The following is a 57,671-nucleotide window of genomic DNA, read 5'->3' as shown; positions in this document are numbered from 1 at the left end:
GGAACGCCGTTATATCAGCGAATCTGTTAAACTATTAAAATAAAAAGAACAAGTCGGGGTGAGAGGATTCGAACCTCCGGCCTCCTGCGCCCAAGGCAGGCGCTCTAACCGGGCTGAGCCACACCCCGAATTTCTATTTAATCAATACATTATAAGCAAAATTAGCAGTGAAATCAACATTGTCTTCATTTTGATAGAGCGAATTGAATGAATTCAAATCGATGTAAAATTTGTTTGATGCTCGGTATAGTTTATTCAAAATCACCTTTGACGATAATTAGCTGCAAAGATAATCTGAATACATGATGTATTCCAGCAAGCATTATTTTTGATGCGAGTATAACTTCTGCAATTCTTCTCTTTGTTCTGTACGGTCACCGGCGGTGCACTAACCACCATTCAGGGTTTTGTTTTTCCCGTTCTTTCCAAATTTCAAAATGAAGAATTGCACCCACGACAGTGTCGCCACTTTTTGCTATGATTGTTCCTTCTGTAACGCGCTGAGACTCCGAAACCGTAATATCCGAGAGATGCGCATACACTGTGCGGAAACCGTTGCTGTGGTTCAGGATGAGCACGTTACCAAATCCCGGAATGAATGACATCACCGCTACTTCACCATCTGCAACGGCATAGACATCTGAACCAGATGGTGTTGCGATATCGATACCAGTGTTTTGTGTAATTGTTTTCAAGACCGGATGAGTTTGGTTCCCGAAAGGGGTCTGAACTGTTCCGTGTGCTACTGGCCAGCGGAGTTTTCCTCGTCGCCGCTCGAATGCCAATACTGCTTTTGTGTCGACTGGCTGCGGTGTGAACGGTGCTGGCGGCGTTGCTGTTCTCTTCAGTTCGCGCTCTCGAGCTTCTGCGGCCAACCGCTCGCGTCTTTCGGTTTCTTCGCGTTCTTTTCGTATTCGTTCTTTCTCAATTAATTCTGCAATGAGATTCTCAATTTTCTTGGAGGCTTCTGTTTTTCGTATCAATTCCTTCTGATACGTCTGTTTATTCTTACGTATTTTCTTCAGCACCATTTGCCGCTGTGAAAATGTCCTCTTTAAGTTTCCTTCTTCGCGTGTTTTTTCAGAAAGCAGCTGCCGCTCTCTTTGCAGTTTTATTTGGAGCTGCTCGTTTTTTTGCTCCAAAGTAGCTTTATTTTCGCTTATACTCTGCAGGTCTTTGGCGCGTTGATCAGAGAATTTTTTTAAATATTGAATGCGAATAGAAAGCTGATTAATGGATTTTGATGAGAAGAGGAGTTCGACATCATACACACGTCCATTTTTATATACCGACCGGACATAATTAGCGTAATGCGATTTTAAAAACTGAAGTTGTCCTTCTAAATTGGCAATAGCACTCTTGGCGGTGTCGATCTCTCCTGTCATGCTGAGTTCTTCCTCCCGAAGTTTCTGAATCAATTGTCGGATGAGAACAGAATTGTGTTCGAGGTCATCAAGTCGATCCAGCGTTATTTTTTCTTTTTTTTCGCTATCATTTACTTTTTTTTCATAGGCCTGAATATCGTTACGAAGTTTCTGTAACTCGTTTTCCCTCTGCTTAATTTCTTTATTGGTTCGTTGTGCAATCGCAGGAAGTGCGAAAACCATGAACAGTGAGAGGATAAGAATACGAGAAAGAATACGCATTACCAGTGAATTCGTTCGGCGTTAGATGGAATTGTGAAAGTGAAGTGAAGTTGTTCTGTGTTCACCAGAATTTCAGAATATGTAAAAGTAAGCCTCTGCCGCGTCTTTGGTTGAATGACGCGAATGGTATAAGGCATCGCAAATCCATTGACGTCCTCGAAGTTATTGAATGTCTGCTCAAGTGCCAGCTTTCCGCTTTGATCCAGAAATTGAACTTTCTGAATGTACAATGTCGTCGGATCAATCCAATACTTCCGACTCGTTTTAGAGGAAGTAAAGACGAACACACACTGGTCGTTTTCTATGTATGTTTCGTCGGGGGCGTGAAAATCGTTTTCAAGGAATGCTCCGCCTGCAAATAAATTCAACAAATCATCAAAACTTAGTTGAACATGAAGAATGCGATTCAAGTTTTCTACACTGGATAATCCGGTGATGAGTTTATTTTCCAGACTATTATAGAAGAGGAATCCCGTTCTCGTGACGAGTGCTGATCCAACTTTAATGCCGAATGGTCCCTGAAGATTAATAAGCACGGAGTCGGGTTTTTGGAGTGTTAACGTAAATGATCCACTTTGCGCGATTTCCGGTGTCTCAACGGAAATTCGTCCTTCGCCCGTCATCGAGTGAATGTGCGCGTGATGACTGCGCGTGATTTCCTGAACTTCTAAATAGGAAACGGGGCGATCGCCGAGGTTGAGCGGTCTTGTTGTCCGGCATCCAATGAGTGTAAGGAGAGAAAAGCAAAGTAGGAAGATAGAAAATCGGAACATCAGATAGCTCCATGGAGAATTTTTTCTTTTACCGCCTCGTTCTTTGGATCCATCTCCAGTGCTTTCTTCCACAACTCGATTGCCTGTTCTTTCCGCCCGAGTTTGAGATACACATCGCCAAGATGTTCGTGAACAACGGCACTTGCTTTGCCGGTTGCGACGGATTTTTCTATGTACCCAGCGGCATCCTTGTAATTTTTCAACCGGAAGAAAATCCAGCCATAGGTATCGAGGTAAGCGGAATTATCCGGTTCAGCAGTTACTGCTTGCTTTGACATTTCTAAGGCGCGCCTAAGTTGAAGTCCGCGTTCAGCAAGACTGTATCCATAATTATTGAGAAGCAGCGCAGACTTCGGATCCAACTTTAATCCTTCTTCGTACAAACTGTCGCTTTCCTGATAGCGATGTAATCCATCTAACGTGAGGGCAAGTGAACTGAGTGTGTTAAGATCCTTGGGATTCAGTATATACGCTTTCTTTAATGGCGGTACGGCATCTTCCTGTTTCTCCATGCGCGTAAGTGCAAGTCCTTGAAGCAGATAAAAACGAAAATCGTTGGGAAGCACCTTCTGTGCTTGTTCCATCTCTTCAAGCAGTTTATTGTATTTCCCTTGTTCGAATAACGAAGAACCTAAAAACCACCATGCGTCTGCATGATGTTCTTCCAACTTTGTTACTTGCTCAAAGTATGTACCGGCAAGCGAATCTTTGTGCTGGTTAGCAGCAAGGGCGCCAAGATACCAGCACGGTCGCCAATCGTTGGGGATTTCCTTGTGCAGATCTTCAAACAATCCCTGTGCTTTTTGAATCAACGTTGAGTCGTGTTCTGTTAACCCAAAGAATCCTAACGCGATCCGTAATTTGATCCCTGTGTTTTTTATCCCACGGTTTAATAATTTTTCATAGAGATCAATCGCATTTTGAAATCGTTTCTGATCTAAATAAACATCTGCGAGTGTAGCAACAACTTCTGCATCGGAAGAATCGGATTCGACCATTGTTTCAAGGATCGAACGCGCCTGATCTAATTTTCCGCTTTTCGCAAATGTTTCTGCAAGTTGTTTTTGGAGCGGCTTGTTGGTTGGATCGAGCTCAAGCATTCGCTTGTACTTTGTCGCAGCTTCATCAAACCGTCCGATCGCACTATAAAGCTGAGCACACTGGAAGAGGATATCCAACTGCTCACCGTTACGCTCAAGCATCTTTTCGTAAATCTCCAATGCTTTGAGCGGCCGTATTTGTTGGTAGAGATTTGCTAATGCAATCCATGCGGCAGTGGCATTGGAATCAATCCTGACAATCTCTTCATATTCATGGATGGCTAAATCTACTCGAGAGGCATTGAAATAAATTGTGCCAAGATTTTCGCGGTACGAAATGTTCTGCGGTTCTAACCGAACAGCTTCGCCGGCTGCTTCAACGGCACGATCGAACTTGTTCAAGAGTAAATAATCCCTGGAGATGGCAAAGTAGATGGAGGCATTTGGATCTGATTGCAGCGCTTCTTGGTATTCGAGAATGGCTTCGGCGAAAGAGCCTTTTGCATCCAACGCGGCACCTTCGACAAAATGCTGAAGTGCGTGATCGCGCTGCAATTCAATCATCTTGCGCTCCTGCAAATTGACTCTGCGATCAGCGGGCGTTGATCGAGAAGTCTTCTGTGAAGTGGCGCAGCCTGAGAGAAAAAAAATCCCCACGATGGAGGTGAGGGAAATAAGAAACTTAATAGTGTTATTCATTACATATAAATATATTGAAACAGAGCGCCACATACAAGCATCGGCACCTTGTTTTGCAGGTAGAAAGCGATTATCTTAAAATAATAATGGAACTGTCTAAGAAATATGATTTTGCTGTTGCTTGGAATTGGGCGTTTGACCGTGAGTTTATACAGCTTGTACAAGAAGTGTTTCGCCTGAATAACCTGTCGGTTTTGGAAATCCGTGCAGAAAATGTAGAAGAAATTTTTAATATGCTCAAGAAAGAGAAACTACAATTTCGCTATTTCCTTGATCGGGCTTCAGATGAGGACGATGCATTCCAACCGTTGGCGCGATTTATTCTCAAGCAATTTCGTGCAGGTGATGGAACCTCAATGCGTCCTATCAATCTTCATGATCTGCAAATCCGCGCTGCTGATAAAGCGACGATGCACCTCGAATTTCTTGCGCATGGTATTGAGGTTCCCTATACTATCATCGTTTCTCCATACAATCATAAACAAGAAATGGAACTTACAATTACCGAATTGGCAAAACTCGGACGGCCGTTTATAATAAAACCGGCAAACACAACCGGCGGCGGTATCGGTGTTGTGATGGGGGCTGAAACGTTGAAGGAAATTATCGAAGCACGACAATCCCATAAAAGCGACAAGTATCTCTTACAGGAAACTATTAAACCGATTGAATGTGCCGGGCGGCGGGCATGGTTCCGTGTGTTCTACGCGTTCGGTGATATTATTCCTTGTTGGTGGGATGATGTCACGCACATTTATTCTGTTTTGAATGAGGATGAAGAACGGCAATTTGATGTCGGACAGCTTACGACAATCACAAAACGTATTTATACAGTCTGCCAGCTCGAATTCTTTTCGACAGAATTAGTTTGTACTGCGGAGAGAAAATATGTTACTGTAGATTATGTGAATGAGATGTGCGATATGCGGCTGCAATCTCAATTTAAGGATGGAGTGCCGGATGCAATAGTTCATCGGATCGTTTCCAGAATGATGGATTATGTAAAATAAAAATTTAGAAAACTTCTGCATCGAATTCATTTCTGTATTCAACTTCTCCATGTTTCTTGACATACGCCCAAGTTTCCAGTATATTGTTCACCGATTTAGTTGGTTCTTTATCAAGGAATTGAAGTAGTTACTTATGCTTACGGAATTTGGCAAAGCTTTTATTTTTATACTTATTGGTGCAATTTTTGTCGCGCTCGGCCTGATAGGTGCATGGATATTTCGTCCGCATCGTCCGTATCCAGAAAAAAATGCTACATATGAATGCGGTGAAGAACCAATCGGCAGCGCGTGGATACGCCTTAATGTCCGCTTTTATGTTACCGCACTTGTCTTTCTGATTTTCGATGTCGAAGTAGCGTTTCTCTTTCCGTGGGCACTCGTCTATCGACAGTTTGGCCTTTTTGGCTTTTTAGAAATGGCAGTGTTCCTTCTCATCCTGATTGTTGGTTATGCATACGTATGGGTGAAGGGAGACTTAAATTGGGATAAGCCAACACAACAAATTCCTACCATCAATCGCACCATTGTGACGGCAGGGAGAATGAAAGTCGCTTCTGCAATTTTAGATGATGATGATATTAATGAAGGTGTGGAGTAAAGCCCGTGGGACTTCTTGATCAGCGATTTGAAAATGGCAATGTGTTTATAACATCACTCGATGGCCTTTTAAACTGGGCGCGGCTTTCATCGCTCTGGCAGATGCAGTTCGGTCTCGCCTGTTGTGCAATCGAAATGATGGCGGCATCGGCTTCCAATTTCGATATTATGCGATTTGGTGTTATCCCGCGTGCAACGCCCCGTCAGGTGGATGTCATGTTCGTTGCCGGAACAGTCACGATAAAAATGGCATCTCGTATCAAACGCTTGTACGATCAAATGTCGGAACCGCGTTACGTCATATCGATGGGAAGCTGTTCCAATTGCGGCGGACCGTATTGGGAGCATGGCTATCACGTCCTGAAAGGTGTAGATCGTGTCATTCCGGTTGATGTCTATATCCCGGGATGCCCGCCGCGTCCCGAGGCATTATTAGAAGGTATTATGAAGCTACAGGACAAGGTGCGCAGGGAAAGCATGGTCAAGAAACGGGCGTAACAGAATGACAGCACAAGAAATATTTGATGTGTTAAAAGCGAAATTTGGCGATGCGCTCAAGGAGGAAAAGATTTCCGCCGCGGGTGGATCCGCCGCGGTCGGATATGCCATGCAGGTGTGGATTAATATTGCGTCTGATAAAATCAAGGATATCTGTTTTTTCCTCCGCGATGATAGCGAGATGCAATTCGATTATCTTTCGTGTTTGAGCGGGGTTGATTACAATAACGGAACGCTCGGTATTGTCTATCATCTGAACTCGATGGTGTATAAACACACAATTGTTCTTAAAACTTTTTGTACGAAAGAAAATCCACACGTTCAATCTGTCAGCGATGTATGGGGAACCGCCAATTGGCACGAACGAGAAGTGTTCGATCTCTATGGCATCATCATCGACGGACATCCTGATTTGCGCCGCATTTTGCTCCCGGATGATTGGGAAGGCAATCCGCTTCGCAAGGATTATAAAGTTCAAGAATTTTATCACGGCATGAAGGTTCCGTACTAACGCTGAATGATGAACCCAACTATGCTGCAACCGCCGACTCTTCCAACAAATTATACTGTCAAACCTGGTCACATCAAGACTTCGACCGGCAAAACAATTCGTACAGAAGAAATGATTATTAACATGGGTCCTCAGCATCCGTCCACGCATGGGGTACTGCGGCTCGAAATTGTTGTTGATGGCGAAATTATTGTTGATTGTATTCCGCATATCGGGTATTTGCACAGGTGTTTCGAGAAGCACTGCGAGCAGATGACGAATTACCAGCAGGTCATTCCCTACGCGGACCGGATGGATTATTGTTCGGCAATGACCAATGAATGGGCATTTGCGCTGGCCGCAGAACGATTGTTGAAGATCGAAGTGCCGGAGCGCGTAGAATATATTCGTGTGATTATGGCGGAACTGCAGAGAATCGCCAGCCACCTAATTGCTGTCGGCACGTACGGCATTGATTCCGGTGCGTTCACACCATTCCTCTATACCTTTATCGACCGTGAGAAAATTCTCGACCTCTTCGAATTGACATGCGGTGCACGCTTGCTCTATAATTATATCTGGATTGGCGGCCTCTCGCATGACCTGCCTCCGAATTTTATTCAACAAGCGAAAGAGTTTATAACATATTTCCGTCCGCGAATAAAAATGCTGAACGATTTGCTGACCTACAATGAAATCTTTGTGAAACGAACAGCGAATGTTGGCGTTTTACCGAAAGATGTTGCTATTAATTATGCGGTCAGCGGGCCGCAGCTTCGCGGTTCCGGTGTGAATTGGGATTTACGCCGCGATGATCCGTATTCCATTTATCATAAATTGGACTGGCAGCCGCAGATTGGTAAAGGGGAAGTAGGAACAGTCGGCGATTGCTGGGATAGACATATCGTTCGTATGCGCGAGATGGAACAGAGTCTTCATATCATAGATCAGGCACTTGACGAATTACCGGAAGGGAATGTGAAGGCGGCGATTCCAAAACGCATTCGTCCGGAAAAAGATGCAGAAATTTATGTTCGCACAGAAGCATCACGTGGTGAATTGGGATATTATATTATCAGCGATGGTACAGCAAGCCCGTTCCGGGTGAAAGCGCGCGGGCCTGCATTTGTGAACCTGAGTGTTCTGCCGGAAATTGTCCGCGGCGGTTTGATCGCTGATTTAGTTCTTACCGCAGGCAGTATTGATATTGTTCTCGGTGAAGTCGATCGCTAACGTATAATTACATAAAATGGAATTCATTCAAACATTACTTGCAAATCAGTTACTCGTCTCAATTCTTCTGAGCACGCTTCCGCTTGTCTTCATCGTTCTCATGGTATTAGTGGTACTTTATACGGAGATGAAAGTGGCGGCGCACATTCAGGATCGTGTTGCATATATGCGCACCGGCTGGCATGGTGTGTTTCAGCCCATCGCTGATATGCTGAAGCTTCTGCAGAAGGAAGATATTATTCCGACGAAAGCGGACAAGCTGTTATTTCGCGCGGCACCGTTTATTGCGTTCACCGGAACGTATGTCGCTTATGCTGTACTTCCATTCAGCAGTATCTATATTGGTTCCAATATCAATCTTGGTGCATTCTTTTTAGTTGCAGCCGGCTCTCTCGTCGTCATTGGAATTTTGATGGCCGGCTGGGCATCGAATAATAAATGGTCGCTTTTCGGCGGAATTCGCTCGGCAGCACAAATGATCAGTTACGAAATTCCGACAGCGCTTGCCGTCATCATTGTTGTGATGATTACCGGATCACTGAATCTGCAGGATGTGACGAAGTTTCAAGATGGCGGTATCGGCAACTGGATTGTGTTCGGCGGCCCGCTGCCATGGACACAAAAATTAATGCTCATGCCGTTCACATTTGTCACATTCCTTATTATGTTCGTTGCTTCCATTGCGGAAGTCAACCGCACGCCGTTTGATTTACCGGAAGCTGAATCGGAGTTGGTGCAGGGATTCAATACGGAATATAGCGGTATGCGGTTTGCAATGTTTTATCTTTCAGAGTATGCAAACTTATTCACCGTCTCAGCTGTCGTCGTGTCGCTCTTTCTCGGCGGATGGTCGAGTCCATTTGGTGCATTTATGTCGGGACCTGTGTGGGGTGTCTTCTGGTTTGTCACGAAAGCGTATATGTTTATGCTGATGCAAATTTGGCTACGGTGGACGCTTCCGCGGTTGCGTGTTGATCAACTGATGTATGTCTCATGGAAAGTTTTAACACCATGGCTCTTTGTCTGTCTTCTTGCTGTCGGTTTGATTTTAGTAATCTAAACTCTTTAATGAACAATCGAAAATCGACAATCGGAAATTATTAAATTCAATGTTGGTACTCGGAACATATTTTTATAGTATTTTTCATTCTCTCTATACAGTTCTCGTAGGAATGAAGATTACCATCAAGCATCTCTTCACTCGCTCGGCAACTGTGCAGTATCCGACTGTCAAAATGAAAATTCCGGAACGGGCACGCAACCGTCTGTTTGTCAATATCGACGATTGCATTGGCTGCGATCAATGTGCCATTGCATGCCCGGTGGACTGTATTACGATTGAGACGATCAAATCAACTCCGGACATGGATTTGGGTTTGACGTCAAAAAATACGAAGAAGCGTCTCTACATTCCGCGTTTCGATATCGACATTGCGAAATGCTGCTACTGCGGACTGTGCGTGTGGCCATGTCCAACAGAGTGCATTGTGATGACCGATGTATACGAATTTTCGGAATATGACAGGCATAATTTGATATACAGTTTCAGCAATATGACGACGGAAGAAATCACCGCCGCACAAGATCGATTGAACGAGTTTAATGAAGAGCAGGCAGCGAAGAAAGCAGCTGCCGCCGCGGCTGCAAAAGAATCATCAGTGACTTCAACTTCACCAGCACCGGTGACGCCGCCACCAATAAAACCAGAACCTCCGGCAGCGGAGCCGAATAAAAGTTAAGATATTGTTTGACTGAATAAATAGATATGATTTCTTCATGCTTTTAGATTTTTATTTTTTCATTTTTAATTTACACTTTTTACTTTTGCATTGACTCTTATGGATCTCACTACAATACTATTTTATTTCTTTGCTGTAATCACACTGGGATCAGCGTGCATTGTTGTGTTCTCTCGGAATATTGTCCGCGCTGCCTTTGCCCTGTTGCTCGCATTATTCGGTGTAGCGGGCATTTATATATTCCTTCTCGCTGACTTTATTGCTGTCACGCAACTGCTTATATATGTTGGCGGAATTATGGTGTTGATTCTGTTTGGTGTGATGCTGACAAGTCATCAAATTAATGTAGATGCAAAAACAGGCACGGTCCAAACATTGCCGGCAATACTCATTGCCGCTTGTATCGGTGGAGCGCTGATTTGGGTCTTTTGGAGAACAGACTGGAAAGTGAAGCCGCAGTTGCCGCTCGTAGAAACAACCGCTGCAAATATTGGTGAATTGCTCTTGACAAAATACCTGTTACCGTTTGAAATTGCATCTGTAATATTACTTGTTGCTCTGATCGGTGCCGCAATGATTGCACGGAGAGAGAAGAAGGTTTAAATGAATACGCAAGATCTGATAAATTTTCTACAGCACCCAGGATTGATACATTTTCTTATCCTCAGCGGACTGTTATTCTCGTTTGGCATATTTGCCATCTTGACGCGCCGTAACGCCATTATGGTTCTCATGGGTGTTGAACTTGTATTGAATGCTGCCAATATCAATTTCGTGGCATTCTCGCGCTATGTTACCACGTCGTTTGATGGGCATGTAGTGGCGATTTTTGTCATCATTCTTGCCGCGGCAGAAGCAGCAATTGCGCTGGCAATCATTTTGAACATCTATCAAAACTTTAACACTGTGAATGTGGACGAAATTAATCAATTGAAAGATTAGCATGCTGATAGACAATCGGCAATCGTAAATCGTAAATCAGAATATGTCTCAAGAAACGTTACTTACTCTCGCATTGATCGTTTGGCTGGTCCCGTTAGTGGATTTTGTCATATTGATTTTTTTCCACAAACGTTTGCCGCGTTCCGGTGATTGGTTGGGCACATCCATTCTGTTTGCAGCACTTGCGCTCTCGCTGACGATTCTTTTCGCAAAACTTAACTTCTATCACGACCAAACCTTACAGGCTACATTCACGTGGGTGAATTTTGGAAACGTACCGGGTTTAGGCGCGATGCAAATTGATCTTGGCTTCATGATCGATAACGTTGCGGCGATTATGCTTGTCGTCGTATGTATCGTCAGTTCATTTGTGCATTTGTTCTCTATCGGCTATATGAAGGACGATGTACGTTACGGCCGCTATTTTGCATACCTTGGCTTATTTTCATTTTCGATGTTCGGTATTGTTCTCACAAATAATTTTTTACTGATGTATGTCTCATGGGAATTAGTGGGGCTGAGTTCGTATTTACTCATCGGTCACTGGTTTGAAAAGAAATCAGCTTCCGATGCCGGGAAGAAAGCATTCATTGTCACGCGTATTGGCGATGTCGGAATGTTCATCGGCATCTTAATTCTTTTTAACACGTTTCACACGTTCACGTTTGATGCAATATTTGAAGCGATGAAGGCGGGACACATTCCGTTTGGAAGTGAAACGTGGTTGACTGCCGCGGGTCTGCTTATATTCTGCGGAGCTGTTGGCAAGTCGGCGCAATTTCCATTGCATGTCTGGCTCCCGGATGCGATGGAAGGCCCAACTCCGGTCAGCGCGCTGATTCATGCCGCGACCATGGTCGCTGCCGGTGTCTATTTGGTGGCGCGTACATTTTCGATGATGACGGCTGAGACATTGATGGTGATTGCCTACATCGGTGCGATGACGGCATTTATATCCGCAACAATCGCAATTGCGCAGAACGATATTAAGAAAGTTCTGGCGTATTCTACAGTAAGTCAACTCGGCTATATGATCATGGGACTTGGTGTTGGCGCGTACACAGCCGGATTTTTCCATCTCACGACGCATGCGATGTTCAAAGCCGGACTTTTTCTCGGCTCCGGTTCCGTCATTTATGCAATGCACAGTGCCTTACACCACGCGAATGATCACAGTACCGATGCCCAGGATATTCGCAATATGGGCGGTCTCCGTGCAAAGATGCCGATTACATTTTGGACATTCCTCATCTACACGCTGGCGATTTCCGGCATACCATTCACGTCTGGATTTTTAAGTAAAGATGAAATTCTTGCCGGCACATTAGCATTTGGAAATCTTCATGGCGGATGGCATTGGATTGTTCCGATTACCGGATTCTTTGTCGCCGGATTGACGGCGTTCTACATGTTCCGTCTTGTTATTCTCACATTTCTTGGAGAACACAAAGACCATCTCCGTTTCGAAGCAATTCGTGAATCACCTTGGGTGATGACACTTCCGCTTATCGTGTTGGCAGTGTTATCGTTCTTTGCATTCTATAGCTGGAATCCCTTTGGAGCATCGTCTGGATGGTTTTATCAAGCAGTCAATCGTCCAGAATCAGTAGTTCCAGCTGCTGTTGCACCCACGAACACCGAAACGTTTACAGAAGCACTTCATCATTCGCATAGTCTTGCAATGCTTCTCTCGCTCACTATGGCAAGCATAGGAATTCTCATTGCCTTCGCAACGTATTACTGGAAAAAAATTAATGCCGATGCAGTTGCATCAGCGCCCGTGTTGAAGTATCTCTATAAGTTTTTCCTCAACAAATGGTATTTTGACGAGCTCTATCAAATGACGTTTGTTAAAGGAACGGATGTCATTGCGGATGCCTATCGATGGTTCGATAATGTCATAATTGATGGTGTTGTTAATGGCGTTGCAAAGTGGACGGTTGGAATTACGCATGGCGTCAAGCATACGTGGGAAGAGGGAATAGCCGGTTCAATTTTTTATCTTATTGTTTTTGCTTTGCTTTCGCTCTTTATCGGATGGGAAGTTGCTATAGGACTGTTTATACAGGGTGCAGGTATCGTTACAAAAATCGAATGCGGCTTGCTTGGCTCGGGTGTTGCAGCGCTGTCCTTCTTCTTATTTTACGTCGGCGTCGGCGGCTTTGATAATACAATCATTGATGGTATAGTGAATCTCGTCGCATACCTTGGAGGTTTTTGTGGTTTGCTGGCACGCAAACTTCAAACAGGAAAAGTGCAGACGTATCTTGCCTTTGCACTTTTTGGTGTCATGGTGTTTTTCTTATGGTTTAGATGACGCGAGTCGTGAAAAAGTTCTCTTAAGGAGTTGAGACTAATGGCATTTCAAATTTTGGGTATCGGATGGCTCAGTTGGATCACATTCCTGCCGATCATCGGCATGGGTATTGTCCTGCTGATTCCCAAGGAAGCACGCAGCGCAATGAAGTGGACTGCGGTTGGTGTCACGTTCCTGCAAGTCGTGCTTGCTGTGATGATTTATGTAAACTTCAACTACAATCTCGGCGGCATCAATTCACAGGAAGGGATGCAGTTCGTTGAGAAAGCAAAATGGATTGATATTAAAAGCGTGTCGTGGTTCGGGCGTGTACAGATCGAATACTTTCTTGGAGTCGATGGCATAAGTGTGCCGATGGTAATTCTCACGGCGCTTATTAGTTTCATTGCGGTATTCGCATCGTGGAAGATTGACAAAGCCCTCAAAGGTTATATGGCAATGCTGTTGCTCCTCGACACAGGGATGATGGGCGTATTTGTCGCGCTCGATTTTTTCCTGTTCTATGTATTCTGGGAACTCATGCTTCTCCCGATGTACTTTCTCATTGGTGTCTGGGGCGGACCGCGGCGCGAATATGCCGCTATCAAATTCTTCCTGTATACACTTGCAGGCAGCGTGTTGATGCTCCTGGCGATGATCGCGCTCTACTTCAGCGTAACAATCATTGATCCGGCATCGGGCGAAAAACTGCATACATTCAATTTGCTGGCAATGATGAATCCAGCAAACTTTGAGCCGAACTCGCTGCTTGCCGGCTTCGGAACGGGGATGCGTTCACTTGCTTATTTAGCGCTCTTCATAGGTTTTGCAATCAAAGTACCAATCTTTCCGTTTCATACGTGGCTTCCGGATGCCCACGTTGAAGCGCCAACGGCAATCAGCGTCATTCTTGCCGGCGTTCTTTTAAAGATGGGCGCATATGGACTCATCCGAATTAGTTTCCCGATATTTCCAGAGCTGGCACAAAAATATGCTTTTTGGCTGGCAATTCTTGCATTCATCAACATTGTCTATGGCGCTTTATGTGCGATGGCTCAGACAGATTTTAAAAAACTTATTGCGTATTCCAGCGTGAGCCATATGGGAATTGTTCTGCTTGGCATGTCGGCTCTGAATACGCAGGGTATGATGGGCGCAGTATTTCAGATGTTTAATCATGGTACCATTACAGCAATGCTCTTCCTTATTGTCGGCGTGATTTACGACCGCGCACATACACGCGATCTCAATGCATTTGGCGGTTTGGCATTAACAATGCCGAAGTATACAGGCATTATGACGGTTGCATTTTTTGCAGCACTTGGGTTACCCGGCTTAAGCGGATTTGTTTCGGAAGCGTTCTCTTTCCTTGGTGCATTCCAAGTGGATAAGTTACGCATCGTCACGATGGCATCAACGCTGGGTATTGTTCTTACTGCGGCGTATATGCTGTGGACGTTACAGCGGGTGTTTCTCGGAACAGCGAGTGAGAAATGGAGTGCAATGCCGGATGTCGACGGGCGGGAAATATTTATGCTCGTGCCGCTGGCAATCATTATTCTTGTGCTCGGCATCTATCCGTCGTTTATGCTGAACGTCATGACGTCATCAGTGAATCATCTGGTCGAAGTCGTAGCAAAAGGCGGCGCTGCTGTTGCACTGATTCCATAAATAGTAAATTGCAAATTGAGAATTTCCGTCAAAGACGGATACGCCCGCCTGCCAAAGTGCAACGGCGGGCAGGCCTCTGGCGCAGATAAATAAAGAAGAAAAAATAATATGTTCGTTCAACAGGTATTACAAAATCTGACACACTTCTTGCCGGAGACGGTCTTAGCGGTTACATTTTGCATCGCAATATTCGCTGGGTTAATTTTCCGAAAAAATCCCAAGGTTGTTGGATGGATTTCATGTATTGGTGTGATGACAGCAATGTTCTTTGTTATCAACCAGTCGGGTACATCTGAAGAAATCTTCTCCGGTATGATAGCGGTGGATCCATTTGCCGTGTTTTTTAAATTACTTACGGCACTCTGCGCGTTATTCATTATTCTATTCTCGGCTTACTCGATTGAAGTACAGACAACGATGAAGCGCATGGCGGAGTATTACGCATTGCTCTTAACCATGACACTTGGAATGTTCTTGATGGCAGGCGCAGCAAATTTGCTGATGATGGTCTTGGCAATGGAATTGACAAGTTACTCGTCCTACATTCTTGCGGGATATACGAAGGAAGCATCGGATTCGAGCGAAGCGTCATTGAAGTACATCATTTACGGAGCGGTCTCATCCGGTGTGATGCTTTATGGTGTCTCGATTCTCTTCGGCTTGTCCGGCGCAATGAATTATAGTGGAATCAACCACGCGTTGACGTTGAATGCTCCAAATCATTTTGCGCTGCTTCTTGCAACGATCTTTATTGTTGTCGGTTTCGGTTATAAGATTTCCGCAGTGCCGTTTCATTTCTGGACTCCAGATGTCTATGAAGGTGCGCCTATTACCATTACAGCTTTTCTTTCCGTTGCATCAAAGGCGGCTGGTTTTGCAATGATGATGCGGTTCTTCAAAATTATCTTCATCGATACAGCAATTCTTGCGTTGCCATCCGGTGTGTGGACGCCGCTCTATAATTTTGAATGGAACAAGTTACTTGTCATTCTTTCCGTGCTTACCATGACGCTTGGTAATCTTGTTGCTGTTTGGCAGGATAATCTGAAGCGTCTGCTCGCGTATTCCAGCATTGCACATGCCGGTTATATGCTGATGGGCGTAGTTCTTCTCAGCGATAAAGGCATTACTGCTGTCCTCATTTATTTCGTTATGTACCTGTTTATGAATCTCGGTGCATTCTATGTGGTTATGCTCGTTGCGTATAAAACGGGAAGTGAAGACATCAGCGCTTACAAAGGACTTGGTTATCGTTCCCCGATTATCGGTGTGTCAATGGCTCTCTTCCTTGTTTCGCTCACCGGATTGCCGCCGACTGCCGGCTTTGTGGGAAAATTTTATCTTTTTGTCGCAGTTCTGGATGCAAGATGGGTTTGGCTTGCAGTTGTTGGCGCTGTTAATAGTGTCATCTCACTGTATTATTACGCGCGCGTGCTTCGTTATATGTTTCTCCGAGATCCGGATGATCAATCAGGACATCTCCATATTCTTCGGATAGAAGCATTGATACTACTAGCACTTGCTATTCCGACGCTTCTCTTTGGGCTATATTTTACGCCAATCGTGGATTTAGCAAATGCATCAATTCAGATGTTTGGCCTGCATTAAACTTAGATGGACATCTGAACAGCATTCCCCGTCAGTACTTTGTGTCAATACTTTGTGATGACGATATTTGTTTGTCAATGGAGAAATCCTTAGATTAAACACAATTTATTGCCAATAATCGGCGACTATTTCTAATCTAAAACTTACGTACATCATTGGAACAACAGACACTCAATATTCTTCTTGCCGACGACGATGAATTTTTTGCCAGCATTGTTGCCAATCAACTTCAAGACGAATTTAAATATAAAGTAACAATTGCGCGGAATGGACGCGAGGCAAAAGAACTGATTGCCACGGGAGGCAGCAATCATTTTGATATGGTATTGACAGATTACTCCATGCCCGAGATGAACGGCATTGATCTGCTGAAATGGATTCAAGACCATAACGGGGAAACACCAGTGGTTATGTTGACAGCAGCCGGTTCGGACGTTATTGCTGTTGAAGCGATGAAATTAGGCGCTTATGATTATGTCCGGAAGGAACAACTCGATCTTCAGCATCTTGGTATTGTGATTACTGCAACACATGAACGGCATCAGTTTCGTATCGCGAAATCAATGGAAGAAGAACGGGCGCGTGAAATTGGATTAAATAATCTTGCTACGGATAAAGTGCGCGATGTGCTCAATGCCCTCACACCAACATTAAACTCTGCTCTTGCGAACATCAATGGAGATATTGAAACACGCGGTGAAGAACTCTGCAAACAATTACCAGCACCACAGCGTGAGCAAGTTCACAATTTATTGCAGCAGATTCAGAGTTCTGCCGTGCTGCTGGAAACCTCCATTCGGGGATTGTTAGGATTGTATCGAATGTTGTACGCTCATCATGCCGAAGCTCAAGAACTTGATCGATTGAAACGGGAGATAGAAGCGAAGACAACATCCGTCTGATGTATCACATTAGAAAAATCCCTTCAGCCTGCCGAGTGGTTGTACAATATTTCACAAACACAGGGTCTCATACTCATGGGAGTATTCGAACGAAATTTATTTAGCTTCCCATCTTATTTTTCACGCGAGCATATATCAATCGAATGCCGTCCAGCACAAGTGTTGGTTCTATGTGCTGAATGATGCGTGTCTGTTCTGCAATCAATGTTGAAAACCCGCCTGTTGCGATCACGATTGCTTTCTTCGACCGATGTTCGCGGAGTTTTTTTTGAATTCGGTTCACTATTCCCGTCATTGCATCCAATGCACCCAAGAGAATTCCGGCTTGCATACTGTTCAGTGTATTCGTGCCGATGACAGTTTCAGGAAAATGCAGTTTTGTACCGACGAGTTGTGGCAACTTTGCAGTCCGCTTATGCAAAGAAATTGCCGATGTTTCTATCCCTGGAGCAATAACACCGCCGAGAAAATCGCCGTTTGATGCAATAACATCGTACGTGGTAGCTGTTCCGAAATCAATAATGATAAGCGGTCCGCCATAGTTAGAATAACCGGCAAATGCATTGCAAATTCTATCGGCACCGAGAGACTTTGGGTTATCGTAATGTATGGTGATTCCGAGATTCAATTCTGCACTTACAATCATCGGTTCTTGACGGAAATAATTTTTCGCCATCGCGGCATAGACATTGGTCAGACGGGGAACAACAGACGAAATGCCGATACCTTTGATCTCCCTTTTATTGATACCAGCTTCAAGAAGTAATGAATGAACTTGTGCGAAGATTTCATCCCTTGTCTGTTGCACTGTGCTCGTCAGCCGACAATCGGCAATGAGCGTATCTTTCTTGTATATTCCTATGACAGTACTGGTGTTGCCAATATCAATTGCTATAAACATGTCAATTTTCCTTCCTGAGATTACCACTCATTGATGGTACGCACAATATATTCTTCATGAATGGATGATACTGATCTTCACCGGGTAAACCGCACATTAAGTTAAGTCATACTGAGTTGTAATTCAAATCCTGACAACGCTATGGATGATAAAGGAAGTGGAACGAAAAAGTGGATGCAGGGTCGTAATATACGGCCCGGTATACTTTCGAAGGGCAATTTCGGGAAGGTCCGAATTCGCAGACGCTGCAGGATGTCCGCATGGAAAAAGAAAACCCTACCAGCTCCTTTACTGCTTGCAAGCCTATTTTGGGGAAAAGTACACAACGGACAATGAAGTAAAAGATGGATCAAATTGCCGACGAAGTGAGGCAGGGAAGAGTGCTGAACAACGAACCATCCTATTGGAATTATTGAGCACATCGAGTGTATACTAAATTCAATTTGGGGAAAAGCACTTGACTTTCAGAAAGTGTATCGATAACTTAAGTCAAGCTATTGTAAAAAATCCACTAATCCTTTCGTCATTGTTTGGAGGCTTTATGAGTCTCAATAAAATTGGTGTTTGTAATTCTGGTTTGAGAAATACTTGGTTTATCCTTCTCACTCTTATCGCATTTTTGTTGATCGGCTGCGGAGGAAGCGAAGAAGCTACGAATGAAACACAGAATCCGCAAGACACCGTAAAACCGCTCGGTACAGTTGAGCAAGAACAGCCTGCAGAAGTTAAGCCGATGGATCAAGCTCTTACGAACTTTATTGGTGCCGATACTGAAAAAGTGGTTGAGTCGCCGAAACCTTCGATTGCATCGCGGTCTCAACTTTCACAATACGAAAAACAAATTGAAGATTTACGCACAGAGAATACAAGTTTGAAACAAAAGATTGGAAAACTTGAGCAGGAAAATAGGGGAATGAATGCACGCATGAGTGAAGCGGAAGCCCAATCGACGGCTGAAAAATTACGTGCAGATAAGGCAGAGGAATTGGCAAAGAATACTTCTCGAACGCCGCAAGTGGCGGAAGAAAAACCCGTATCAGAAAAGTCTGCTCCTGTTTCGGGTTCTACCTACGATGCTGCAATGAAAGCATTTAACGTACACAAATATGATGATGCTGCAAAAGGATTCAGTGCTATTGTCACGAGCGGTACGAATAGTGAACTTACAAACCGTGCTGAATATTGGTTAGGTGAATCCTATTTTGCGAAGAAAAAATATAAAGAGGCATTGCCCCTATTCCAGGATGTTCTCAAGTATAAGAATTCAGAAAAGAAAGCCGATGCTCAGTTCATGATTGGACAGACCTATGAACGACTTGGCAACAAAGCAAAAGCGAAAGAGGCGTACGAAAAAGTTGTGAAGAACTATCCTATGAGTAAGAATGTGAAACGTGCGAAAGCGCGCTGGGCAAAATTATAACCATAATTAGTAATGATTGTGATTGTTGGTACACCCTGATAAATTATCATCAGGGTGTTTTTAATTCTTTCACTTCCGCTTTCATCTTACTACATCTAAAATTTTGCAGATCAATCAGTTCCTTTTCTATCCACATGAGTTTGATTGTCTGCACACGCCTTGGTATATTGCCATCGCGATAAGATTCAGCCATGTCAAAAACCCTCACAAAATATGTTTGCCAGTCATGTGGATATGTTTCGCCGCGATGGATTGGTAAATGTCCCAACTGTTCAGAGTGGAATTCATTTGTTGAAGAAGCCGCCACACCTGTGAAAGCATCGCGTAAGATGGGCATTGCCTCAAAGATCGAACCGGTTTCTTTTGATCAAATTGAGAAGGAAGATGTTCCGCGCATTCAGACCACATTGAATGAATTTGACCGCGTGCTTGGCGGCGGACTTGTTCCTGGCTCACTCATTTTACTCGGCGGTGATCCCGGTATCGGTAAATCCACACTCATGATGCAGATGGCGATCGCACTAAAAGATCAGCTCGTGCTGTACGTAACGGGTGAAGAGTCGGTGCGGCAGATCAAGCTACGCGCTGAACGCCTCAATGTGAGCTCAGCAAAAAATATTTTACTTCTTGCGGAAACCAACCTTGATTTAATTCTTGATGTGATTGATGCCGGTACTCCTGATTTAATAATTGTGGATTCGATTCAAACGATGTACCGACCGGGCATGGAAAGCGCACCGGGCAGTGTAAGTCAAGTGCGGGAATCCGCCGCTCTGCTGCTGCGTGTTGCTAAAACTCGAGGTATTCCTATCTTCGTTGTCGGGCACGTTACAAAAGACGGCATGATTGCCGGGCCGAAAGTCATTGAACATATGGTTGATACGGTTCTGCAATTTGAGGGCGAAGCGCATTATGCCTATCGCATTCTGAGAGCGCTCAAGAATCGATTTGGCTCAACAAACGAGATTGGTATCTTCGAGATGCACGATACCGGATTATGCGAAGTTCTCAATCCCTCGGAAATATTTCTTTCTGAACGTCACTATGGCACATCTGGTTCAACCGTCGTAGCGAGCATTGAGGGTTCACGCCCGATTCTCGTTGAAGTGCAGGCGTTAGTGACGCCGACGAACTATGGTATGCCGCAGCGCACGAGTACGGGTTTTGACTATCGGCGTCTCGCCCTTTTACTCGCAGTTCTAGAGAAGCGTGTTGGCCTTAATCTTGGACAGCAAGATGTGTTTGTGAATGTGGCAGGTGGTATTCGCATAGATGAACCGGCTGTAGATTTAGGAATTGCAGTATCTATCACATCGAGCTTGCGTGATATTCCCGTTGATTCATCGTCAGTAGCAGTTGGCGAAATAGGTTTGGGCGGAGAGATTCGAACTATAGGACAAATTGAAAAGCGCGTGCATGAAGCTTCAAAACTTGGATTCAAACGGATCATTGTTCCTCAGCATAATCTGAAAACCTTTAAACCAAATAGCGATATTGAGATTATTGGTGTTGATCGTATTGAACAAGCGATTGAAGCGTTGCTGGAATAATACAAGGTGAAGATGTAAAAGGAATATGGTAGAAAGTAGAAGGCACAGACAGAGAAAGGAAGAAGCTTCTTTCTCTTCACATAGTGAATCGCAGAGTATAACAAATTTCTCGTTTCCAATTCCACATTCCAAATGACCCAACTTATTCTCGCTACACGCAATATTCATAAAGCACGTGAATTAAAGACACTGCTCAGCAATCTCGATGTTGACGTGCTCACGCTGAACGATATTTCAGATGAAATAGTTTTAAGGGAAGACGGCGATACGTTCGAAGCGAATGCGATCCAAAAAGCCCGGATTGTACACGCTCGCACAAAACTACTATCACTCGCTGATGACTCCGGTCTGGAAGTGTTCTACCTTCAAGGCCGCCCCGGAGTGTTCTCTGCTCGTTATGCCGGTGGAGAAGCAACTGATGAGATGAACAACCGAAAGCTGCTGGAAGAAATGCGCGGTGTAGCGCCGCGCCGGCGGCGTGCACAATTTCGTTCAGTGCTTGCACTTATCGGTGCTGGAATGGAAGAAGTGACTGAGGGAATTTGCCCTGGCTCGCTCGGTGAAGCACCGCGGGGAACAAATGGTTTTGGATACGATCCAATTTTTATCCCGGACGGTTTCGACAAAACATACGCAGAACTCACAGCCAAAGAAAAGAACCTCATCAGCCATCGTGCACGGTCGTTTGCGAAGATGACAAAAGTGATACAATCACATTGACCTGCCGCCCGCAACGGATAAATCGAGTGCTTTCTTGACTAAGTGATCGATTCTTGTTATTATCTATGCGATTATTGCAATCCACGTACAAAGGCAACTTGAATGTCCACACAGGATGAACGAATTCGCAATCTTCAATCTACGGTGCTTTTTCATGGCTTATCGAGCAATGAACTAGCACACCTGCTGAATGATTTTAAACAAGAGCATTACCCGGGAGGGACCATTCTCTTTGATGCGAATTCATCCGGCAATAAAGTTTTTATTATTGAAAATGGAATGATCCGAATTTCCCGCGTGACCTCATTTGGTGAAGAGACAACGCTGGATATTTTAAAAAGCGGAGAAATTGTCGGTGAACTTGCCTCGCTCGACGGTCTATCGCGTTCGGCACGCGCAACGTGCATTGAAGATTCAATTCTTCTCTCGCTTGAGAAATCCGAGTTTGAGTTATTGCTGCTCGCGAATCATAGGGTTGCATTCAATCTTCTCAGAGAGCTCAGTGCCCGCATTCGTAAAGCAGACGATAATATCGTGAGGCGGCTGGAAGAACAGCGTAAAGCGATTGAACTTCGCTTCGACAAGCTTCAAAGACTTATGGAGGCAAGCAAGATCATAAACTCTACACTTGATCTTGATGAATTGCTTGAATTGATTCTCAACGCTGCTACGAAGAGTGTCAAAGCAGACCGTGGTACGCTCTATCTTGTCGATGACATTAAAAAAGAGATATGGTCAAAGATCCTGCAGGGCAGTGATATGGCAGAAATTCGAATGCCGATTGGAAAAGGTTTTTCAGGTTATGTTGCAGAAACAGGAGAAACAATTTTAATTCCCGATGCGTATGCTGATCCTCGGTTTAATCCTGAAACAGATAAACAAAGCGGATATCGTACACGTAATATGCTTTGCATGCCGATGAAAAACAAGGACAGAAAGATCATCGGTGTGTTCCAACTCTTGAATAAAGATCAAGGATCTTTTAATAACGATGATGTTTCTTTCATCGATGCGCTTTCTGCTCATGCGTCCGTCGCGATTGAGAATGCGCGTTTGGCGCAGGAAATGGTTGCAAATGAACGCCTGTCTGCAGTCGGAAAGATGGCAAGCGTTATTATTCATGACATCAAGAACCCGATGGGCACACTGCGCGTGTATGCACAGGTCATGAAGAAGAAATCCGGCAATGAAGAAGCGAACAAACTTGCCGATGAAATGATTCATCAAGTGGACCGCTTCGTAAATATGACGCAGGAAATTTTAGATTTCACGCGCGGTGTCAGTGCATCGAATTTCCAAGAACTCGAATTCTTCGATGTGATGAATGGCGTGTTGGATTTCATTGAGAAAGATTTGGAGAAGAACAATATTAAGCTGAAGAAGTTTGCGCAATTTAAAGGAATAGTAAATATTGATCAAGATAAAATGGTGCGCGTGTTTTACAACATCGCCAGCAATGCACGGGATGCTATGCCGCAGGGCGGTACGTTAATCGTCACAACAATCGATGAGAACGGCTATGTGCGCATTGATTTCACGGATACGGGAACCGGCATGCCGGAAGAAGTGAAGAAACGTATTTTTGAACCATTCATGACATATGGCAAGAAGCATGGAACGGGTCTCGGCATGTCCATTGTTAAAAAAGTGATAGATGATCACCAAGGCAGGATTGAAATCAATAGCGTGATGGGAAAGGGAACAACCATCACTATGTATCTCCCCTTTAAAAAATCTTAAAGAAGGTTTTAGTATCAATTTTTCACAATTCAGCGCCAAGTGCGCTGTTTTTTTTATCAGTCTCATTCAGGAATATTTATTACGAATTCCGCATTGAAATAAGAATTCCCTCGTTTACACGGGCATAGAATGCATGGCATAAAATATTCTTACCTCAAAAGTACCGGTTCGACCCCGGCCCATCGTTCCTTGTTGTATTCAACTTTACACTTTTCATTATTTTAGCAATCAGATGGTTTGGATAAACATCCATTGATGGAAATGCAAAAATTGTTTGGAGGGGAAAAAAGAACCCTTTTCAAGATCCCGGTGTATTGGATGAAAACCTTGAAAAGGGAACGAGGTCGAAGAAGGAGCTATTATCCGCCAAGCCCTAACAAGAGCATCATCCCGATGATGAGCAGCCAGGCGGCAAATGAAATAATCATCGGCAATGCGAGACCCTTGCCGCTCCACTTTTGGAGACCGATCCCAATAACGATCGTCTGCCAGATGCTGAAGAAATTTACCATCGCCAATGCTTTATGTGTAGAGTTTGTAATATCAAAGGATTGGTAAAAGAAAATAACAGCATTGGGTTGTGCAAAAATAGAATTCAATCCAATCATCATCAGCATTTGTATAAAAATACCAAGTACGCCGATCCATGTTGCAATGCCGCTCAGTTCGAGGATCTTTTCATATCCTGCAGGCAACTTCAAAATAGTTTTGCTTCCCAACCACAGAAGCAATGCAGACAGGAAAAAAACGAGGGAAAATATGATGGTCACTGCAACAAGTTGGATAGCTAAAACAATTCCTGCTCCTTTTTCCATCCCCTCCATCGTGCGATCCAGTTGTTCTTGTGTCATTTTCCCTTCTGTAACGCGTTGCTCCAAAGTAGTGCGCGTTGCATCGAGCCGTTGAGATTTTAAATTTTGATTTGAGAATCCGACTACCATCATGACAAGGACAGCTGCGATGGAAACAATCAGGGGCAAAATCCAGAGCGATGGCTTCGATTCAGTTGTATGCAGATTCGTAAATACCTCGGCAGGTGCGGCAAAGACATTAACAAGTGCATCTCCTATCGATGGTGCGGGCGGCAATGGTTGTTGGTCTTCCATAGTTACTCCATTGGATTGTTATGAGATAATGACATAGTGGATTAACAAGATGATACTAAATATTTTTGAGAAAGCAAATCTCTCTTTCATGGATCGAAAGAGCGGCCTAGAAATCAGAATTGATAGAAACGGCTATTATGCATTGTACAGCTGTTTCGCGGTGGAAGAGGGAATAACGGGGCAACTCCTTCTATGGACGCACGAACTGCAGCCAGTCTCTTCCATCGGAACAGATGCAAAACAGCGCGGACAACGCGCAATGAACGGATTAGTGATTTCCATCCGGCATTGCGGACAATTGCGAACTTCGAGCTTTTGTTGTTGTTCACGTGTAGTAGGCATACTCTAAAATTTCAAATATCAAATTGCAAATGGCACACAAATTCAATTATGAAAATGATTTGGATTTCGATAGTTATGATTTGTTTGTCATTTGAATATGGGTGTGTGCGATTTCACTATATGAGTATTTGTGAAACAATCCCGCCAATGACGAATGCACCAACCCACGTACTGAACCAAATAATGAGTGCCTCTTTCACGCCGCGCTCTTTCAGCATTACCATCAACGATGCAACGCAAGGAACGAAAAGTGTAATCGTGACGAGCGCAACGACCACTTGATGCGGCGTCAGGGCCAAAGCGTATAAACCTGCAGCGCCAAAATCGCGCCGGACTAATCCCATGACAAAAGCAGTTGCTGCTTCGCGCGGAAGCTGAAGCCATCCGGTCACAAGCGGCGCTAGCAAGTTTTGCCAGACAACGAGCAATCCGGTTACCTGCATAATGCCGACGACAAGTGCGCCGGCAAAGAACCATGGCGTTGCTTCTTTCATAAATCCGTATGAACGAAAGGTTGTTTTCCGAACGATATTATCAAGTCTCGGTATTCGCATCGGAGGAAGATCAATGAGCAGTGGACTTGATTCTCCCGGCAGCGTATGATGTAAAATGGTACCAATTGCAACGAACACAGCTAGAATGGTTACGGAATAAATAATCATCGCACCAAATCCAGCTCCTGCTAATAACGCTGCAACAACTGCAATCTGAGCTGAGCACGGAATTGCAAATTGCAGAATCGTTGTCGCAATAGTTTTCTCCCGTTCACTGCCAAGCAAGCGCGTCGTGATGGTAGCCATCGTGACACAACCGAAGCCGAGAATAATTGGAATGATTGCGCTTCCATTCAGACCGATTGCATTGAGACTTCTGTCCACCAGCGTCGCTAAGCGCGGTAGATAGCCACTGTCTTCCATAATCGAAAGTGCAAGATAGAACGCGACAACGAGAGGAAGAAGGAGGAACAAAAGATATGTCACTGTCATTGAAATGACACCGAACTCACCCACGAGTAATGTGCCAAGCCACGAGGTCAGTGGAATGAAATGCGATATAACACTGCGGATCCATGGCTCCCAAATTTCATTGCCAAGATGTTTTTCTGTGATGTTGACGAGATCGACGGCGACAAGTTTTCCCACAAAAAGATAAATAATGTAGAGCGCCACGAGCAGCATCGGAATACCTGTCCAGATATTCACTGCCCAGCGGCCAAGCAGCGTGGAAATAAGCGCGCGCGTTTTTGTTTCTGAAAACACAGAGCTTACAATGAGATTGACCCGATTGCGCCGCTCGATGTACAAATCTTCTCTCTCGTTTCCTGTAGGTACTCCATGCGTGTGTGCGATGGATTCGTCGCCTTCGAGGATAAGCAGGGCTTCTGCTTCCGAGCCGACTTCTATCAGCATCGCGTGCAGCTTTGTATGAAGCGCCGGATCGATTCTGCCGCGACGTGCTTCAACAATTGCAGTTTCTAACCTGTCGAATCCGGTTTTGCGCACAGCGGATGTCTGAAATACAGGCACACCAAGCGATAAAGATAATTGTGCTGTGTCAATGACGATGCCTTGCCTTTCCAGTTCATCGTTAAAGTTTAAAATGACGGACACACGCTTGCCCATGTCAATCAGTTGCTGCGTGAGGAAGAGATCGCGCTCGATATGCACAGAATCTACAACATTAAGAACCGCGTCTGCCTCAAGGACAACATCCCGTGTGACATTTTCTTCCGCGCTGAATGCTGAAATTCCGTACACACCCGGTGTATCGTAAATATCGTACTTGCCAAATTGTCCTTTGGAAAACTCAACTGTCGTACCGGGATAATTCGAGACATCGACATACAGTCCCGAAAGAAAATTGAAAATGACAGATTTGCCAACGTTCGGATTTCCAACCAGCGCAACTTTCAGGTGCGGCGTTTCAGCAACGAGAGGAACGGCAGCAGGATGTTTGTGATGATCTATGTGCTCAGGCATGGTTCTTCTTCGCTGTCCCTTCAATGCCTTCATGAGCTGCGTATGCAACAAAGATCGTTTTTGCCAATGTCATCCCAATGGCAACTTCCCGCCGGTTTTTTTCGATCACCATCGTTCCACCCGGCAATCGTTCGAGACATCGGATAAATTCACCTTTTAAAATTCCCAGCCGGATAAGTTGGCTTTTTCCTTTTCCTTCCGGCACTTCCACGATCAACACGCGGCTGCCTTTGGGAATGGTGTGAAGCGGTATTTTCATTTTCATAGTGATCTCAAACCAATCTTTAATAAATGTGCGGAGTATTTCATAAATTTAAAATATACATCTTACATCTGCTAAACAATCCCCATTTATGGGGATGCCAGTGTCAGGCTTCTCAACATGCCTAAAAAACAAAATTTGTTGGGATTCTACTTTAAAAGAGAGTGTAAAACTAATTGATGTTCTTAGACGAGATAAGGCCGTTGAGTAGGGCGTAGATTGTTAGACCGGCGACGGTTTTAATTTGAAGCTTGCGTGTAATGTTTTTTCTATGCGAGATGACGGTATGGAGAGAAATGGAAAGCTGATCGGCGATCTCTTTGTTTAAAAATCCGCAAGCGACAAGTTGAAGCACTTCAATCTCTCGGGAAGAAAGTCCTTCCAATTTCTGAATACCGTGTTTACTGCTCAATGGCGACAATTCAAATGTGTGTTTAGTGAAGGGTGAAGAACCGGAATCTTGTATCGGTATTTGAGACGATGCTTGCAGCATACTGCTTCCAGCCGTTCTGCGCGAATGTTCTTTTGGATAGAACAATTCATCCTCCATATCTGCTACCAGCGGTAAAAGAATTTTATTTTCGATGCGAGTATGATCTTGAATATCTTTTTCTAGACGAAACAACTCAAAGATCACTTCATGGTATAATGCCTGCATAGAATCACCGCGCACGTACTTAATAAGGATGTTTTTCAGATCGAATAATTTTTCGTCTACATCGCTGTGTTCTTCTTCGTACACATGCATCGAATATTGTGTGAGAGTTCGTTTCTCCTTGTTTGAGACACGCGGTGCTTGATACATCTTATACACCTTTTTGATGTAAGGGAAGGTGACTCGTTCTTCGCGTTTTAGATGAACCAGAAGTTCCCGTCTATATTCTATAAAAAACTTTTTTATTAAGCCTAAATTCTTTTTGTCCGCAGGACGATGACGGATGAGATCATTGATGAGTTTCTCGATGAGAGGTACTTGTGTCTTTATATAGTATGAATGTGCCTTTTCGAGATAATTGATAATCATCAGAACATTGAATGTTTGAAGTTTTCTTTCTGGGAAGTATTCTTCATGACTGAAAGCATTAATAATGGCGAGAAAGAATTCGATATCAACACGGCATTTTTTACACACTTCATAAACCGTCTTTTCACCAAACCCAAATGGAATACCAAAACGGCCTATAACAGGCATCAATAGATAATTGCTGTGGACCACGTCCGCCATTTTCATATTTGCAGTGAGAAGCTTCATCTTAAAGAGTGCTTTCGGATATTCTTATGTTTAGTGTACTATTGGAAACGATATTAAGTTCGCTTATCTTTTATCCATATTTTGTAATCATAAACATTATACGAAGGAATTTGGTTGCATGAAAATTGACTTGATGCGAAAAGTTGTACTTGTGAGCGGCGGTTCACGTGGCATCGGTGCGGCAATTGTCAAAGTGTGTGCGGATGCCGGGGCAGATATTGCGTTCACATATATCGCCGACAAGAAAAGTGCTAAGCAAGTAGAAACAGCTGTGAAGAAATTTGGACGAAGATGCTTGGTGCTGAAGACGTCCGTCAGTAGTAAGACACAAGTGCACAATGCGGTACGGAAAACTGTGCGTGAGTTTGGACGCATTGATATTCTAGTGAACAATGCCGGCATCTGGAAATACGGCGCCATAGGCAAGATGACCGAGCAGCAGTGGGATGAAATGCTCGACATCAATTTAAAGGGGATGTTCTTATTCGCCAACGAAGTGGTGCCTGTGATGAAGAAACAGGGAAGCGGGAAAATTATCAACATTGCAAGCACGGCAGGCCAGCGCGGCGAGGCGTTCCATTCTCATTATGCAGCATCAAAAGGCGGAATGATTGCTTTCACAAAATCTATTGCAGTGGAATTAGCGCCTCATAATGTTATCGTGAATTGTGTTTCTCCGGGATGGGTCGCGACCGATATGACAGCAAGAGAATTGCGCGATCCGAATATCGGCGAAGAAATACGGAGAATCATTCCGCGCGGTCACGTGGCAACGGCAGAAGAGATTGCCGGATCTGTTCTTTTCCTCGCGTCGGAACTCTCAAATCATCTTGTCGGTTCTATAGTTAGCGTTAACGGCGGAGCCGTTATGTCGAATTGAGCATCTCATAAATGAGTGAGATATTCTCCCGACTCTCTAACATTGACATATGAAAGGAAAAGTAAATGAAATCCCACGAGTTGACAATACAAGGTATGAGCTGCGGTCATTGTGTCATGCACGTAAAACAAGCGCTCGATGCAATTGATGGATTGGAAGTTGAAGACGTGCAGATCGGCAAAGCACGCGTTTGGTATGAAGATGAAAAAGTCGCCAAAGTTCTCACCGACAAGGTAGAAGAGGCCGGATACAAAGTTGTTTCAATACAGTGACTGAACCTCTTCGTCATATAGAAACACTGATATTGCCAGTGGAAGGGATGACGTGCGCCAGCTGTGTAGCCCGGGTTGAGAAAACATTAAAGAAGGTAGACGGCGTCGAAATCGCCAATGTCAATCTTGCAACGGAAGCAGTGGCACTTTCTTATGATCCGGCAAAGACGTCTCTCGACGTATTAGCAAAAGCAGTTGAAGGCGCGGGATACAAATTAGATATACCTGAGAAAACTCCCGAAATTTCTCATAGCTTTGACCAGCGGCAATTTTCCGGAGTTTCTCATCAGGAAAAATCCTACCACCAACTCAAGCGCGAATTTCTCTTCAGTCTCATACTTGCCATTCCGATCATGCTGATCAATATGTTGAGCATGACCGCCTGGTTTATGTTCCACATTCCTTTGTCGATGGATGAGGTCAACAAATTGCTGCTTGTTCTCACGACGCCAGTAATGATTGTATCGGGTAAACGTTTTTTTAAACCGGCTTGGAAATTAGCTCAGCATTTTGCAGCGGATATGAATACACTAGTTGCGGTTGGAACAGGAGCGGCGTTTTTTTACAGCGCCGCTGTCGTCCTTTTTCCGCAATGGTTTCCAGTCGGCACGAATCTCTATGATGTTTATTTTGATTCTGCGGCCGTTATTATTACGCTCATTTTGATGGGGAGGATGCTCGAAGCTCGTGCAAAACATAAAGCGTCCGATTCCATAAAATTATTATTGGGACTTCAGCCAAAAACCGCTCGGATCATTAAAGACAAAAAAGAAATTGAAATTCCAATTGCTGATGTCATTGTCGGCGATATAATAATAGTACGCCCTGGTGAGCGTATTCCGGTGGATGGCGTAATCCTCAAGGGAAATTCCTCCGTCGATGAGTCTATGGTAAGCGGAGAAAGCATTCCCGTTGAAAAGACTATCGGCGATAAAGTTATCGGCGGTACGATAAACCGAAATGGAAGTTTTGAATTCCGCGCCTCTGCTGTCGGTGCGGATACGGTTGTTGCGCACATTGCGAAACTAGTCGAAGAAGCGCAAGGGTCCAAAGCTCCCATCCAGCATCTTGCTGATAAAATTGCATCGATCTTTGTGCCGGTTGTGATGGTGATTGCTCTTGCGGCATTTGGTATTTGGTATTTCGTACTTAGCGCTGGTTTTGCTGCCGCTCTGATGAATGCAATTGCTGTTCTCGTCATTGCTTGTCCGTGCGCACTCGGACTTGCGACACCAACGGCGATTATGGTTGGTACCGGCAGAGGAGCATCCCTCGGTGTGCTGATAAAAAACGCAGAAAGTCTCGAGCGGGCGCATAAAATAAATACGATTGTGTTTGATAAAACCGGCACAATAACTTCGGGTACGCCATCTGTGACAGATATTGAGAGCTACAATGGTAACGATGAAGAGACAGTCCTTCGTTTGGCGGCTTCGCTGGAAAAGAAGTCTGAACACCCGCTGGGTGAGGCTGTTGTACGAGAAGCAGCAAAACGTTCTCTAATTTTGGACGAAGTAGATTCGTTTCAGTCTCACACCGGATTCGGTGTAAAGGGAACTGTGAACGGACGGAAAGCGTCTGTCGGCAGCGAGAAGATGCTGCAGGATGCATCGATAGATACTGCGCTTGCATCAGGCGCAATCCTCCGATTCTCAGAGCAGGGCAAGACGTTAATTTTAGTTGCAGCCGATGGAAAACTCGCTGGCATTATCGCCGTTGCAGATACACTTCGTCCGGCATCGAACCAAACTGCGGCGGAATTGAAAGAAATGGGATTCGAACTCGTACTGCTCACGGGCGACAACTCCCGCACAGCGCATGCGATTGCTGCACAAGCCGGTATCGAGAAAGTATTTGCCGAAGTTTTACCGCAGGAAAAAGCTGCGAAGATACAAGAACTTCAATCGAAAGGGAAAATCGTTGCAATGGTCGGCGACGGCATGAACGATGCGCCGTCACTGGCGCAGGCGGATGTAGGCATTGCCGTAGGTACCGGCACGGATATCGCAATGGAAACGGCGGATATCACGCTGATGAAATCCGATCTAAGAGGAGTTCTTCGCGCGATTCGTCTTTCCCGGCAGACCATGCGCACGATCAAGCAGAATCTGTTCTGGGCATTTATCTATAATAGTATCGGAATTCCTTTGGCGGCGATGGGTTTGCTCAATCCAATGTTTGCCGCCGGAGCAATGGCATTGAGTTCCGTAAGTGTAGTGACAAACTCGCTGAGGTTACGAGGGGTGAGGCTGTAGATTGATCTAATCTTTTATTTTCTGCATTCGTCCTGCTACGAGCAGCCTGCCCGCCCGCCAGACATAAGTCGGGCTGGCCATCTTTTTGGCGGGGACTCTACAGAACCACGGTTTTGAGCTCCCTAAGTGTAGTGACAAACTCGCTGAGGCTACGAAGAGTGAAACTGTCCGTTGGTCAGATTATTTTTGTGAGTATTGAATCCCTGGATATTGTCTAGATATCGAAAATTATGTTCCTTAAGGACGTTTAAACATGGAATATTTAAAATAATATTTAAGGATGATTCCGAGGTAAACAAAGCCGAATAAATATCCCCCTATCACATCCGTGGCCCAATGGGCGCCAAGATAAATCCGGGAGATTGAGACGGTGATGATGAGGAAGGCAGAAAGAAAGCCGATAAAAATTTTCCAAAATAAAGAAATATTTTTGTCCACGATCATCACCGTTAAGAGAAAACCAAAAAATACGACATAATGAACAACATGCCCGCTGGGGAAACTCGATTGGTTGAAACTTAAGAATATTTTAGCGTTTTCTAATGTTGGCCGGGGGCGATGGATGAATATCTTGATCAACATATTGAAGAGATCGGGGAGAATGACCGCGAGAGTAAAGTACGCCTCCCGCCGGCGATAAGCGAGAAAGAAAAAAAATGAAGCAATGACGATCGAAACAGGCGCAACGACAGCATCGCCAAAAACACTGACGAATTTCATCGGAAGTGTAATATCCCATGCCCTTTGTTCCTGAATTTCTTGGGTCATATGGAGGTCAAAGTGGGATATTGGATGATTCTCTACAAAAATAATCAATCCAATAATGCTCACTACCACTAAGGCATAAAAAACCAACAGACGTTTATTCAATGACGTTGCTCTTTTCTTTGGGAACCAAAACCTTAATCGCTCCCGGAATGATCTTGATATGCAGAGGCATTTTTTCTATTACCTCGCCGTCACATTGAATGGTTTGCTGGGGGGTCGAGGAAACACCGATCTCTTTGCCATGCCAATGTTTCACTAATTTCAAATTGTGCGGACGTTCCCGTTTCAGTAAAGTGACTACTATATGCTTCAACAGACTAAAATTCACTTTTCGCAAGACAACAACATCCAGGAATCCATCGCTGATATCTATATGCTTATCCAAAGAGATTTTAGTAAACCCGAGATTCCCTACATTCGCAATAATACAGGTGAAACCTTTAAGTTTATATTCTTGTCCATCGATTTTCAGATGGTAGACGACTTTTTTAGTTATCTTTAATGCCGCGACCGCCGATAGAAAATAGGCGAGTATGCCAAACTTATTTTTAGACTTACGATCCGCACCCTTAACCAAATCCGCTCCAAAACCAAGGCTTATCGCTGTAAGAAAATAACGCGTATCGAACTGTCCCACATCAATGGTTTTTATCTCTAAATGGCCGTGGCCGAGGAGCGTGCAGACTTCTTTAAAATCTTTGGGTATGCCAAGTCCTGTGGCGGTGACATTTGCGGACCCACCGGGCAGAATAATCAAAGGAATTTCCGATCCAATCAGGCCGCTGATTGCTTCCATGAGTGTGCCGTCTCCGCCGTACACAGCGAGAGCATCGACTCCTTCTTTGACGGCAGCCTTTGCAAACTTAATCCCATCGCCTGCCTCGTGGGTAATGAATGCTTCCCACGTAATGCCGGCTTCTTTCATGGAAGCATTGATAAAAGGCAGGATAGCTTCTTCTTCTCCGGCGGCGGGATTAATAATGATGTGGATATTTTTTATTTTTTTTTCCATGACAATTCTTTTTTCCGCCAATATTTTTCAAACGCTTTGATTTGTCTATGGATATACCACCTTCTTGGATCAGCTACCGTGCGGGCAGTGGTCAATAAGTCGATGGCCTGTTCGCCGGTATGTCCCATACTGATAAGAATGGCGGCGGCCATAGCAACGCTTCGACGTTTGCCTTGCATGCAAAAAACTAAAACCTTTCCTTTGTTTTGAATAATAGGCATGGCTGCCTCAACCCCCGCCAGCAATTTCTTGATTGTGATGGGTGTAAAAAATGTATCGTACGTTTTGATCCATAGGGTTTTAAAGGGAGGAAGAGTATAGATTTCGTCGGGCGGCATTTGTCCGATCATGGAAATAATCAGATTAAAATTGAGCACCTTCAGTTCATCGGCATGTTCTTTCCCGACTTTCGAGCCCACGAATAAATAATCGGTCACTTTGGATATATCTATCATTTTGGTAGCTACCTAGCGCACTTTTTCATAGAGACATGGTTTCGGTCATGAACGTTGAACTCCATGCGGAGTTTTCCTTCCCTGCCTTGATTCTTGTTACAAGCGTGAGACTCCTTCGGAGTCTATCCAATGATACAATTCATCTAAATAATCCCGTTAGGGATTAAATGTTTATAGATTTTAGTAATAAAAAGAATTTAGAACTCCAGAGGAGTTCCACATTTATTTTGACTTTAATTACAAACTTGAGACTCCTTCGGAGTTTTTCCGAAAACCCATGTTTCCTACCAATCCCGTAGGCCTGCCTGTCGCAGGCAGGGATTATACGTTTATAATTCTGTAAAAAATTAATTCAGAACTCCATCGGAGTTCCACTAGCGGGAGTTCGATGAAAACCATGACAACAGTACATCACCTTCAGGCGGCCGAAATGTGCTAAGCAGCAGATTCTTTTTTATCTGCCGCTTTCTTCTATTCTTTTGCAGGAATGTGTCTTTGCAGAGTCTGCCGATCTCAATTATTGCTATGGACCGACCGAACCTTCATAGATCCATGCTTGCACACTCACTCGAATGAGGGTCAATGCTGTTGTTGTTTTACCCAGTTATCGTGCTGGGGATGATCTTTGATTTCCCAGTATTTGGGATCTTTGCTGTCTCGAATTACCGGCTGATTCCTATTACCTCTGTACGTCCCATATTTGGCCTGATGGATCTCGTGGTTCTCATACGGAGCACTTCCATTGATGACAACTTTATATGAATGGTATGGATCATATCCGCTGTACGTATTAGGCAGCATTGCGCTGTGTCTCCATGTTGATCCGTCTCTATAGATATATTGATGTTCGGAGACAGAGTAATAGGAGTCTATTTCAGGAATGTAATAGTATTCAGCGTAGTCATACCCTTCAGGTCCCCAAACAGGCTGATCGTAGATATTCACACCGACTCTTCCACTCATAGTACTAGGGAACATGCAGTTGAGGGAGGAAACTGCTATGCCAGCGAAGACCAGAGCACAAAGCAGGAACATGAGCTTCGATTGTTTCATAGTGATCGTCCTTTCATGGCGATTAGTGAACGTATGCCATTCCGCGAACCTTTCAACTCTTATTCGGATTGGAAGAGACGACCGGAATGACGGGATAATGCCGGATCATTGTCCGATGGCTATTATTCCTCATAAAGGGTACCAAAGAAATTTACAAAGTGTAATAGAGCAAAGGGATGATAATGGGATTAAGCCTTTTGTGAGCGGAATGCAATCGTAGCGTCCGATTTATCCGCCGTGATTCATCTTGTGGCGGACACGTTGTCAGACATTTACAGGATTAGCGTGATTTCATTTCGTCCTGCTGCGAGCAGTTTACCCGCCAGTTGCTAGGCGGGGACTCTACCAAGCAATAGCGTTGAGTTCCGTAACTGTGGTGACGAACTCGCTGAGGTTAAGAGGAGTGAGAATCTAGAATTTCTTTAGATTGTTATGTTCTCTCAAGCAGCATATCAATCTCGCTCATTTGTTTCTTAGTAAGCGGACCGAACTGCATAGCTCCGACATTTTCTTTTACTTGTGCAACTGTTCGAAAACCCGGTATCGGGAGGGTCTTTTCACTGAATGCCCAAAGCCAAGCTAGAGCACCCTGTGCTACCGTGCGTCCTTCACTCGTCAGTATTTCGCGAATAGTATTTCGTTTTCTCACCCATTCAGGGTTTGGCTTTCCATCTTTAAAATATTTCATCCACTCCGGACTTTTTATTCCACGCACATCATCGATAGAAGGTTTTGTTTCTATCGTATATTTATCGGTTAAGAGTCCCATTGCCAGCGGGCCGCGATTCAGAGCCGCTAAATTATATTTTTCACACAGAGCAATAACCGCCGGGTTTACATCCAGAACATTCAGCTGCAATTGAATGGCCGCACATTTTGGCCCTTGCGCAAATACTTCTGCACTCTTGAGAAAGTCAGTGCTCCAACCATATGCGCGGATTTTTCCCTCCATCACCAGTGCTTCGAGCGTCTCACGTACTGGTTCTGCCTTCTCGGCTGGAAAGCCGTTATCATGAAACTGATACAGATCGATGTAGTCTGTGTTCAGACGTCGCAAAGATTCGTTGCATGCGGTGCAGATACCGGCGGGGGATGAATCGCTTCCTGTTACCTGACGAGTGGTTTCGTTGAAAACAGAGTTGAACTTTGTTGCAATGACAACACGCGAACGATTTCCGGCAAGTGCACGCGCCAAAACCTGTTCACTGTGTCCGGCTCCATAGACGTTCGCGGTATCGAAGAGAGTTATGCCCGCATCCAGAGCGGTATGAATTGCACGGATTGACTCCGCGTCATCCACTTCGCCCCAGCCAAGAGGTGTTTCATCCAACCAGAATGGACCGCCAATAGCCCAACAACCAAGTCCCATTGGGCTGACGATGATGCCTGACCTTCCCAATTGACGCACATTAATCTTTGACATACTTTTATCCTTAGTTTTTGTGTTCCAATAATTTCTTCATATCGAATCACCCAACGCATGCAGCGTCGTCGTTATGTGGTATTATAAGCAAATTAACACCGTTGGTAATATTAAATTTCTAAGTGTCAAAGTCAAGGTTGGATTGTTTGACATTTGCTGGTATAGGCAGATGAAGGCATTGCCGTAGCGTCCGACTCGCAGTCGGACATTTATTAGACTGTCACAACAATATTGTATCACACTTCGTGTGATTTTGTTTTATGCCTCCGGCTGAGCAGCTTGCCCGCCAGTTGTGTGGCGGGGACTCTACCGGAGCAATGGCTTTGAGTTTCGTGAGCGTCGATTTCTTTCGCCCGCCTGAAAGTTTGGAAGAGTCCCTATCTTCTTTTCCAAAAAACAGTACAGCATTGCTTATACTTCTTTAAATTGAAAACCAATAATTGATTTTTATGAGAAAAATATTATTGGGATATACATTGCCTAAGTCACCCACAGCATTATATACTGAAGTATTCCCTGGCATAATATAATTTGTTCTATCCTGCGACCATACGAAGTATATTTGTGAGCCGGGACGGTATTCCCATCTCAATACCAGATTGGACCGCAACTGGGAAAAATTGAAATCGGGATTGCCAAAAGAGTAATTAACTTGTGCAATGTTGTTTTCTGAAATTTCGTAATTGTTGCCATTGAATACTGGATTGAGAATCGAATACCTGTCGTTGTATTCAGCTGCCTTTGGATTTGTAACGGATTTAAAATCAGAGTATTTCCCCACAGTAGCGAACGGGCTTCCGTAATATTGAATTGATAACTCTGTAGTAATGTTGTAATCAATTCTGAAAGTCGCACCTATAGTTTGCTGTTTGATTTTTCCAAGGATATACTTTTTATCACCATTGACAGATTTTGTGTCGATATATTGCAAATTATTGAGATTGTCTGAATAGTTTACACTCATTGTTATTTTCAGTGTGTTAATTGGCATTACAGATATTCCAGGTTGTATCAAAATATATTGTGAACTTTTATTGTTTGACAGGGAAGCGTTGGTGGTGAAATCAAAAAATATTTTTTCCGACGGATCTGTCCTGACATAAAAACTATGAGACCAAATTGCAGGTACCAGCATGGCGCTGCCGCCGCGCAGGATATGTGTATCTAAAGCCTGTCCTGTAAAATTTGCCGATGTTGAAATTGCCCAGTTGTTAAGGAATTCAAGATAGATGCTTAATTTGCCGCCAGAGTATAAATGATTCATTCCATAATCCCAGTTGTTGAATTGTTCCAGGCCGATAGAGTACGTTCTGAAAATCGATACAGGTTGATTAACGAAATATGATATGGCGTTTTCCTGTTCAACAATATCGGTTGTTTGCATATAACCCATATCATTTAAATCAAGACCAGGTGACCGCCAATGGATTCCGGTTGAGTAACGCCACAGACCTATGCTTCCTTTTCCTATTCTGATTCTTCCGCCGTACCCTGAAAGCTCTGTGCGTGTGCTATCGAAATTGAAATGATCAACATCCGGACGCTGGTAATACCGGGCTGATGAATTTTGCAGTATCCGTATACTTTCGGTACTTCCATTAATTGTACTGCCCACAAGCTTCGCATCGATAAAGAATTCTTTATCGTTCCAATAATGAAGCAAATCAATACCGCCGGTGTAAGCATTATGATTCATGAATTCGAGATGAGAATCTTTTATGAAGCGATTAGTAGAAGTCAATATTCCACCGAGCATCGTGTTTCCTTCACTAAAATCTTTCTGGACACGTGCAATTAAATAATTTGTCAGTGGTTCAACGCCTACATTCCTGTCTTCACCGGATGAGTTTATTTTTGCCTGTTCATTGGCCGTTAAGCTTTGTAAAATGCCGACGGCGAGCCCGTCTGAGGTTTTTCCGCTTACTTTTGCCGCACTGAGTATTGTGGTATTATCCGGAAAATCCAGGAACTCATTTGATCCTAATGTAGGTGTGTAGTTCGGCGAATGTCCTATCCGGCGGCTGTAAAAAATGCTTGCATCATCAACATCGAAACTAAAAATATTTTTTCCTTCAAGGAAGAACGGCCGCTTTTCTTCGTAAAAAGTTTCAAACGCCGTTAAGTTCATAACAGATGGATCGGATTCCACTTGACCAAAATCCGGGTTTATTGTAAGATCGGCGGTGAAATTGCTTGATAACCCTATTTTCGCATCAAGCCCGAGATTTCGAAATAACGATCTTCCTTTATCTGCAAATGGATTTCCCGGTTCACTTTTAAACGTCTTGAGTTTTCCAAGTGCGTAAGGCATTATTTCGATGCGCCGCGATTGCGGCAGCTCCTTAATTCCATGTAATTCACCAAACTGATACAGCATGCCCGGACCAGTCGATGATTGAACTTCCCAATCGCTTTCTTCCTGCAAACGGTCTATCCATCGCCAGCAATGCATTCCCCAGACCTGTTCGCTGTCGCTGCTGTAACGCAATTGGCTTAACGGAATTTCATATTCAGCTGTCCAGGCAGAATCTTCCATACCGGTTTTCACATACCACACTGCGTTCCAGTTGTAATCTGCATTCGATGGGTTTGTTAACATAAGATCAATTTTTTGGCCGGCGGAAGTAACATCAAATTCAAATCCGGTACGATGATCATGATAACTGTCGAAATTAATACCTACGATATCACCATTTAATTCATCACGTCTTCCGGCTTTGCGGATAATCTTATCAGGTTCACTGTCAAACGCTCGAATGGCAACATAAATATTTTTGTCATCGTAGAGAATTTTTATTTGTGTAGGCTGCGAGGGTTTTGCGCCTTCTCGAGGTACCCATTGCGTAAAGTCGCCGGCCCATTCTCCCGTTTTCCAGCAGGCGTCATCCAGCACACCGTCTATCGCAGGTTTTTCCGTAGTTAAACGTGTCGCGTTGTACACTCGTAAGGGTTTTTTCAGAGGAGTATGTATTGTATCACCCGTGTTTCCCAGATTGAACGAGAATACAGTGTCGTTGAATAATAAAAGGAAGGAAAAAGGAATGGCAAATTTAATATTCATTATTAATGATCCTTGAAAAGTGCCGACAACAGTTTTATGAAGAACGGATTTTGTTGTATTGAAGGGAGGACTCTTCCCAAACATCAATACAGTAATTGCAAATTCTGGAGACTGAGTCTATTTTAATTAGCAAAATTCTCCCTAACCTGCAACATCAGTCACAAAACAAATCTCTCGTTGTCGTCCGATAAAAATTTCTCATCCAGGAAGCTGTAGGAATGTGGCTCGGTGTAGAGTCCCTGCCCGCCCGCCAGACATAAGTCGGCTGGCCATCTTTTTGGTGGGGACTCAACTGCTCATAAGAAAACAGTTTCCAATTGGATGATAAGACCGAATTGCAGCAAGTGGTGATAGCAGTGTTTGAATTGAGCTCGTTGCCATTCCTCCGCGTTGAGCGGCCCAAATACGGGGTGAACATGAATAGCACCCGGTTGTTCCCGGAAATGAATGACAAAGCGAGCGATCTCTTTGCGCAATGCACTCTTCGCGTCGGCGAAAGTGGGGAATCGAAATGGGAGCGGATTCTCACCGAGCAAGGGATTCTTAAACTCACGAGGTGTTTGCTTGTTGTCATGGAGGAATCTCTTTGCCCGCTCCAGCAGGATCTCCGGAGTACGACAAGGAAGCTCGATGATACCTGTAGAGCATTCAAATGCCCAGACGAGGTGCTCAACCATATTCTGCGGAGTCATTTTGCCCCAGAGGGGCGGAGTATTTTCAGCGAGACAAGCAATACACTCGTTGAAAAGTTGATCAAAGAATTTCTCGCGAAGCTTTTCGTTATTGACATCAAAAGGAATTGCAGTCATGCAGTATAATATCCTTTTTTGGTGTAACTGAATGCAATAAACATTATTCTCGCTCCCAAGCTCCGCTTGGGAGCGTTGGTCACGGAAACTCAGATTCTACATTTATTATGAAGCAGAGCTTCAATCTTGCACGTTCCCAAACTGAGTTTGGGAACGATGTGAGGGGGACGAAAAATGAAATAATTTACAATTCCCATTTTAACAAAGCGTATCACGAATTAGCTTCATCGACAAGGAAGCTCTTACAGTGCAGTGATAACGATGATTGTCGTATCATCGGCAGGAGCGTTGGTTTTCGTAAATGTGTGCAGCGCCTCTCTGAGCGAGGCAATGACCTGTGACCCGCTTATGTGAGAAGTTTTCTTAAGAAATTGTTCCAGCGTTTCTTCACCGTACATTTCCTGCTTGTCATTGAAGGACTCCACAACGCCGTCTGTATAGAGCATGAGCCGATCGCCCGGTAGAAGGACGAGAGAGTTTTGGGAAAATGTCGATTGCTCAATTAACCCAATAGCTGCACCGGTAGGAAGCAGCCGTTCGATATTTCCATTCCGCCGGTGCAGCAGCGGGGGATTATGTCCGGCGTTGCAGTACGTCAGAGTGCGCGTAGTTTCGTCAAACTGTGCGAGGAAGAAGGTCACAAATTTTGTCAATCGGATATTCCTGCCGAACAATTCATTCAGCCGCGAGATAACTTGCTCAGGGCATTCGCTTTCCGGAGTGAGAATGCGGAGTGAAGCCTGCAGGTTTGCCATCAGCATGCTTGCCGGCATGCCTTTTCCCATGACATCCGCAATAGCAAAAGCATGTGAACCGTCTTTGAATCTGAGAAAATCGAAATAATCACCTCCGACAATGCGTGCCGGCTGACTAAATGCGGCAACGTCTAAACCGCGTATGTCCGGTACGGTGTGGGGAAGAAGTGCTTGCTGGACTTTCTGTGAAAGTTCCAGATCGTTTTCCAGACGCGTCCGTTCCTCACCGCTCAAATGTTCAAGGCAGACGCAGGAGGAATAATCCATTTCGAGCCGGTTTTCGTTGACGAGGTCATGACAGACTTCGCAAAGTCCTAATGTCTGATCGTCGGCTTTTTTGAGAAAGGAATCGAGCTGCTGAAGCTGCTTTTCTGCTGCCTTCTCTCCGCTCGGCCCGACACGCATGCTAACAGTTTGAGTTCCCGCGTTCCTGAGGAATTCCGTAATATTTTGTTTCCGCTGACGGATGTTTTCTTTGAGAAGTTGTATGATGGTTTCCATAATCGATCTCCGGAGGTTCTTTGAGTATTTACGAAAAAAAAACCTAAAAGTTACTTGTGCATTTCTGTTTCTGGATTGACGTACTTGCTGAGGTTAATAGGGATGAAGATGCAGGGTGATTAAATTTTTCTGGTGCGACAGGATTTTATTCTCAACCGATGGTGAAAACTGGCAGAAAGGAACTTTTTAAGTTCCTTCACTTGTTATGTAAAATTACAAAACAGGAATCATTTACCATTCGGTTTTATACCAACTCAAATCATATTATATTATAAGGAGATACATATGAAACACTCTTTGGTTTGCCGCGGACTTTTCATCATCCTGTGTACGATGCTCCTCTCATCTTTCTCGTTTTCCCAGGGCTCTTCGAGTGGAGATAAAAAAATGCCGTCCCGGGAAGAAATGATGGCAAATTGGAAAGCATCCATGACTCCGGGGGATATGCATAAGAAACTCGAGATATTCGTCGGCTCCTGGAATGCCGAATCTAAAACCTGGGATAAGGGCCCCAATAGCCCGCCTACGATTTCAAAAGGAGTTGCCCAGTATTCGTTGGTGTACGGCGGACGTTATCTCAAAGAGGAATTTAAAGGAGAAATGATGGGGCAGCATTTCATCGGTACCGGCTATACGGCGTATGACAACATGAAGAAAAAATATACCGGCACCTGGATCGACAATATGGGAACAGCAATTTCCACGATGGAAGGGACGATGGATGACGCGGGAAAGACACTTACATTCTGGGGAAAAATGGATGACCCGATGACGGGAGATATGAATAAAGATGTGAAATATATTTATCGTATTATTGATAAGAACAAACATATCTTTGAATCTTACATGGGAACAGCAGCGCAACCCAATTTCCAAATCACTTATACAAGGAAAAAATAGAAATTTATTGCAAGTGTAGGATTGTCATGCTGAACTTGTTTCAGCATCTATGAAATCCATTGAATTTCAAGGTGGGAGATTCCGAAACAAGTTCGGAATGACTGTTTTCACACATTCTGGCAACTCCTGTCGCCACACGCTATCAAGCTGGGAGTGAGTTGCACTCACGACCTCGCTGTTCGGGAGAACATCTCCCTCACAACTTGGGATCCAAATCAACAAGGACATAATAGCAATGGTACTTCGATCACCTTATATCAAATCATTATTCTTAAGCAGTGTCCTTTTCTATATTTGTACAGGGCAGATTATTTCTGATTCTGCCGCTATTCTCAAAGGAGGAATGACTATGAAACGAGTCACAGGCATCGGCGGAATTTTCTTCAAAGCAAAGAATCCGGACTCACTTCGTGCTTGGTATCGCCAGCATCTTGGTATTGAAATTGAAGCTTGGGGTGGATTTGCGTTCAAGTGGCGCTCCGAGAAGAATTCTGAGGGGAACGGTACTACTGTATGGAATATCTTCAAAGCTGATACGAAGTATTTCGATCCCAGCCAATCGACATTTATGATCAACTATCGTGTCGACAACTTGGACGAACTTCTGCGAGTTCTTCGGGTTGAGGGATGCACTGTCGATTCCAAAGTGGATGAATCAGAATTTGGAAAGTTTGGTTGGTTGATGGATCCAGAAGGTAATCGTATTGAACTCTGGCAGCCACCTCCAGGCCAATGATCTGTTTTTGACGGTTTCTTCATATTTGGTATGATGTAGCGTCCGACACTCTGTCGGACATTTACAGGAATGGCGCGATTTCATTTCGTCCTGCTGCGAGCAGGACTCTACAGAATCATAGTGTAAATTTCCGTAAGTGTGGTGACAAACTCGGTGAGGTTATGTGGAGTGAAGCTGTAGGATGTTTGATTCTTTTCTATCACAATTCAAGAAATCAATTCACGTTTTGTAAATTCGCAAGGTTCACAGTGAACATTCGTAGCATTCGATGTAGCGTCCGACACTCTGTCGGACATTTACAGGAATGGCGCGATTTCATTTCGTCCTGCTACGAGTAGTTTACCCGCAGGCTGTTTGACGGTGACGAACTCGCTGAGGCTAAGAGGCGTGAAGCTGTAGGATGTTTGATTCTTTTCTATCGCAATTCAAGAAATCAATTCACGTTTTGTAAATTCGCAAAGCTCAGAGTGAACATTCGTAACATTCGACGTAGCGTCCGACACTCTGTCGGACATTTACAGGATTGGTGTGATTTCATTTCGTCCTGCTGCGAGCAGGACTCTACACGATGTTTGTCGTGGGAGCGATAAAATATTTTTCTTTTTCCCCGAGGTTTTTTATGCCGGACAATCTCTCATCTTTAATCTTAATTCTTCAATCATAAATCTTCATTCTTAAATCTTAAAGTGTGGTGACGAACTCAATGAGGTTAAAAAAGTGTGAAGCTGTAGAGTATCGAAATATTTTATTTGAGGGAAGATTTAAAAAAAATAAGCTGGGGGTTAGTTGCGGCGAAGCCGTCCCTTCGGGACACTCACGATCTTTTTGTTCGGGAGAACATCTACTTCATAACTTGGTAATTGTGATGCCATGTACAGTGTCCTGTATTTCTATTCAATTATTTTACCATCGATTTGATGTTTGAATACACCTCTTTTAATTAATTCTGATATTGCACTTTGTACCAAACTTTTTTTTATCCCTAGCTTTTCGGCGACTTCTATATGCACACCCTTATTCCAAGGTTGTACCGGCAGTAAATTTTTAACTTTCTCGATTGTTTGCTCATCAGCAATCCGCCTCTTTTTTTTGTGTTTCCTTTTTTCTGATTGTATCGGAGTACCATAGACTAGTTGTTGTATTGTTTGAAAATCTGAATATCCCTTTTTACCTGACACGTAACTTTTAGCATTTTTATAAAATGCCGTAACCTTTAGGCTCGACCCAAAAAGAACAACTTCAACATAATTATCCTCTAATACAGAAATATTTTTTATAATGTCTTTAGCTGATACAAGTTTATCGTTATGCCAAAAGCGAAATTCTGTATTTAGAAATTCAGGTAATTCCTCTTTGTAGTTAAACTTAAAAACTACTAAAGTCTCACTTTTTGAACCTTTTGGATCGGGCTTATTTTCGATTAATGTTTTTGTCGCTTTTTCAATAGATTCAGCGTATAATTTTATATCTTTAAAAGCTTTCAATAAATAAGACTCATTAATAGATAACCCTACATTTTTTACATTGTATTTATGCCTATAATATTCGTCTGTTTTTCCAAGACGATGAACGAACAAATGACGCCTATCATGATATTCGTTCATTGTTTTTTCACCAGGAAATATTGACGATATATTTAGTTTGAATTTTGTGTTATAGTATGTCATAATTTTAATAAAACCATCACTAGATAACTTCCTGCAGTCTCTTGTTATTAACTTTTCGAAGATTTCTGTAATACTATCATATGATATTATTTCAGCGGTAGTGAATGATATAATGTCGTTGGTTTTAAAAATGAAAATATTATTAGCTGATATAAATTTAATATTGTCAATAAGGTAAACTTCAAGTGCAGAAATAAGTCTAATTAATATTAGCTCTCTAAGAAAGTATTGTTGATTTAATACGAATTGTTTGTTTTTCCTGAAGAAAGAAGGTTTATCAGGGACTAAAAGCTTTAGATCAATATCTATTCCTCTTAACTTTTTTTCGTGTTTATATATTTCATGAATCTGTTGGATAGAAAAAGCAGATGTTTTGTAAAAAGTTTCTAATTCCTCTAGTTCTTTTTTAAAGATATAATAGGGGTTCATAGTTTAAAAGGTGATATGGCATACAATTATTTGAATAGTGTATATCTCTTAATTATATCTGCCCAATTTCGGATGGGTTGATATTGTATTGTAATTAGTTTGGTTTATTGTTTGTAGTGGCATCATTAAGCTTTGAAAAAATTGTTGTACAGCCAATCTATAATTCATTGAACATCCTTCGCCAGGTACTGATACATATATCCGCCTCTCTTAAATAGCTCTCCTGCCGTCCAACCGATTCTTGCTGTTTTATTTCACGCTCAATTTAATCTCTAAGAGTGCTTTTGCAGTCTCGATATCCTTTTTAAATTTAAATACAACCGTCAATCCCCGGATTTTACCATAATGTTTTCCATCCTTGAACTCCTTTTTCATTTCCGCGGGAATGGCACTGTCCACAATTGCCTTTGCGGCTCTGTCGGTAAAGTAAAACGTGGTTCTGAACGTACCTTCTCTAATAGATAACCAGAAGAGATTCTTTTTCTTCAGCATATTCTTCATGAGCCAGCTTTTCCCGTCGTTGTAATACCGCCACTCTGGAATTATGTCAGGGTGGTCCATCTGAAGATATTCGAAAAAAGTTATCCAAATGTCTTTTGTTTTTCCGAGATGCGAAAAGATTATTTCTTCCGTGGGAAATTGCGTTTTATCGGAAAGTGCGGGTTGATCCATGTTCGTTCCTCCTGAACAAAATGCTCAACAGCTGTGATTGCTTGGCAGCGATGAAGCGAATTCCCAACTGAGTAGGATTGGGAACCACTGGGGTAAAGTGTAGTATTTTTTGGCGGGAGAAGCAAGGTCTCTCGTAGGGACGTATAGCTATACGTCCCTACAAAACCTGCGAGTAGGGGTTCAATATATTGAACCCCTACAGAAGAATTTTTTTGGGGGGAGAAATAATGAGAAACATTAAGCGCTTTTATTTATTTTGTTATTTTCAAAAACGACGTCACTGTATAATTCTTTTGCGCATTCCGGACAAATACCATGTGTAAATTGCGCCTCTGAATGTTTTTGTATATATCCTTCTATTTGATCCCAATACCCCTTATCGTTTCGTATTTTTTTACAATTCGCACAAATGGGAAGAAGCCCGCTTAAAGTCTTAACGCTGGCCAGCGCTTCCTGGATGCCCTGTTGAAGTTCTTTCTCTCTCTTTAAGAGCTGCCACACCCGCACCCGGTACGCACCAAAAATTGCTCCTCCCAGGACAATCAGCACGAGACCATAGAACCAATACGCCTCATAAAAATGCGGCTGAAGGTTAAATGTAAAGTTTGCTCCTACTTTGTTCCACACGCCGTCATTGTTACAAGCGATCACACGAAAGCGATATTGACCGGAAGGAAGGTTCGTATAATATGCAACCCGCCTTGTTCCTGCTTCTACCCATTCACGATCGTACCCTTCAAGTTTATACTTAAAGAGGACTCTATGAGGAACAAGAAGACTTAACGCCGTGAAATGAAATTCCCATTTTTCTTTGCCGGGAGAAAAAATTGTAAATTGATCTGCAGGCATCGTCTCTTGATCTACCATAACCCGTTCGATAATAACCGGCGGGGGAAAAGTATTCCGCTTAAAAATTTTTGGATCTATCTTGACTGCCCCTTTCTTCGTTGCAAACCATAAACATCCATCATGCGTCTTCCATCCAACAGGCTGCCACCCGCCGAAGCATTCATCTGTTTTCATTCCGTCGGCAGTGACATAAACTTGTGAATGCAATGTTTTGATCTTTCCTGCTTGATAGTCATCAATATCTGCGCGTTTCAGATAGATGATACCACTTGGACTGCTCAACCAGAGATCGCCCTCATTATCACAAAGCACGCAATAGAATTCGGACGTGAATAAACCATCCTTGATGCTCAAGGGGGTAAGTTTACCATTGTTATATCGTGTAAGTCCGTCACTCGGGGAAGTGATCCACAGGCTTCCCAGCTGATCATCGAGAATGCAATTAACCCAGGGCCCGGCCAACCCTTCTGTTTGTTTGAACATTGTAGAAGATCCATTCTCTATCTTCACAAGACCGTTTGTAGAACCAATCCATAGAGGACCATGAAGTTGAGAATAAAGGCATGCGACATATTCCAAAGTATGATACGGTTCCCCGTTCTTGAGGAGATAGGGCTTCAACCGTCCATCAACAAATCTTTGAAGACCTATACCATCGACATAGAGAATTAAACTTACACTGTCTTCCGTGATAGCAGAAAACCACTTATTAGGCAAACCTGTTTGGGGAGTAAAACGTTTGATCCGATTATTCTTTATGTTGAGAAGCAAGCCGGTTTGACTGATCCACAGACTGCCATCACGCGCCACATACGCCGGCCCCACATTTGCAGTATCTATGATAGTACGGCCATTCTTCATATGCATTATTACTCCATCTGCATTACTGAGAATGTAAAGAGTACTGTCAGGAGTCTCGGCAATGCCCGAAATATAATCGCTCGCGAGACCTTCTTTCGTTGTATAGGAAGTGATATTCACATCCGTATACTGGTTGAGTCCCTCTAATGTGCACACCCAGATACTGCCTTCGTGATCTTCAAAGATATTAAGAACGTGGTCGTTTGTGAGTCCATATAAATATGTCATGCTCGACCATGTTCCCTTCGTCAAACGATTGATTCCCTTGTATGTTCCGAACCACAGATTGTTATCTCTGTCTTCACAAACGGAAGTGATGTGATCACTGTGTATACCATCCGACCATTTGTAGGTTTTCAAAGCACCATTCTTCCAACGGACCAGCCCATTAACTGTTCCAACCCAAACATTTGAATCACGATCAGTAAAGAGAGTGGTAGTTATATCGTGGGGCAATCCATTTGCGATTGTCATGGTACCGACTTGTGTCATGCGAACATCATCGAAGATACGCACTCCTTCATGTGTCCCCACCCAAATTCTGCCAAGTGAATCTTCTGTAAGACTGGTGATATATCGCGGATTGATGGGTACAGATATGAATTTTCCTCCAGCATACATAAAGAGGCCGTACGTTGTACCAACCCAGATGTGTCCAATCTTGCTTTCCAATAATACTTGTATTTCTCTCGAGAGAAGTCCATCAGCTCCACTGTAACGAAAAATTTTCTCGTTCTTAATGCGTCGAAGATTACTGAAAGTTGTTCCGACCCAGAGATTGCTATCTCTGGAAAAACATAACGTTGAAATGGTTTCAATTACTTTACTATCCTTCGGATTTGTATTCACCGGAGTAAAATTGACTCCATCGAAGCGGAAGAGACCTGCCGAAGTACCAAGCCAGAGATAGCCATCTCGTCCCTGCAGGCCAACATTGACAGCGTTCGCCGGCAGGCCATTCTGTTTTAGCCAAACATTATGCCCGTACTGATTTATAGTTTTTTGAGGATCGAGAGCAAGGGCTGAGGACACCGTGCAGACTATCAATACAACGATGAATATTATACTCCGGAAATATGTGTTCTTACTATGCGTCAAATTATTTACGTTTTTCCTCCTCTGAAACAAACATCCTGTAAGTTAATTTTCATAACCTTTGGTAAGTTCATTCGTACATAACTTCTATCTTATTATTCATATTAAGATAGAAGTTATTGAACCACAACTTGAATGGCATCAGTAAGAGGTTTCGGAACTATGTTCCCTTCGACCACTTGTCCGTCAACCCTGAGCTGTACTCTGTGCAACAATTTTAATGCCTGAAAGGAGATTCTTGTCCTCAATAAACACTGAGCTTATGTTGAAAGAAAAACCTATAAAATTATTAATATCTATCTAACAATTGGCATACAGCCAAGAAAGACGATGTTATAAATACCGCAATGCATGAATATATTACCGAACTATGTCTTTCTCTAAATGATACGCAAATATGATAAAAACGGTAAATGGTAAACGGTGAATGGTAAACGGTAAATGGTAAACGGTAGATGGTAGAGGGTAAACGGCAGACGGTAAATGGAAGATGTAGGAGCTTGAGATGTCAAGCTTGCGAAGGAGTGAAACAGTGTGGCCGGATGAATCGATAATGATTGCGATTAAGATTATAGGTCGCTATATTTCATTGTTTCTGTTCATAAAAAATAGGATTGGGATGAAGGCACTTATCGTTGACGATAGTCTTGAGAGCAGAATGCTTCTTGGTAAAATACTGAGCAAGGAATTTGGCGCGGAGATTGTTGAAGCAGCGAATGGTGAAGAGGCGATAAAGAAAATTTCGTCTGAGAACCCCGATGTTGTTTTTCTCGATTACGAAATGCCGACGATGAACGGAAAAGATACATTAATAGCTATTCGTTCCAACCGTGCCACGCGAAATTTACCGGTTGTTATCGTCACATCTCATTCTGAAATGGTGCTTGTGAAAGAACTTCTCAAATACAAAGTTTCGTTATATCTTGTAAAACCTATTTCAGCTGAATATTTAGTGAAACATATCTCGATAATCTTTCCGAAACCCTCTTCGAATCGTTGAGTCGCGGTTGTTCTTTTACTGAGAACTTTCCCTTCGGCATAGTAACTCATCGAAAATCTGCAATCTAAAATCATCCATTCATTGTTTTGGATATCCAACTGTCTGGCTGAGAACAATCTTTTGTTGGGGCCGAAGCTTCAATTCTTTCGTAAGAGTTTCACGATCAACCATTCCTCTCACAACAACTGCCAATCCTTCCGAAGCACAATAAAGATACACGTTCTGTGCAATGAATCCGGCATCTGCAGAACTCCAGCGGATTCTATCTTCATCATTTGCACGAGTCATTCGCTTCTCATCTGCGATATATACGAGATTGAGGGGGCGCTTCTTTTACGAACGATTGTTTGCCGGTAGGTTCTCGTAAATCCTTTTCTGTAATGAGTAATAAACTATTGGATTTTGCATCGTACATATACGTCCCGCTTTGCATCATCACATATATATCAATTTCCTGCCAGTTCATTGCCGATGGAGCTGTCCGTTTTCCGTTCTCGGGACGATTTATTCCATATGCCGCCCAAAGAAGATTCGAAAGTTCTTGCAGGGGCAACGGCTTTGCGGTAAACGTCCTCGAAGATTGTCGAAGTTTTAATACTTGCATCAAAGGTTTGCCGATTTCAGTCTGTGGCGGAGGAAGTTGGATGGGTTTTAAATCTTGAGCTAAAGAGAGTGAGAAAGAAATACTGAGAAAAATAAACAAACGGGCAAATTTCATTGTGGACTTCCTTTATGAGTAATTATGTTGGGATAATCTATCCCCAAAATCGTAAAAAGTCAAACGTATTGATTCCGTAGTTTTCAAAACAGTCACTCGGTGATATCGTATGTGGATTTCTCAAACCATATAGTGAATAATTAAAAAAATCGCCAGTCGCTTTGACTTCTCCAACTAAATGCGTATCTTACTGGCGAAATTTGAATGTAATCCGCACCTTACAAACTAAAAATTTATAAGTGAAGTGGATTTTTTCAGGTATGCGGATACTGAACAACGAATAGCATAAGGTTATTAGCTCATAAACGAACGCTGATAATTGAAAGCTAAAAACTAATACAGGTAGAACTAACATAGGAGCAATAAGATGGATCGATTTAAAGAATTGCAGGAACTCGTAGCAACATTCCAGGCAGATTTCGAAAAGTTTTATATAAAGCAAAACAAATCGGCAGGTGTGCGTTTACGCAAACATATGGCCAGCTTAAAAAGGAAAGCACAAGAAATTCGTAATGAAGTACAGGATGTGAAAGCAAAGATGGCGGAAGAACCATCACAGCCGACTCCGCCGCCGGCAGCATAAATTCGTCATTTTCAACCAGCTTGCCTGCCGCTTATTGCGCGGGCAAGCTGATATTTTTTAGCAAAGTTATTATTGCCTCACCTTGAGCTTCTTGTATATAAAAACGTAAGAGGTGTAAAACTCGAACGTACCTTTTTGGGTATCCATGAATAATCGTATTTCCCACTGAAGTGAAAAAAGCATTTCGGTGCATTTGATTTTTACTCTGCAATGTCGATGGTCGGTTGAGCGGTGGAATCTCTTGAAACGATTTTTTTATTATTGAGTCGATAAAAAGTTTTTAAAGGATTTAACCTGATCGAAATGAGGGGATAAAAGCAATGAAGAAATATATCATGCTTGGTGTGCTTGCTGGAGCAGCAATTTCATTGACGGTGTTATTGCTCAGGCGAAAACAGTCCGAAGGAATGGAATTTCATGATTTTGTTGATTCGCCTTCAGTTGCAGACGATCTCTTTGGAAAAGCATTCCGCGAACTGCCAGACAAGCCGTGATCGTATGATCCCTGGATTCAGGGAAACTGGAGTCTGTGGTTTCGTTGACATTCGGTGGTGATTTAGATATCTTGAAAAGGCACGGCATATTTCTGAAATAGAATCCTTGCAACACAAAAACATAGTAATTTTGATATTTAGACAATGGCAGATATAGACGAACAGCGAAAAAGAGTTGCAGAGCTTAAGCAAAAGATCCTTGAGCAGAAAAAGAAAAGTGAATCTGCGCCATCGCTAGATGCGTCAATAAATACACCCGTTGACAAGGCCAAAGAACCGACAGCGCCTGTTCAGAATCAAGCACAGGATGTTAAACAACAAGTTGAGGCAGCGAGCCAACATCGACCAGAGGAAGTGATTAACAAAACTGAGAAGATTGTTCTTCCTCAACAAGAAGAAGAGAAGCGGCGCGCAGAGACAGAAAAAAACGCACAAGCCCAACATGTTAATCCGGTTGTTTATTTGCAGGCATACGCACAGACTTTGAAACAAGCATGGGCGAATGGATCGATGAGTAAAGATGAAGAAAATTTATTGTCCACATTACGCAAATCGATGGGTATAAGCGATGAAGTACATGCGAGTTTAGAGCAGGAGGTTCGGCTTGAAATCTATTTGCAGGCGATTGTTGACTGTTGGAAGAATGGATCTATTACCCCTCAAGATTTGGACCGGCTTGATGCCATGCGAGAGAGGTTTCATATTTCAGCTGAAGAACATATGCGCCTGGAAAAACAAGTTCGGCAAGATATATTAAAGCAGCGTTAATTTTTTTTCAAGTAATGTGAAATAGATGTTGACTTTTCGAGATTGATATGCTATATTAAAGTCCCGCACAATAGCGGCGGAAGTTCCTTATAAAAAAGAGTTTATAATGCCCATCGTTCATGGGCATTTTTATCGTAAGGCTGTTCTTTGAAAAAGTGTGCACGACAAATGTCAATTTAACTGGGTTTCAACCCTGTTCGAAAAGTCTAACGACTCAGAGAACAGGTCATCAGACTTGAAGTTGAGAATATAAAAATTCTACAATGGAGAGTTTGATCCTGGCTCAGGACGAACGCTGGCGGCGTGCCTAACACATGCAAGTCTTGGGAGAAAGAGGTAGCAATATCTTGAGTAAACCGGCGCAAGGGTGAGTAACACGTAGGTAATCTGCCTAGAGGACGGGAATAACTTCGAGAAATCGAGGCTAATGCCCGATGAAATTCCAATGCAGCATTGTATTGGGATCAAAAGCCGTAAGGCGCCTTTAGATGAACCTGCGTCCCATTAGGTAGTTGGTGAGGTAACGGCCCACCAAGCCGACGATGGGTAGCTGGTCTGAGAGGACGATCAGCCACACTGGAACTGAGACACGGTCCAGACTCCTACGGGAGGCAGCAGTGAGGAATATTGCGCAATGCCCGAAAGGGTGACGCAGCGACGCCGCGTGGAGGATGAAGGCCCTACGGGTCGTAAACTCCTTTTGTGAGGGAATAATTTCTCGCTATAGGCGAGATTGAATGTACCTCAGGAAAAAGCATCGGCTAACTACGTGCCAGCAGCCGCGGTAATACGTAGGATGCTAGCGTTGTCCGGATTTACTGGGTGTAAAGGGAGCGCAGGCGGGTTGGTAAGTCGGTGGTGAAATTCTCGGGCTTAACCCGAGTACTGCCATCGATACTGCTAATCTTGAGTGCAGAAGAGGTTGATGGAATTCTAGGTGTAGCGGTGAAATGCGTAGATATCTAGAAGAACACCGATGGCGAAGGCAGTCAACTGGTCTGCTACTGACGCTCATGCTCGAAAGCGTGGGGATCAAACAGGATTAGATACCCTGGTAGTCCACGCCCTAAACGATGAATACTCGATGTCGGCTCGCAAGGGTCGGTGTCTAAGCTAACGCATTAAGTATTCCACCTGGGGAGTACGATCGCAAGGTTGAAACTCAAAGGAATTGACGGGGGCCCGCACAAGCAGTGGAGCATGTGGTTTAATTCGATGCAACGCGAAGAACCTTACCTGGGTTTGAAAGGCTCTGTAAACCGGTGAAAGCCGGCTAGTGTAGCAATACACACGGAGTACAGGTGCTGCATGGCTGTCGTCAGCTCGTGCCGTGAGGTGTTAGGTTAAGTCCTGCAACGAGCGCAACCCCTGCACTTAGTTGCCATCAGGTAATGCTGGGCACTCTAAGTGGACTGCCTACGCAAGTAGTGAGGAAGGTGGGGATGACGTCAAGTCCTCATGGCCCTTACACCCAGGGCCACACACGTGCTACAATGGCCACTACAATGGGCTGCAAAATCGCAAGGTTGAGCCAATCCCATAAAAGTGGTCTCAGTTCGGATTGAGGGCTGCAACTCGCCCTCATGAAGCTGGAATTGCTAGTAATCGCGGATCAGCACGCCGCGGTGAATACGTTCCCGGGCCTTGTACACACCGCCCGTCAAGCCATGGAAGCTGGGAGTACCCGAAGCCGTTCACCCAACCGCAAGGAGGGAAGCGTCTAAGGTAAAATCAGTGACTGGGGCTAAGTCGTAACAAGGTAGCCGTATCGGAAGGTGCGGCTGGATCACCTCCTTTCTAAGGAGATCTCGTCCGAGCAATCGGAACGAAAATCTCATTACAATTCTGCCCAATTAAGTTGGCAAGAAGCGTGCACACTTTTTATTTTTTTTATCACTGGGCCCGTAGCTCAGGTGGTTAGAGCGCACGCCTGATAAGCGTGAGGTCAGTGGTTCAACTCCACTTGGGCCCACCAAAGGCGTGTGATAGAGAAGCCCAAATAAATTGAAAATTGTCGATTGGCAATTTGAAAATTGTTTGGGGCTGTAGCTCAGTTTGGGAGAGCGCCTGGTTTGCAACCAGGAGGTCGCCGGTTCGATCCCGACCAGCTCCACAAAAATAAAAAGTTGACAATTGGCGATTGCCAATTGCAAATTGATTTGTTCTTTGACAATTGGGAAGTGTGAATAATTTAGTAACGACTAGTAGTCTCGATGAAATTTATTGGGACAAACGAGTGAACGATTATTCCAAATGCATAACCTAAATATAATTTTCAAGTTTTTCTGTCCGAAATTCTAATGATGCACCTTTGTCTCGTAGTAAGAGACGATGTATCTGTGTATCAACAAAGATTTTTGGTTAAGTTACTAAGAGCATATGGTGGATGCCTAGGCACCAAAAGGCGATGAAGGACGCGGTTACCTGCGATAAGCGTCGGCAAGGCGGAAGCAGCCTCTGACCCGACGATTTCCGAATGGGGCAACCCACTGCGAGTCATGTCGCAGTACTCGTTGATGAATTCATAGTCAACGGTGAGCAAACGAGGAGAAGTGAAACATCTCAGTAACCTCAGGAAGAGAAAACAATAGTGATTTCCTTAGTAGCGGCGAGCGAAATGGAAATAGTCTAAACCTTCTCACACGTTCAAGGCGCTGACCCTTGTGTGAGAGGTGTTGTGGGACTTTCAGGATGAATCAGTGATAATCCGGAGAGTCAAAAATCAATTTGTTAACTGAAGCTTCTGGAAAGCTGCACCATAGCGGGTGATAGTCCCGTAAGTGAAAACAAATTGACTCTCGAAAGTATCCCAAGTACCACGGAGCAAGTGGAAGTCTGTGGGAATCTGCCAGAACCATCTGGTAAGACTAAATACTCTTTGGTGACCGATAGTGAACAAGTACCGTGAGGGAAAGGTGAAAAGCACCCTTAAGAAGGGAGTGAAATAGTACCTGAAACCATATGCTTACAAACGGTTGGAGCAAATCTCTGCTGCTTGCAGTGGAGAGGAGTGACAGCGTGCCTTTTGCTTAATGAGCCTACGAGTTGCTGGTACGTTGCAAGGTTAAATGTCTAAGACATGTAGCCGTAGCGAAAGCAATCTACCCTTGGTCAGGATGAAGTGGCGGTAAAACGCCATGGAGGTCCGAACTGATGTGGGTTGAAAACCGCTCGGATGAACTGAGGGTAGGAGCGAAAGACCAATCAAACTCGGAGATAGCTCGTACTCCCCGAAATAGCTTTAGGGCTAGCCTTGTATCATAATATTACGCAGGTAGAGCACTGATTGGGCTAGGGTCGTCACAACGATACCAAACCCAGACAAACTCCGAATTGCGTTAATATGTTCTACAGGAGTCAGGCGACGACGGATAAGCGCCGACGCCGAGAGGGGAATAACCCAGACCGCCAGCTAAGGTCCCTAAATACAGGTTAACAGAGAAAGGATGTTAAGTTGCTCAGACAACTAGGATGTTGGCTCAGAAGCAGCCATTCATTTAAAGAGTGCGTAATAGCTCACTAGTCAAGCGACTTGGCGCCGATAATTCTCGGGACTCAAACCTGATACCGAAGCTGCGGATGTACAGCAATGTACGTGGTAGGGGAGCATTCCATCGACAGCGAAGGTGTTCCTTGAGGAATGCTGGAGTTGATGGAAACGCAGATGTAGGCATAAGTAACGATAAGAAATGCGAAAAACATTTCCACCGAAAATCTAAGGTTTCCTGAGCAACGTTAATCGTCTCAGGGTTAGTCGGGTCCTAAGTCGAGGCCGAAAGGCGTAGACGATGGCAATCAAGTTGAATATTCTTGAACCACTAAGTAATCGTTTGACTATAAGGGGTGACGCAGAAGTGAAGTGGGGCCAGCTGTTGGAATAGCTGGTTTAAGCCTGTAGGCGTGGGAGATTGGCAAATCCGTTTCCCAGTTATCGCTGAGAGGTGAACAGGGTGCCCGTATGGGCCACAACTCCACGTAATCATGCTGCCAAGAAAAACCTCGTATGGGAGATTATTTGGTGCCCGTACCGCAAACCGACACAGGTAGATAGGAAGAATATTCTAAGGTGCTCGAGTGAGCCGTGGTTAAGGAACTCGGCAAATTAGCCCCGTAACTTCGGGATAAGGGGCGCTTCTAGTATGTGGGTGTGTACAACACTTGCAGAAAGGAGCCGCAGTGAAATGGGCCAAGCGACTGTTTAACAAAAACACATGTCTATGCTAAGCCGTGAAGGCGACGTATATAGACTGACACCTGCCCGGTGCCGGGCGACCGAAGCCCCGGTAAACGGCGGCCGTAACTATAACGGTCCTAAGGTAGCGAAATTCCTTGTCGGGTAAGTTCCGACCTGCACGAATGGTGTAACGATTTGGTCACTGTCTCAACCACGGGCTCGGTGAAATTGTGGTACCGGTGAAGACGCCGGTTACCCGCACATGGACGGAAAGACCCCGTGCACCTTTACTGCACCCTAGCATTGGGTTCGGTCAAAGCATGTGTAGCATAGGTGGGAGACTGTGAAGCCGGGGCGCTAGCTTCGGTGGAGTCGTCAGTGAAATACCACCCTTGTTCTGATTGAATTCTAACCTATCGCCATGAATCTGGCGAGGGAACAGTGTTAGGCGGGTAGTTTGACTGGGGCGGTCGCCTCCTAAATTGTAACGGAGGCTCTCAAAGGTTCCCTCAGCATGGTTGGTAATCATGCGTCGAGTGTAAAAGCATAAGGGAGCTTAACTGCGAGACCTACAAGTCGAGCAGATGCGAAAGCAGGATTTAGTGATCCGTTGGCTTCGAGTGGAAGAGCCAACGCTCAAAGGATAAAAGGTACGCCGGGGATAACAGGCTGATCTTGCCCAAGAGTTCATATCGACGGCAAGGTTTGGCACCTCGATGTCGGTTCATCGCATCCTGGGGCTGGAGAAGGTCCCAAGGGTTTGGCTGTTCGCCAATTAAAGCGGTACGTGAACTGGGTTCAGAACGTCGTGAGACAGTTCGGTCCCTATCCTGTGCGGGCGTAGGAAACTTGATGGGTGTCGCTCCTAGTACGAGAGGACCAGAGTGAACGGACCGACGGTGAATGAGTTGTCACGCCAGTGGCATTGCTCAGTAGCCATGTCCGGATGGGATAAGCACTGAAAGCATCTAAGTGCGAAACCCGCCCAAAGATGAGGTTTCCCTGACGCTTCGGCGTCATAAGACCCCAAGGAGATGACTTGGTTGATAGGCCGTAGATAGAATC

At 44.0% G+C, this 57,671-nt stretch carries 49 protein-coding genes, 3 tRNA genes and 2 rRNA genes (1 of these 54 cut by a window edge); 31 read left to right on the top strand and 23 right to left on the bottom strand.

Annotation, left to right across the window (positions count from 1 at the left end; all coding sequences use genetic code 11):
• Positions 1 to 53: 53 nt before the first annotated feature.
• The 4 genes from NTX44_04510 to NTX44_04495 form a co-directional block, all read right to left on the bottom strand.
• A tRNA-Pro gene (locus tag NTX44_04510) sits at positions 54 to 128 on the bottom strand.
• 246 nt (positions 129 to 374) lie between these two features.
• Positions 375 to 1,646, bottom strand: coding sequence for a peptidoglycan DD-metalloendopeptidase family protein (locus NTX44_04505; GenBank protein ID MCX6120858.1), 1,272 nt, complete (start codon positions 1,644 to 1,646; stop codon positions 375 to 377).
• Entirely contained in the window at positions 1,646 to 2,419 is a 774-nt protein-coding gene (locus tag NTX44_04500) for a DUF4292 domain-containing protein (GenBank protein ID MCX6120857.1), read from the bottom strand. The genes NTX44_04505 and NTX44_04500 overlap by 1 nt, the downstream gene beginning before the upstream one ends.
• Positions 2,419 to 4,023 carry a tetratricopeptide repeat protein gene (locus tag NTX44_04495; protein ID MCX6120856.1) on the bottom strand — a complete coding sequence of 535 codons (1,605 nt, stop codon included), beginning with the start codon at positions 4,021 to 4,023 and terminating at the stop codon, positions 2,419 to 2,421. Before NTX44_04495 ends, NTX44_04500 begins: the two co-directional genes overlap by 1 nt.
• Positions 4,024 to 4,244: 221 nt before the next feature.
• Between NTX44_04495 and NTX44_04490 the strand changes: the two genes are divergently transcribed.
• The 13 genes from NTX44_04490 (at position 4,245) to NTX44_04430 (ending at position 17,144) form a co-directional block, all read left to right on the top strand.
• Entirely contained in the window at positions 4,245 to 5,168 is a 924-nt protein-coding gene (locus NTX44_04490) for a hypothetical protein (GenBank protein MCX6120855.1), read from the top strand.
• Between the two features lie 133 nt (positions 5,169 to 5,301).
• Positions 5,302 to 5,766 carry an NADH-quinone oxidoreductase subunit A gene (locus NTX44_04485; GenBank protein MCX6120854.1) on the top strand — a complete coding sequence of 155 codons (465 nt, stop codon included), beginning with the start codon at positions 5,302 to 5,304 and terminating at the stop codon, positions 5,764 to 5,766.
• 5 nt (positions 5,767 to 5,771) lie between these two features.
• The gene (gene nuoB / locus NTX44_04480) at positions 5,772 to 6,263 is read left to right on the top strand and encodes an NADH-quinone oxidoreductase subunit NuoB (protein ID MCX6120853.1); all 492 of its coding nucleotides are present in this window, start codon (positions 5,772 to 5,774) and stop codon (positions 6,261 to 6,263) included.
• A gap of 4 nt (positions 6,264 to 6,267) precedes the next feature.
• Positions 6,268 to 6,774, top strand: a complete 507-nt coding sequence (locus tag NTX44_04475) for an NADH-quinone oxidoreductase subunit C (GenBank protein MCX6120852.1) — start codon at positions 6,268 to 6,270, stop codon at positions 6,772 to 6,774.
• 111 nt (positions 6,775 to 6,885) lie between these two features.
• On the top strand, positions 6,886 to 7,986 hold the full coding sequence (locus NTX44_04470) for an NADH-quinone oxidoreductase subunit D (GenBank protein MCX6120851.1): 1,101 nt from the start codon (positions 6,886 to 6,888) through the stop codon (positions 7,984 to 7,986).
• A 16-nt stretch (positions 7,987 to 8,002) separates the two neighbouring features.
• Positions 8,003 to 9,046 carry an NADH-quinone oxidoreductase subunit H gene (locus NTX44_04465; protein MCX6120850.1) on the top strand — a complete coding sequence of 348 codons (1,044 nt, stop codon included), beginning with the start codon at positions 8,003 to 8,005 and terminating at the stop codon, positions 9,044 to 9,046.
• A 49-nt stretch (positions 9,047 to 9,095) separates the two neighbouring features.
• Entirely contained in the window at positions 9,096 to 9,725 is a 630-nt protein-coding gene (locus tag NTX44_04460) for an NADH-quinone oxidoreductase subunit I (protein MCX6120849.1), read from the top strand.
• A 99-nt stretch (positions 9,726 to 9,824) separates the two neighbouring features.
• Positions 9,825 to 10,328, top strand: a complete 504-nt coding sequence (locus NTX44_04455; protein MCX6120848.1) for an NADH-quinone oxidoreductase subunit J — start codon at positions 9,825 to 9,827, stop codon at positions 10,326 to 10,328.
• Positions 10,329 to 10,667, top strand: coding sequence for an NADH-quinone oxidoreductase subunit NuoK (gene nuoK / locus NTX44_04450; GenBank protein ID MCX6120847.1), 339 nt, complete (start codon positions 10,329 to 10,331; stop codon positions 10,665 to 10,667).
• Between the two features lie 43 nt (positions 10,668 to 10,710).
• Positions 10,711 to 12,984 carry an NADH-quinone oxidoreductase subunit L gene (nuoL, locus tag NTX44_04445; protein ID MCX6120846.1) on the top strand — a complete coding sequence of 758 codons (2,274 nt, stop codon included), beginning with the start codon at positions 10,711 to 10,713 and terminating at the stop codon, positions 12,982 to 12,984.
• A gap of 39 nt (positions 12,985 to 13,023) precedes the next feature.
• Complete coding sequence (locus NTX44_04440; protein MCX6120845.1) at positions 13,024 to 14,634, top strand: NADH-quinone oxidoreductase subunit M; 1,611 nt, start codon at positions 13,024 to 13,026, stop codon at positions 14,632 to 14,634.
• A gap of 108 nt (positions 14,635 to 14,742) precedes the next feature.
• On the top strand, positions 14,743 to 16,242 hold the full coding sequence (locus NTX44_04435) for an NADH-quinone oxidoreductase subunit N (protein MCX6120844.1): 1,500 nt from the start codon (positions 14,743 to 14,745) through the stop codon (positions 16,240 to 16,242).
• Between the two features lie 155 nt (positions 16,243 to 16,397).
• Complete coding sequence (locus tag NTX44_04430; GenBank protein MCX6120843.1) at positions 16,398 to 17,144, top strand: response regulator; 747 nt, start codon at positions 16,398 to 16,400, stop codon at positions 17,142 to 17,144.
• 100 nt (positions 17,145 to 17,244) lie between these two features.
• Here NTX44_04430 and NTX44_04425 read toward each other — a convergent pair whose 3' ends face one another.
• Positions 17,245 to 18,045 carry a type III pantothenate kinase gene (locus NTX44_04425; GenBank protein MCX6120842.1) on the bottom strand — a complete coding sequence of 267 codons (801 nt, stop codon included), beginning with the start codon at positions 18,043 to 18,045 and terminating at the stop codon, positions 17,245 to 17,247.
• A 541-nt stretch (positions 18,046 to 18,586) separates the two neighbouring features.
• Here NTX44_04425 and NTX44_04420 point away from each other — a divergent pair.
• Entirely contained in the window at positions 18,587 to 19,465 is an 879-nt protein-coding gene (locus tag NTX44_04420) for a tetratricopeptide repeat protein (GenBank protein MCX6120841.1), read from the top strand.
• A gap of 49 nt (positions 19,466 to 19,514) precedes the next feature.
• Here NTX44_04420 and NTX44_04415 read toward each other — a convergent pair whose 3' ends face one another.
• Positions 19,515 to 19,658, bottom strand: coding sequence for a hypothetical protein (locus NTX44_04415; GenBank protein ID MCX6120840.1), 144 nt, complete (start codon positions 19,656 to 19,658; stop codon positions 19,515 to 19,517).
• Here NTX44_04415 and radA point away from each other — a divergent pair.
• From radA to NTX44_04400, 3 genes are all read left to right on the top strand, one after another.
• Entirely contained in the window at positions 19,657 to 21,015 is a 1,359-nt protein-coding gene (gene radA / locus NTX44_04410; protein MCX6120839.1) for a DNA repair protein RadA, read from the top strand. The two genes, NTX44_04415 and radA, sit on opposite strands and share 2 nt — an antisense overlap.
• Before the next feature lie 132 nt (positions 21,016 to 21,147).
• Complete coding sequence (gene rdgB, locus NTX44_04405; GenBank protein MCX6120838.1) at positions 21,148 to 21,735, top strand: RdgB/HAM1 family non-canonical purine NTP pyrophosphatase; 588 nt, start codon at positions 21,148 to 21,150, stop codon at positions 21,733 to 21,735.
• Positions 21,736 to 21,837: 102 nt separating this feature from the next.
• Complete coding sequence (locus NTX44_04400; GenBank protein MCX6120837.1) at positions 21,838 to 23,475, top strand: ATP-binding protein; 1,638 nt, start codon at positions 21,838 to 21,840, stop codon at positions 23,473 to 23,475.
• A gap of 359 nt (positions 23,476 to 23,834) precedes the next feature.
• On the opposite strand, the gene NTX44_04395 is transcribed toward NTX44_04400, so the two are convergent.
• The gene (locus NTX44_04395) at positions 23,835 to 24,581 is read right to left on the bottom strand and encodes a hypothetical protein (protein ID MCX6120836.1); all 747 of its coding nucleotides are present in this window, start codon (positions 24,579 to 24,581) and stop codon (positions 23,835 to 23,837) included.
• 49 nt (positions 24,582 to 24,630) lie between these two features.
• Between NTX44_04395 and NTX44_04390 the strand changes: the two genes are divergently transcribed.
• Positions 24,631 to 24,930, top strand: coding sequence for a hypothetical protein (locus NTX44_04390; protein MCX6120835.1), 300 nt, complete (start codon positions 24,631 to 24,633; stop codon positions 24,928 to 24,930).
• 109 nt (positions 24,931 to 25,039) lie between these two features.
• Here NTX44_04390 and feoB read toward each other — a convergent pair whose 3' ends face one another.
• The 3 genes from feoB to NTX44_04375 form a co-directional block, all read right to left on the bottom strand.
• Positions 25,040 to 26,902, bottom strand: coding sequence for a ferrous iron transport protein B (gene feoB / locus NTX44_04385; GenBank protein ID MCX6120834.1), 1,863 nt, complete (start codon positions 26,900 to 26,902; stop codon positions 25,040 to 25,042).
• Positions 26,895 to 27,167 carry a FeoA family protein gene (locus NTX44_04380; GenBank protein ID MCX6120833.1) on the bottom strand — a complete coding sequence of 91 codons (273 nt, stop codon included), beginning with the start codon at positions 27,165 to 27,167 and terminating at the stop codon, positions 26,895 to 26,897. Before NTX44_04380 ends, feoB begins: the two co-directional genes overlap by 8 nt.
• 169 nt (positions 27,168 to 27,336) lie before the next feature.
• Positions 27,337 to 28,416 (bottom strand): LuxR C-terminal-related transcriptional regulator, encoded by a 1,080-nt coding sequence (locus tag NTX44_04375; GenBank protein ID MCX6120832.1) that lies wholly within the window; start codon positions 28,414 to 28,416, stop codon positions 27,337 to 27,339.
• A 118-nt stretch (positions 28,417 to 28,534) separates the two neighbouring features.
• On the opposite strand from NTX44_04375, the gene NTX44_04370 reads away from it, so the two are divergent.
• The 3 genes from NTX44_04370 to NTX44_04360 all read left to right on the top strand — a co-directional run bounded on the left by NTX44_04370 (position 28,535) and on the right by NTX44_04360 (position 31,823).
• Complete coding sequence (locus NTX44_04370; GenBank protein ID MCX6120831.1) at positions 28,535 to 29,296, top strand: SDR family oxidoreductase; 762 nt, start codon at positions 28,535 to 28,537, stop codon at positions 29,294 to 29,296.
• A gap of 65 nt (positions 29,297 to 29,361) precedes the next feature.
• Entirely contained in the window at positions 29,362 to 29,568 is a 207-nt protein-coding gene (locus tag NTX44_04365; GenBank protein MCX6120830.1) for a cation transporter, read from the top strand.
• On the top strand, positions 29,565 to 31,823 hold the full coding sequence (locus NTX44_04360; GenBank protein ID MCX6120829.1) for a heavy metal translocating P-type ATPase: 2,259 nt from the start codon (positions 29,565 to 29,567) through the stop codon (positions 31,821 to 31,823). Before NTX44_04365 ends, NTX44_04360 begins: the two co-directional genes overlap by 4 nt.
• Before the next feature lie 237 nt (positions 31,824 to 32,060).
• Here the strand turns inward: NTX44_04360 and NTX44_04355 are convergent, their stop codons facing one another.
• From NTX44_04355 to NTX44_04320, 8 genes are all read right to left on the bottom strand, one after another.
• The gene (locus NTX44_04355) at positions 32,061 to 32,693 is read right to left on the bottom strand and encodes a phosphatase PAP2 family protein (GenBank protein ID MCX6120828.1); all 633 of its coding nucleotides are present in this window, start codon (positions 32,691 to 32,693) and stop codon (positions 32,061 to 32,063) included.
• Positions 32,686 to 33,603 carry a diacylglycerol kinase family lipid kinase gene (locus NTX44_04350; protein ID MCX6120827.1) on the bottom strand — a complete coding sequence of 306 codons (918 nt, stop codon included), beginning with the start codon at positions 33,601 to 33,603 and terminating at the stop codon, positions 32,686 to 32,688. The genes NTX44_04355 and NTX44_04350 overlap by 8 nt, the downstream gene beginning before the upstream one ends.
• Positions 33,588 to 34,058 (bottom strand): dual specificity protein phosphatase, encoded by a 471-nt coding sequence (locus NTX44_04345; GenBank protein ID MCX6120826.1) that lies wholly within the window; start codon positions 34,056 to 34,058, stop codon positions 33,588 to 33,590. The genes NTX44_04350 and NTX44_04345 overlap by 16 nt, the downstream gene beginning before the upstream one ends.
• Before the next feature lie 579 nt (positions 34,059 to 34,637).
• A complete protein-coding gene (locus tag NTX44_04340; GenBank protein MCX6120825.1) occupies positions 34,638 to 35,111 on the bottom strand; it encodes a hypothetical protein in 474 nt (157 codons plus the stop codon).
• Between the two features lie 430 nt (positions 35,112 to 35,541).
• A complete protein-coding gene (locus NTX44_04335; GenBank protein MCX6120824.1) occupies positions 35,542 to 36,534 on the bottom strand; it encodes an aldo/keto reductase in 993 nt (330 codons plus the stop codon).
• 421 nt (positions 36,535 to 36,955) lie between these two features.
• Positions 36,956 to 39,595, bottom strand: coding sequence for a DUF5916 domain-containing protein (locus NTX44_04330; protein ID MCX6120823.1), 2,640 nt, complete (start codon positions 39,593 to 39,595; stop codon positions 36,956 to 36,958).
• A gap of 296 nt (positions 39,596 to 39,891) precedes the next feature.
• A complete protein-coding gene (locus NTX44_04325; GenBank protein ID MCX6120822.1) occupies positions 39,892 to 40,404 on the bottom strand; it encodes a DUF1569 domain-containing protein in 513 nt (170 codons plus the stop codon).
• Positions 40,405 to 40,646: 242 nt separating this feature from the next.
• Complete coding sequence (locus NTX44_04320) at positions 40,647 to 41,660, bottom strand: SpoIIE family protein phosphatase (GenBank protein ID MCX6120821.1); 1,014 nt, start codon at positions 41,658 to 41,660, stop codon at positions 40,647 to 40,649.
• A 285-nt stretch (positions 41,661 to 41,945) separates the two neighbouring features.
• On the opposite strand from NTX44_04320, the gene NTX44_04315 reads away from it, so the two are divergent.
• Positions 41,946 to 42,560 (top strand): DUF1579 domain-containing protein, encoded by a 615-nt coding sequence (locus NTX44_04315; GenBank protein MCX6120820.1) that lies wholly within the window; start codon positions 41,946 to 41,948, stop codon positions 42,558 to 42,560.
• Between the two features lie 349 nt (positions 42,561 to 42,909).
• Positions 42,910 to 43,296 (top strand): VOC family protein, encoded by a 387-nt coding sequence (locus NTX44_04310; GenBank protein MCX6120819.1) that lies wholly within the window; start codon positions 42,910 to 42,912, stop codon positions 43,294 to 43,296.
• 890 nt (positions 43,297 to 44,186) lie between these two features.
• On the opposite strand, the gene NTX44_04305 is transcribed toward NTX44_04310, so the two are convergent.
• The 3 genes from NTX44_04305 to NTX44_04295 all read right to left on the bottom strand — a co-directional run bounded on the left by NTX44_04305 (position 44,187) and on the right by NTX44_04295 (position 48,872).
• Entirely contained in the window at positions 44,187 to 45,392 is a 1,206-nt protein-coding gene (locus NTX44_04305) for a hypothetical protein (GenBank protein MCX6120818.1), read from the bottom strand.
• A 249-nt stretch (positions 45,393 to 45,641) separates the two neighbouring features.
• On the bottom strand, positions 45,642 to 46,064 hold the full coding sequence (locus NTX44_04300) for a DUF3788 family protein (GenBank protein ID MCX6120817.1): 423 nt from the start codon (positions 46,062 to 46,064) through the stop codon (positions 45,642 to 45,644).
• Between the two features lie 237 nt (positions 46,065 to 46,301).
• Positions 46,302 to 48,872 carry a triple tyrosine motif-containing protein gene (locus NTX44_04295; protein MCX6120816.1) on the bottom strand — a complete coding sequence of 857 codons (2,571 nt, stop codon included), beginning with the start codon at positions 48,870 to 48,872 and terminating at the stop codon, positions 46,302 to 46,304.
• 502 nt (positions 48,873 to 49,374) lie between these two features.
• On the opposite strand from NTX44_04295, the gene NTX44_04290 reads away from it, so the two are divergent.
• Entirely contained in the window at positions 49,375 to 49,869 is a 495-nt protein-coding gene (locus NTX44_04290; GenBank protein MCX6120815.1) for a response regulator, read from the top strand.
• Between the two features lie 78 nt (positions 49,870 to 49,947).
• On the opposite strand, the gene NTX44_04285 is transcribed toward NTX44_04290, so the two are convergent.
• Both NTX44_04285 and NTX44_04280 read right to left on the bottom strand, forming a co-directional pair.
• Positions 49,948 to 50,157 (bottom strand): nitroreductase family protein, encoded by a 210-nt coding sequence (locus NTX44_04285; protein ID MCX6120814.1) that lies wholly within the window; start codon positions 50,155 to 50,157, stop codon positions 49,948 to 49,950.
• 7 nt (positions 50,158 to 50,164) lie between these two features.
• Positions 50,165 to 50,587 (bottom strand): nitroreductase family protein, encoded by a 423-nt coding sequence (locus tag NTX44_04280; protein MCX6120813.1) that lies wholly within the window; start codon positions 50,585 to 50,587, stop codon positions 50,165 to 50,167.
• Between the two features lie 367 nt (positions 50,588 to 50,954).
• Between NTX44_04280 and NTX44_04275 the strand changes: the two genes are divergently transcribed.
• From NTX44_04275 to NTX44_04245, 7 genes are all read left to right on the top strand, one after another.
• A complete protein-coding gene (locus NTX44_04275) occupies positions 50,955 to 51,170 on the top strand; it encodes a histone H1 (protein MCX6120812.1) in 216 nt (71 codons plus the stop codon).
• Positions 51,171 to 51,490: 320 nt separating this feature from the next.
• Positions 51,491 to 51,664, top strand: a complete 174-nt coding sequence (locus NTX44_04270) for a hypothetical protein (protein ID MCX6120811.1) — start codon at positions 51,491 to 51,493, stop codon at positions 51,662 to 51,664.
• Positions 51,665 to 51,808: 144 nt separating this feature from the next.
• Positions 51,809 to 52,432 carry a hypothetical protein gene (locus tag NTX44_04265; protein ID MCX6120810.1) on the top strand — a complete coding sequence of 208 codons (624 nt, stop codon included), beginning with the start codon at positions 51,809 to 51,811 and terminating at the stop codon, positions 52,430 to 52,432.
• Between the two features lie 260 nt (positions 52,433 to 52,692).
• A 16S ribosomal RNA gene (locus NTX44_04260) occupies positions 52,693 to 54,229 on the top strand.
• A 101-nt stretch (positions 54,230 to 54,330) separates the two neighbouring features.
• Positions 54,331 to 54,407, top strand: a tRNA-Ile gene (locus tag NTX44_04255).
• 64 nt (positions 54,408 to 54,471) lie between these two features.
• Positions 54,472 to 54,545, top strand: a tRNA-Ala gene (locus tag NTX44_04250).
• Between the two features lie 246 nt (positions 54,546 to 54,791).
• A 23S ribosomal RNA gene (locus NTX44_04245) occupies positions 54,792 to 57,671 on the top strand (it continues 51 nt past the right edge of the window).
• Together the 16S and 23S rRNA genes with 2 tRNA genes alongside form the textbook arrangement of a ribosomal RNA operon.

The sequence above is a fragment of the Ignavibacteriales bacterium genome, from assembly GCA_026390575.1.
Classification (GTDB): Bacteria; Bacteroidota; Ignavibacteria; order UBA10030; family UBA10030; genus Fen-1298.
The sequence above is the reverse complement of the archived record's forward strand: the minus strand, read 5'-3'. Positions and strand labels throughout refer to the sequence as shown.

Coding starts and splice junctions, on each gene's coding strand:
- NTX44_04505 (MCX6120858.1), bottom strand. CDS start 1,646: ATGCGTATTCTTTCTCGTATTCTTATCCTCTCACTGTTCATGGTTTTC.
- NTX44_04500 (MCX6120857.1), bottom strand. CDS start 2,419: ATGTTCCGATTTTCTATCTTCCTACTTTGCTTTTCTCTCCTTACACTC.
- NTX44_04495 (MCX6120856.1), bottom strand. CDS start 4,023: ATGATTGAATTGCAGCGCGATCACGCACTTCAGCATTTTGTCGAAGGT.
- NTX44_04490 (MCX6120855.1), top strand. CDS start 4,245: ATGGAACTGTCTAAGAAATATGATTTTGCTGTTGCTTGGAATTGGGCG.
- NTX44_04485 (MCX6120854.1), top strand. CDS start 5,302: ATGCTTACGGAATTTGGCAAAGCTTTTATTTTTATACTTATTGGTGCA.
- NTX44_04475 (MCX6120852.1), top strand. CDS start 6,268: ATGACAGCACAAGAAATATTTGATGTGTTAAAAGCGAAATTTGGCGAT.
- NTX44_04470 (MCX6120851.1), top strand. CDS start 6,886: ATGATTATTAACATGGGTCCTCAGCATCCGTCCACGCATGGGGTACTG.
- NTX44_04465 (MCX6120850.1), top strand. CDS start 8,003: ATGGAATTCATTCAAACATTACTTGCAAATCAGTTACTCGTCTCAATT.
- NTX44_04460 (MCX6120849.1), top strand. CDS start 9,096: ATGTTGGTACTCGGAACATATTTTTATAGTATTTTTCATTCTCTCTAT.
- NTX44_04455 (MCX6120848.1), top strand. CDS start 9,825: ATGGATCTCACTACAATACTATTTTATTTCTTTGCTGTAATCACACTG.
- nuoK (MCX6120847.1), top strand. CDS start 10,329: ATGAATACGCAAGATCTGATAAATTTTCTACAGCACCCAGGATTGATA.
- nuoL (MCX6120846.1), top strand. CDS start 10,711: ATGTCTCAAGAAACGTTACTTACTCTCGCATTGATCGTTTGGCTGGTC.
- NTX44_04440 (MCX6120845.1), top strand. CDS start 13,024: ATGGCATTTCAAATTTTGGGTATCGGATGGCTCAGTTGGATCACATTC.
- NTX44_04435 (MCX6120844.1), top strand. CDS start 14,743: ATGTTCGTTCAACAGGTATTACAAAATCTGACACACTTCTTGCCGGAG.
- NTX44_04425 (MCX6120842.1), bottom strand. CDS start 18,045: ATGTTTATAGCAATTGATATTGGCAACACCAGTACTGTCATAGGAATA.
- NTX44_04420 (MCX6120841.1), top strand. CDS start 18,587: ATGAGTCTCAATAAAATTGGTGTTTGTAATTCTGGTTTGAGAAATACT.
- radA (MCX6120839.1), top strand. CDS start 19,657: ATGTCAAAAACCCTCACAAAATATGTTTGCCAGTCATGTGGATATGTT.
- NTX44_04415 (MCX6120840.1), bottom strand. CDS start 19,658: ATGGCTGAATCTTATCGCGATGGCAATATACCAAGGCGTGTGCAGACA.
- rdgB (MCX6120838.1), top strand. CDS start 21,148: ATGACCCAACTTATTCTCGCTACACGCAATATTCATAAAGCACGTGAA.
- NTX44_04400 (MCX6120837.1), top strand. CDS start 21,838: ATGTCCACACAGGATGAACGAATTCGCAATCTTCAATCTACGGTGCTT.
- NTX44_04395 (MCX6120836.1), bottom strand. CDS start 24,581: ATGGAAGACCAACAACCATTGCCGCCCGCACCATCGATAGGAGATGCA.
- NTX44_04390 (MCX6120835.1), top strand. CDS start 24,631: ATGATACTAAATATTTTTGAGAAAGCAAATCTCTCTTTCATGGATCGA.
- feoB (MCX6120834.1), bottom strand. CDS start 26,902: ATGCCTGAGCACATAGATCATCACAAACATCCTGCTGCCGTTCCTCTC.
- NTX44_04380 (MCX6120833.1), bottom strand. CDS start 27,167: ATGAAAATGAAAATACCGCTTCACACCATTCCCAAAGGCAGCCGCGTG.
- NTX44_04375 (MCX6120832.1), bottom strand. CDS start 28,416: ATGAAGCTTCTCACTGCAAATATGAAAATGGCGGACGTGGTCCACAGC.
- NTX44_04370 (MCX6120831.1), top strand. CDS start 28,535: ATGAAAATTGACTTGATGCGAAAAGTTGTACTTGTGAGCGGCGGTTCA.
- NTX44_04365 (MCX6120830.1), top strand. CDS start 29,362: ATGAAATCCCACGAGTTGACAATACAAGGTATGAGCTGCGGTCATTGT.
- NTX44_04350 (MCX6120827.1), bottom strand. CDS start 33,603: ATGGAAAAAAAAATAAAAAATATCCACATCATTATTAATCCCGCCGCC.
- NTX44_04345 (MCX6120826.1), bottom strand. CDS start 34,058: ATGATAGATATATCCAAAGTGACCGATTATTTATTCGTGGGCTCGAAA.
- NTX44_04340 (MCX6120825.1), bottom strand. CDS start 35,111: ATGAAACAATCGAAGCTCATGTTCCTGCTTTGTGCTCTGGTCTTCGCT.
- NTX44_04335 (MCX6120824.1), bottom strand. CDS start 36,534: ATGTCAAAGATTAATGTGCGTCAATTGGGAAGGTCAGGCATCATCGTC.
- NTX44_04330 (MCX6120823.1), bottom strand. CDS start 39,595: ATGAATATTAAATTTGCCATTCCTTTTTCCTTCCTTTTATTATTCAAC.
- NTX44_04325 (MCX6120822.1), bottom strand. CDS start 40,404: ATGACTGCAATTCCTTTTGATGTCAATAACGAAAAGCTTCGCGAGAAA.
- NTX44_04320 (MCX6120821.1), bottom strand. CDS start 41,660: ATGGAAACCATCATACAACTTCTCAAAGAAAACATCCGTCAGCGGAAA.
- NTX44_04315 (MCX6120820.1), top strand. CDS start 41,946: ATGAAACACTCTTTGGTTTGCCGCGGACTTTTCATCATCCTGTGTACG.
- NTX44_04310 (MCX6120819.1), top strand. CDS start 42,910: ATGAAACGAGTCACAGGCATCGGCGGAATTTTCTTCAAAGCAAAGAAT.
- NTX44_04305 (MCX6120818.1), bottom strand. CDS start 45,392: ATGAACCCCTATTATATCTTTAAAAAAGAACTAGAGGAATTAGAAACT.
- NTX44_04300 (MCX6120817.1), bottom strand. CDS start 46,064: ATGGATCAACCCGCACTTTCCGATAAAACGCAATTTCCCACGGAAGAA.
- NTX44_04290 (MCX6120815.1), top strand. CDS start 49,375: ATGTCAAGCTTGCGAAGGAGTGAAACAGTGTGGCCGGATGAATCGATA.
- NTX44_04285 (MCX6120814.1), bottom strand. CDS start 50,157: ATGACTCGTGCAAATGATGAAGATAGAATCCGCTGGAGTTCTGCAGAT.
- NTX44_04280 (MCX6120813.1), bottom strand. CDS start 50,587: ATGAAATTTGCCCGTTTGTTTATTTTTCTCAGTATTTCTTTCTCACTC.
- NTX44_04275 (MCX6120812.1), top strand. CDS start 50,955: ATGGATCGATTTAAAGAATTGCAGGAACTCGTAGCAACATTCCAGGCA.
- NTX44_04270 (MCX6120811.1), top strand. CDS start 51,491: ATGAAGAAATATATCATGCTTGGTGTGCTTGCTGGAGCAGCAATTTCA.
- NTX44_04265 (MCX6120810.1), top strand. CDS start 51,809: ATGGCAGATATAGACGAACAGCGAAAAAGAGTTGCAGAGCTTAAGCAA.